The organism is Streptomyces sp. NPDC020917 (assembly GCF_044333795.1).
Lineage (GTDB): Bacteria > Actinomycetota > Actinomycetes > Streptomycetales > Streptomycetaceae > Actinacidiphila.
In genome coordinates this window covers 194499-251008 of record NZ_JBIRRR010000004.1, presented here as the reverse complement: position 1 = coordinate 251008, position 56510 = coordinate 194499, and the positions used below count along the sequence as shown (strand labels likewise).

Genomic DNA, 56510 nt, shown 5'->3' with positions numbered 1-56510 from the left:
GCACCTGCAGGAACTGCTCGCCGACCGCATGGAGGTGCTCGGCGAGGGCTGGACGCTCATCCGCCGCGAGTACCCGACGGCCATCGGGCCGGTCGACATCCTGTGCCGGGACGCCGACGGCGGCACGGTGGCGATCGAGATCAAGCGGCGGGGCGAGATCGACGGGGTCGAGCAGCTCACCCGCTACCTCGAGCTGCTCAACCGGGATCCCCGTCTCGCCCCGGTCAAGGGCGTGTTCGCCGCCCAGGAGATCAAGCCGCAGGCGCGCGTCCTGGCCACCGACCGCGGCATCGGTTGCGTCACCCTCGACTACGACGCCCTCCGCGGCATCGAGGACGACAAACTCCGCCTCTTCTGACTGGGCCCGCACGTAGTGCCCCCTCCCCCGGGGTTGCCCCCGGCCCCCGGGCTGCCCCGCCAGGCCGTCCGCCGCCTGCCGCCCTGCCCCGGGCTGGCCGCGCAGTTCCCCGCGCCCCTTTAGCCGCCCTCCCCAGCACCAAGCCGAGCCCCTTCAGACGGCGCGGCACACGGCAGCGCACCCCACCGGGCAGACGCAGCCCCGTCAGGGGCGCGGGGAACTGCGCGACAGGCCACGACGGCGCGGGAGTCGGCAGCGAACCCCACCGGGCAGGACGTGCCCCGTCAGGGGCGCGGGGAACTGCGCGACAAGCCACGACGTGACCGCAGGCGGCGGCCGGGCCGCGGGGGCAGACCGGAAGCCGCCCCCTGGAAGAGGGTTCAGGTGGTCGTGGGGGTGGCCTCGGCTGAGGGCGCGACCGTCGTGACGGGCGTGTCCGGCGCCGGGGCGGACTGGCTCGTCGTCCCCGGATCCGTCGGGTCCGTGGTGGGCGGGGTGGTGGGGGGAGTCGTCGGCGGGGTGGTGGGCGGAGTCGTCGGCGGCTTCGACGTCGGAGGCTTCGAGGTCGGCGGCCTCGACGTGGGCGGCTTGGAGGACGGGCCCCCGCCCCCCGCCGGCTGGGAGGTCGCCGGCACCGTCGGCGCCGTCGACACACCCCCGGAGGGAGCCGTGCTGGAGCCGCCCCCCGCAGGGGTGGTCGAGGGGCCGGACGTCGACGGCGTCGGCGAGGTCGAGGACGAGGTGGCGGGCGCCGCAGGCGCGGTCGTGCCGTCCTCGGGCGGCGCCGCCGACGTCGTACCGGGCGCGTCCTGCTGGACGGACTCCACGGGCTGGACCTGGTTGGGCGTGTCCCCGCCCTTCCCGGACGTGGCCCCGATGGCCACGATCGTGCCGAGCGCCGCGACCAGCAGCACGCCGGACCCCGCCGCTATGAGGGTGCGCCGGGACCCGAGCCCGCGCCGCGGCCCCGCGGCCTTGTGCGGGCCGGCCGGCGGCCTGGGCGCGCCGATGACGACCGGGCCCGGCTCGGCGGCCCGCGGCAGCGCCATCGTGGACGCGGCGGCCGGCACCGGGGGCAGCTCGGCCGTGAGGGCGTCGCCCTCGAACGGCGCGGCCGCCAGCGCCCCTTCGCGGTCCGCGACGAGCGCCAGGGTGCGCCGCCCCACCACGGTGCCCTGGCGGTCGGCCAGCGCGCCGCGCAGCGCGATGGACGCCTCCAGTTCCGCCCGGGCGCGGTCGAGGTGGCCGGTGCACAGCGCGAGCACACCGAGTTCGTGGTGGAAGTACGCCTCCTCGGCGACCTCGCCGGAGATCCGCGCGGCCTCCTGGCCGATGCGCAGCGCCCGCTCCCACGCGCCCCAGTGCAGTGCCGCGGCGAAGACCGGCGCGACCGTCCGTGCCAGCAGCACGGCGGCGCTCGCGTTGCCGCCGTCACGGCAGGCGGCCAGGGCGCCGAGGATGGCCTCGGACTCGCCGGCCACGCGCTCGGGCGTGACGGAGGGGTGGCCGGCCCACCAGGTGTAGTGGAGCCCCGCGGTGTGGCCCTGGACCTCTGACAGCTCGCCGTCCGTCCGCAGGCTCGCGGACAGCTGGAGGGCGACGCCGGCGGCGAGCCGGAAGTGCGAGGCGACCGGGACGGCGAGGCCCACGGAGGTGAGTTCGCCGAGCGCCGCGTCGCCGTGGGTGTCGCCGACGAGCGCGGGCAGGTGCGAGGGGTGCGGGCACTCCCCGTCGAGGGCGACGGCGAACGCCAGCGTCTCGCGGGCGGCCTCACTCAGCCGTGAGGCCAGCAGGTCGGCGGGGGCCGCGCTCTCGGCGAGGGAGGGCAGCGGCACCGCGGCCGCGGGCAGCGGCGCACTCGGGGCGGGGCTCGGGGCGGCCTGCGGCTCGGGCTCGGCCGGGCCCGCGTGGCCGGGCTCCGCCGGCTCGTCGAACCCGGTGAGGTCGGGCAGGTCGAAGCCGGTGAGGTCGGGCAGTTCGATGCCCAGCGGCGGCCGGGAACCGGGCGCGCCGTTCTCCCACACCGAGTCGTCCCACTCGCCGGGCTCGGCCGGCTGGCGCAGGGCGTCCCGCTGCCGCAGCAGCGCGCCGGCCTGGACGAACCGCAGCGGCAGCCCCTCGGACTCGAACCACAGGTCGGCCGCCCAGGCGGTCTCGTCCTCGGCCAGGCGCCGGCCGGCGGACAGCTGCAGCAGGTCGAGGCAGGCGGCGCGGCTCAGCCCGGACAGGAACACCTCCTCGACCGCGGAGTCCGCGGCGGGCGCGGGCACGTCCGGGGTGGCGGTCATCAGGAACGCGCACTCGGGGAGGGCCGCGAGCAGCTCCTCCAGCGCGCTGCCGCCGAACTCCAGGTCGTCCAGGACCACGACGGCGCCGACGTCCTTGAGGAGCCCGAGCAGTTCGGTGCGGTCGGGCCGGTAGCCCTCACCGCCGTAGACGACGCCGTAGAGGTCCTGCAGCACGTCCGCGGCGGACCGCCGGTGGCCGGACAGCCGCAGCACGCCGTCGGGCGCGAGGTCGCCGCAGGCGTTGGCGACGGACTCCAGCAGCGAGCTGCGGCCGGCGCCGGACGCGCCGGTGACCCGGATCGAACGGCCGCGGGCGAGCAGCCGGATGAGCCGCTCGCGCTCCTCGTCCCGTTCCAGCAGGGGCAGTTCGGGGGCGGGCGGGCCGGGCGGCGGCGCGGGGCGGGCGCTGTTCATCCGGACCGCGCGCTCCTGCGCGGTGCGGCGGACCGGGGTGCGCGCCTCCTCCGGCGGGCACGGCACGACCTCGGTGCCGTCGACCGGGTTGACGGTCAGCAGGAACTCGGTGGTGACGACCCGGGCGACCTTGGCGCTGCCGCCGCCGGGCGTGTTCTGCTCGGGGGCGACGAGCGGGTCGCGGGGCGGCCGGGTGGTGCGCGGCGCGGGCAGCGTGCCGTCGAACAGCGCGGCGTCCTGCTCCGCGGCGTCCGCCGGGCCGGCGCCGGACGGCAGCGAGGCCGGCGGGGTGCGGCCGGGCAGCGGCCGGTCGGAGCGCGGCGCGGGCGAGCCGGCGGCGAAGCCGTCGAAGCTGCCGCTGCCGCCGAGCGAGCCGAAGCTGCCGGGGGTGCGCTCGGTGCCGCTCCGGGCGGGCGCGGCACCGCCGCCGGCGCCGGCGCCACCGAACGCGTCGAAGGGCGTGCCGCTCGGCGCCTCGGCCAGCGGGCGGACCGGAAGTTGGGGCAGCGCCGCACGCTCGGGCAGGGTCGGCCGCTGGGGCAGCGCGGGCCGCTCGGGTACGGGGGCGAGCGCGGCACCGGGCGCGTCGGGCCCCGCGAGGGCGTCACCGGGGGCGCCGGAGCCCGTGAGCGCGCTGCTCGAAGCGTCGGAGGCGGGGAGGGCCGGCCAGCTCGCGTCGAACCCCGCGAGGGCCGTACCGGGGGCATCGGAGCCCGCGAGGGCCGTACCGGGAGCGTCGAAGCCTGTGGCCGCGTCCCTCGCGTCGCGCGGGGTGGCGGGGCCGGGTCCGGCCGCGTGCCGTCCCGTGGAGCCCGTTCCCGAGCCCCGTCCCGCGGAGTCCGTTCCCCCGGCGGCCGCGGCAGGGCGCTCACCGAAGGCCTCGCCGAGCTCGTCGCCCTGTCCGGGCAGCGCGGGGAGCAGGCCGTCGCCGCGGGAGGCGTCACGGACGTCCACGACGCGCCCGGGCCCCGGCTCGGCAGCCGGCTGGTCGGCCGGCCCCGCGAGTTCGGGAAACACGGGCAGGGCGAACGGCTCCACCGGTTCTCCGGCGGCCTCCGGGGCTATCGGGTCCTCGCCCGGCCGGCCGCTGTGCTGTTCCATGTTGTGCGCCCCCCGGGGCGGGTCCGTTGAGGGGGCCTGCTCGGGCCGCCGCCTGCCTCCGCACGCGGACTGCGGCCCGATCGCCCAACTCCGGCGTGCGTGCAGCACGCCTCCTGGCCATCGATGCGCAAACTCTAGAGGCTCCCACCGCGCACATGAAGTACCGGGGGTAAGGCGGCCCCCCTACGTGCCCAACGTCACCCTTCGGGTTCGATCGCCAGGATCCGGTGCAGCCGGGTCGCGACCAGCAGCCGCTGCATCTGCGGCGGCACCCCGCGTAGCACCAGCCGGCGGTTGGCGCGCCCCGCGCGCCGGTGGGCGCCCATGATGACGCCGAGTCCGGTGGCGTCCCAGGAGTCGAGTTCGGTGAGATCGAGGATCAGGTCGCCGCGGCCGGAGTCGACGGCGGTGTGCAGGGCGGTGCGGGCGTCCGCCGCGCTGCGCACGTCGAGGCGGCCCCCGACGACCAGCTCGGCGTGGTCGCCCCTGATGTGCATAGTCGCTCCCCGGGCCGTGCCGGCACCTCCCCGCCGGGCCGCGGGGAGGTGCGTACAGTGCAGATCCTTTATGTCTTCACACAACTGACGGTCCGTCGCAAAGAGAAGTTGCCGTCTGTGAGCGAACCGATACCGAATTCACTCCTGTGAGTGACGTGTCTTAGTACGTGTAGAAGCCCTGGCCGCTCTTGCGGCCCAGATCGCCGGCGTCGACCATGCGCCGCATGATCTCCGGCGGGGCGAACTTCTCGTCCTGCGACTCGGTGTAGATGTTGCCCGCCGCGTGCAGCAGGATGTCGACGCCGGTGAGGTCGGTGGTGGCCAGCGGGCCCATGGCGTGGCCGAAGCCGAGCTTGCAGGCGGTGTCGATGTCCTCGGCGGTGGCGACGCCGGACTCGTAGAGCTTGACCGCCTCGACGACGAGCGCGGAGATCAGCCGGGTGGTGACGAAGCCGGCCACGTCGCGGTTGACGACGATGCAGGTCTTGCCGACGCTCTCGGCGAACTCCCGGGCCCGGGCCAGCGTCTCGTCGCTGGTCTTGTAGCCACGCACGAGCTCGCACAGCTGCATCAGCGGAACCGGCGAGAAGAAGTGGGTGCCGACGACCCGTTCGGGGTGCTCGGTGGCGGCGGCGATCTTGGTGATCGGGATCGCGGAGGTGTTGGACGCGAGCACCGCGTCGTCCCGCACGATCCGGTCCAGGGTGCGGAAGATCTCCTGCTTGACCTCGATCTTCTCGAAGACCGCCTCGACGACCAGGTCGGCCTCGGCGGCCGCGTCCAGGTCGGTGGTCGTGGTGATCCGGTCCAGCGCGGCGGCCGCCTCGTCCGCGGCGAGCTTGCCCTTGGCGACGAACTTCTCGTAGGACGCGGCGATTCCGTCCCTGCCGCGCGCCAGTGCCTCGTCCGTGACGTCCCGCAGGATGACCTCGTAGCCGGCCTGGGCCGACACCTGCGCGATGCCGGCGCCCATCAGTCCCGCTCCGATGACAGCGAGCTTCTTCGCCACGTCCCACACCTCTCCACTGGGTAATCCCGGGTATCTGGCCGGACCTTAACGCCCGTTCACCATCGGGCGCGACAGGATGTCAGCCGCGTCACCGTGTGTCGTTGGTCGCACGACCCGGGCCCGAACAGGGGCCCGGGCTGCGGGAGCTGGGGCCGCCGGGCTTTATAAGCTCTGCACATGGTCAACCTCACCCGCATCTACACGCGCACCGGCGACGACGGCACGACGGCGCTGGGCGACATGAGCCGTACCGCGAAGACCGACTCCCGGATCGCCGCCTACGCGGACGCCAACGAGGCGAACGCGGTGCTCGGCGTCGCCCTCGCCCTCGGCGTGCTGCCGGACGAGGTGGTGACGGTCCTGGTCCGCGTGCAGAACGACCTCTTCGACGTCGGCGCGGACCTGGCCACCCCGGTGGTCCCCGACCCCGAGCATCCGCCGCTGCGGGTCGAGCAGTCCTACGTGGACCGGCTGGAGGAGGAGTGCGACCGCTTCCTGGCCGACCTGGAGAAGCTGCGCAGCTTCATCCTCCCCGGCGGCGCCCCGGGCGCCGCGCTGCTGCACCAGGCGTGCACGGTGGTGCGGCGGGCCGAGCGGTCCACCTGGGCGGCGCTGGAGGAGCACGGGGACACCATGAACCCGCTGACCGCCACCTACCTCAACCGGCTGTCCGACCTGCTGTTCATCCTGGCCCGCACCGCCAACAAGGAGCGCGGCGACGTGCTGTGGGTGCCCGGCGAGAACCGGTAGCGGGCGGGACTCAGGCCACGTTGACGCGCTGGCCGGGCGGTGCGGCCTCCAGCCACGCCAGGAACCCGGTCAGCGCGTCGTCGCTCATGGCCAGCTCCAGCGTGGCGCCCTTGTGGGCGCAGGAGAGCACCACGGCGTCCGACAGCAGCGCCAGCTCCTCCGAGCCCTGCGGCTGGCGCCGGCCCAGCACCTCGATCGAGGGCCGCTCCAGCACCCGGCGCGGGCGCGGTGCGTACGAGAAGACGCGGAACCACTCCACCCGGTCCCCGCTGTAGCGGGCGACGCCGTACACCCAGCCCTTGCCGCCGGGATCGACGTCCTCGGGCGGCGCCGGGCGCAGGCTGCAGTCGAAGGTGCCGCCGGGGCGCTGGATGAGCCGCCGCCGCAGCCCGAACACGAAGAGGCCGAGCACGGCCACCACGATCACGGTGATCAGCACTTCCACGGAGACGATCACGTTCACCGACCTCCTCGCGTAGAAATGGCTGCCGCCCCGTGCCGCCGCCGTGTTACTGCCTGGTCACTACCGGTATTGCCGGAGCCGCGGACCGCCCCCGAGGGGCAGTCCGCGGCACCGTTGGTCTGCGGTGGGGTGCGCCGTTCAGCGCGCCCCGGCCGCCGCGGCCAGCCGGACCTCGGCGCGCCGCTCGGCGGCGGCGTCGGCCTCGGACTTCGACCGCTGCAGAGCCCGCTCGGCCCGGTCGACGTCGATCTCGTCGGCCAGTTCGGCGATCTCCGCCAGGATGGAGAGCTTGTTGTCCGCGAACGAGATGAACCCGCCGTGCACCGCGGCGACGACGGTACCGCCGTCGTTGGTGCGGATGGTCACCGGACCCGACCGCAGCACCCCGAGCAGCGGCTCGTGGTTGGCCATGATGCCGATGTCACCCGACATGGTGCGGGCGACGACCATGGTGGCCTCGCCGGACCAGACATTACGGTCCGCGGCGACCAGCTCGACGTGAAGATCGGCCAAGACGGCTCCTCGGGTTGGCACCCACCGCCTGCGACGGGTGCGTAAGACACAGAATAAAGGGTGCGAGAGGGGGGCGGCGCCAATGGGCCGGGCCGCCCCCCGTCTCGCGTGCGCCGAGCGCCCGGGTCAGTTGACGCCGAGCTTGGCAGCGTTGGCCTTGAGGTCGTCCAGGCCACCGCACATGAAGAACGCCTGCTCCGGGAAGTGGTCGAACTCACCGTCGGCGATCGCGTTGAACGCCGAGATGGACTCGTCCAGCGACACGTCCGAGCCGTCGACACCGGTGAACTGCTTCGCCGCGTGGGTGTTCTGCGACAGGAAGCGCTCGATGCGGCGGGCGCGGGAGACGGTGAGCTTGTCCTCCTCGCCCAGCTCGTCGATGCCGAGGATGGAGATGATGTCCTGGAGGTCCTTGTACTTCTGCAGGATCGTCTTGACGCGCGAGGCGCAGTCGTAGTGCTCCTGCGTGATGTAGCGCGGGTCCAGGATGCGGGACGTGGAGTCCAGCGGGTCCACCGCGGGGTAGATGCCCTTCTCCGAGATCGGCCGCGAGAGCACGGTCGTCGCGTCGAGGTGGGCGAAGGTGGTCGCCGGGGCGGGGTCGGTCAGGTCGTCCGCGGGGACGTAGATCGCCTGCATCGAGGTGATCGAGTGACCACGGGTCGAGGTGATCCGCTCCTGGAGCAGACCCATCTCGTCCGCCAGGTTCGGCTGGTAACCCACCGCGGAGGGCATCCGGCCGAGCAGCGTGGAGACCTCGGAACCGGCCTGGGTGAAGCGGAAGATGTTGTCGATGAAGAACAGCACGTCCTGCTTCTGCACATCGCGGAAGTACTCCGCCATGGTCAGACCGGCCAGCGCGACCCGGAGACGGGTGCCCGGCGGCTCGTCCATCTGGCCGAAGACCAGCGCGGTCTGCGGGAGAACGCCGGACTCGGCCATCTCCTCGATCAGGTCGTTGCCCTCACGGGTGCGCTCGCCGACACCGGCGAACACGGAAACTCCCTCGTGCAGCTTGGCCACACGCATGATCATTTCCTGGATGAGGACGGTCTTGCCGACGCCGGCGCCGCCGAACAGGCCGATCTTGCCGCCCTTGACGTACGGGGTCAGCAGGTCGACGACCTTCAGGCCGGTCTCGAACATCTCGGTCTTGGACTCGAGCTGGTCGAAGGCGGGGGCCTTGCGGTGGATCGCCCAGCGCTCGGTGACCTCGGACTCGGCCTCCGGCTCGTTGAGGATCGCGCCCAGGGTGTTGAAGACGCGGCCCTTGGTGACGTCGCCGACCGGCACGGTGATGCCGTCGCCGGTGTCGGTCACCGGAGCCTGGCGGACCAGGCCGTCGGTGGGCTGCATCGAGATCGCGCGGACCACGCCGTCGCCCAGGTGCTGGGCGACCTCGAGGGTCAGCGTCTTGATGGCGCCGTCGGCGGCCGGGTCCGCGACGTCGACATGCAGCGCGTTGTAGATCTCCGGCATGGCGTCGACGGGGAACTCCACGTCGACGACCGGGCCGATGACCCGCGCCACCCGGCCGGTGGCGGTGGTTTCAACAGTGGTGGTCATAGTGGTCAGTCACTCCCCGCGTTCGCGTCGGCCAGAGCACTCGCGCCACCGACGATCTCGCTGATTTCCTGGGTGATGTCGGCCTGTCGGGCCGCGTTGGCAAGCCGCGTGAGCGACTTGATCAGATCTTCCGCGTTGTCGGTCGCCGACTTCATCGCCCGGCGGCGGGCCGCGTGCTCGGAGGCAGCGGCCTGCAGCATGGCGTTGTAGATCCGGCTCTCGACGTAGCGCGGCAGCAGCGCGTCCAGCACGCCCTCCGCCGACGGCTCGAACTCGAACAGCGGCAGCGCCTCGCCCTTCTTGCGCTCGGCGCCCGCTTCGTCACCGACGGTGCCCGCGTCGTCGAGGCTCAGCGGCAGCAGCCGCCGGCCGACCGGCGTCTGCGTCATCATCGACACGAACTCCGTGAAGACGATGTGCAGCTCGTCCACGCCGCCCTCCGCCGAGTCCGCCAGCAGCGCCTCGATCAGGGGCGCCGCGACGGCCTTGGCGTCGCCGTACGTCGGGCTGTCCGAGAACCCGCTCCACGAGTCGGCGACCGTGCGGTTCCGGAAGCTGTAGTACGCCAGGCCCTTGCGGCCGACGATGTACGAGGCGACGTCCTTGCCCTCGGCCTTGAGCCGCTCGGCCAGCCGGTCGGCGGCCTTGATGGCGTTGGACGAGTAGCCGCCGGCCAGACCGCGGTCGCTCGTGATGAGCAGGACCGCGGCACGGCTGGGGTTCTCGGCCTCGGTGGTCAGCGGGTGCTTGGTGTTGGAGCCGGTCGCCACCGCAGTCACCGCACGAGTCAGCTCGTCGGCGTACGGAGAGGAGGCCGCCACCTGGCGCTGCGCCTTGACGATGCGCGAGGCCGCGATCATCTCCATCGCCTTGGTGATCTTCTTCGTGGCGGTGACGGACTTGATCCGGCGCTTGTAGACCCGAATCTGTGCGCCCATGCGATCAGCCCTCGACCAGCAGCGCGCCGGAGGACGTCTCGAACTGCTTCTTGAAGGCGGACACGGACTCGGTCAGCGCGTCGACCGTGCCGTCCTCCAGCTTGCCGGTCTCGACGATGCCGGTGAGCAGCGACTTGCGCTCGCGGCGCAGGTAGTCCAGCAGCTCGCGCTCGAAGCGGCGCACGTCCTCGACCGGGACGTCGTCCAGCTTGCCGGTGGTGCCGGCCCAGATGGAGACGACCTGCTCCTCGATCGGGTACGGCGCGTACTGGCCCTGCTTGAGCAGCTCGACCATGCGCTGGCCGCGCTCCAGCTGCGCCTTGGACGCCGCGTCCAGGTCGGAACCGAAGGCCGCGAAGGCCTCCAGCTCACGGAACTGGGCGAGGTCCACGCGGAGCCGGCCGGCGACGCTCTTCATGGCCTTGATCTGCGCGGAACCACCGACGCGGGAGACCGAGATACCGACGTTCAGCGCGGGCCGCTGGCCGGCGTTGAACAGGTCGGACTCCAGGAAGCACTGGCCGTCGGTGATGGAGATGACGTTGGTCGGGATGAACGCCGACACGTCGTTGGCCTTGGTCTCGACGATCGGCAGACCGGTCATCGAGCCGGCGCCCAGGTCGTCGGAGAGCTTGGCGCAGCGCTCCAGGAGGCGGGAGTGCAGGTAGAACACGTCGCCCGGGTAGGCCTCGCGGCCCGGCGGGCGGCGCAGCAGCAGGGAGACCGCGCGGTAGGCGTCGGCCTGCTTGCTCAGGTCGTCGAAGACGATCAGTACGTGCTTGCCCTGGTACATCCAGTGCTGGCCGATGGCCGAGCCGGTGTAGGGGGCCAGGTACTTGAAGCCGGCCGGGTCGGACGCCGGGGCGGCGACGATCGTCGTGTACTCGAGGGCGCCGGCCTCCTCCAGCGCGGCGCGCACGCCCGCGATGGTGGAGCCCTTCTGGCCGATGGCGACGTAGATGCAGCGCACCTGCTTCGTCGGGTCGCCGGACTGCCAGTTGTCGCGCTGGTTGATGATCGTGTCGATCGCCAGGGCGGTCTTGCCGGTCTGGCGGTCACCGATGATCAGCTGCCGCTGGCCGCGGCCGATCGGGGTCATCGAGTCGACGGCCTTCAGGCCGGTCTGCATCGGCTCGTGCACCGACTTGCGCTGCATGACCGTGGGGGCCTGCAGCTCCAGGGCGCGGCGACCCTCGGTCGCGATCTCGCCGAGACCGTCGATGGGGTTGCCCAGGGGGTCGACGACACGGCCCAGGTAGCCTTCGCCGACCGCCACCGAGAGCACCTCACCGGTGCGCTGCACCGGCTGGCCCTCCTCGATGCCGCTGAACTCGCCGAGGACGATGGCACCGATCTCGCGCTCCTCGAGGTTGAGGGCGAGGCCGAGGGTGCCGTCCTCGAACTTCAGCAGTTCGTTCGCCATCGCCGAGGGCAGGCCCTCGACCTTCGCGATGCCGTCTCCGGCAACGCTGACCGTGCCGACCTCCTCGCGCGAGGCGGCGTCCGGCTGGTACGACTGGACAAAGGTCTCCAGCGCGTCCCGGATCTCCTCCGGCCGGATCGTGAGCTCCGCCATCTGGGTTCCCTGCTCTCCTTGTTGGGCCCGAAATTCTGGGGGGTCTGGGGGACTCCCCCAGTGGACACTGTCGGCCCAACTCGGGGCCGCGTTCATAGCTGTTGAGTTGGTGGCTGTCAGCCGGCCAACCGCCGGGCCGCCTCGTCGAGGCGATCGGCGATGGAACCGTTGATGACCTCGTCGCCGATGCGCACCCGCACTCCGCCGAGGACCTCGGGGTCCACGTCGAGGTTGAGGTGCACACGCCGACCGTAGATCCTGGCCAGCGCGGCGCCGAGCCGCTCCTTCTGCTGGTCGGTCAGCGGTGTCGCCGAGACGACCTCCGCGACCATCCGGCCCCGACGTGCGGCGGCCAGCTTGGACAGGGATTCGATCCCGCCATCCAGGCTACGTCCTCGCGGCGCGGTGACCAGCCGGATGACCAGCCGCTCGGTGGCGCGGTGCACGCGGCCGCCCAGCAGCGTGCGCAGCAGCTCGGCCTTGGCCTCGCCGGTCGCGACGCGGTCGGTGAGGGCCGAGCGCAGCTCGCTGCTGCCGCCCAGGATCCGCCCGAAGCGGAACAGCTCGTCCTCGACGTCGTCCAGACCGCCGGCCCGCTCCGCGGCGATCAGGTCGGCGTTGTCGGCGAGCTCCTCGACGGAGTCCACCAGGTCGCGGGACTGCGACCAGCGCGACCGCACCATGCCGGTGACCAGGTCGAGGACGTCCTCGCTGACCTGCCCGCCCAGCAGCCGCTGCGCGAGTGCGGCCTTGGCCTCACCGGGCTGCGCCGGGTCGGTCAGGGCACGTCGCAGCGTGCTCTCGCGGTCGAGCAGCGCAGTGACGGCGGCCAGCTCGTCGGCGAGCTTCGTCGCGTCGACCGACGTGTTGTCGGTCAGCGCGTCGAGCCGCTCCCGTGCCGCGGCCAGCGCCTCGCGGCTCGCTCCATTCATCGCGCCGCCTCAGCGGAAGCCGTCTCCTCGAGCCCGTCGAGGAAGCGGTCGATGGTGCGGCTCTGCCGGGCGTTGTCCTCCAGCGCCTCACCGACGAGCTTGCCGGCCAGGTCGGTGGCGATGCGGCCGACTTCCTGCCGCAGCTGCACCGTCACCTGACGGCGGTCCGCCTCGACCTGCGCGTGGCCCGCGGCGATGATGGCATCGCGCTGGCGCTGCCCCTCCTCGCGCATCTCCGCAATGATCGACGCACCCTGCTCACGCGCCTGCTCGGTGATCCGGGCCGCCTCGTGACGGGCCTCGGCGAGCTGCGCCTTGTACTCCTCCAGCGTGCGGTTGGCCTCCGCCTGGGCCTTCTCCGCGCGCTCCAGGCCACCCTCGATCGCGTCGTGCCGCTCTTCCAGGGTCTTCTGGATGTTCGGCAGCAGCTTCTTTCCGAGGATGCCGAAGACGATGAAGAAGCAGAGCAGACCGACAATCAGTTCCGCGGTGTCGGGGATGAGCGGATTCTGCGCCCCCTCTGCCGCCAGGAAGGTCATCATGTCTGAACCTTTCGTCGAGTGTGGCTACCGGCCGTAGCTGGTCAGGCCGAGAAGATGAACGGCACGACCAGGCCGAGGAGCGCGAGCACCTCACACAGTGCGAAGCCGAGGAACATGTTGGTACGGATGATCGGCATCGCCTCGGGCTGGCGGGCCATGGCCTCGATGGAGTGGCCGAAGACCAGACCGATACCGACGCCCGGGCCGATGGCCGCGAGGCCGTACGCGACGGCGCCCAGGTTGCCCTTGATCGAGATGGAGTTGGCAGCGAGGTTGACAAGCTCGGCAGACATCTTCCTGTCTTCCTTTGTGATGCGGTCCGCTGGGGGGCTTCCCAGAGGAGGTCTGATGGGGAGGAGTGAAGGCCGTGAGGTGACTCAGTGACCTTCTTCAAGCGCTCCGCTGATGTAGATCGAAGCGAGCAGCGTGAAGATGTACGCCTGGAGGAACTGGATCAGCACCTCGAAGGCGGTCATACCGGCTGCCAGCACGAACGAGCCACCGGCAACGGCCGACAGGAACGAGGGGGTCAGCAGGTACCAGCTGGCGACGCTGAACATCACGATCAGCATGTGGCCGGCGAACATGTTGGCCCACAGCCGCACGGCGAGCGTGAACGGCCGGGTGATCACGTTCTGGATGAACTCCAGCAGCACGATCAGCGGGACCAGGAACTTGGGCAGTCCGTCGATCCAGACCAGGTTCTTGACGCCGCCGCGGAAGCCGTGCGTCTTGAACGTCAGGTACATGTAGGTGATGAACACCAGGGCGGCCAGGGCCACCGGGAACGCGAACCGCGAGGTCGCCGGGAACTGCGCGAGCGGGATCACGGACATCACGTTCATGATCCACACGAAGAAGAAGACCGACGTGAGGAAGGGGACGTACTTGTCGCCCTTCTTGCCGATCACTTCGCGCGCGATGCTGCGGGCGACGAAGTTGTAGCCGATCTCACCGACCAGCTGCAGCTTGCCCGGCACCAGCTTGGGCTTGGCGAACGCGGTCCAGAAGAACCCGACGACCAGCAGCATGCAGATGAGCGCGAGCAGCATCGGCTTCGTGAAGTCGAAGCTCCCGATGCTGAAGATCGGCTTGAAGTGGAACGAGTTGAGACCCGGAGCGGGGAATGCGCAGTCGTGCTGGATGTGACATCCAGCCTCAGCGAGCAGCGTGTGGGCACTCACCCGTGACTCCTTCGTCGTGACGCATAAGAAACGGCAACCTTGTGTGTCAGCGCGGCTGGTGGGGCCGCTGGTCGGCACTGCGAACGAGGCGTGGCGAAGCCACGGTCCGCTGGGAGCCCGCATCGAAGTCCGGTCACCCGGGCTCCGCGCCGCATCCGCGGCCATGGGTCCGAGTACACCGATGGGCGCGGGGGCAGCACCGTCCTCAAGCGCAGGGGGCCTCCACGTCCAGATGCGATTCCGGACGATAGCAGATCAGCTTGAACGTTCTTTACCCGCCCCTTAGACACCATCGGGGGACCCCGTTTTCACCGGGGTCGCCTCCTCCTGGGGAGGCACGGACGGCTCGGGGTCCACGTACAGCATCCGGCTCGTGAGCGTCTGGCGGATCTGTCCGCCGACCCAGGCGAGCGCGGTGAAGAGCAGAGTGAAGCCGAAGGCGCGGCCGTTGAAGAGGGTGGTGCCGCTGAAGGCGACGATGAACACACCGATGAGCAGGATCTGCACCACGTAGACCAGCATCCCGGCGGTCATGGCGACCTGGGGCTTGTCCTGGGTGATCCGCATCAGGGCCCACGAGCCGAGGCCGAAGAACAGGGCGACCACCGCGATGGCGACCAGGCCACCGGTGAGTCCCTTGCCACCGGCGGCGATTGCGCTGATCACGGTGGCAACGACTCCCACGGGAGCGGCGATCGTCGCGGCTCCCCGGAGAATCCGGGCGTCGTTCGGCTGCATACGGCTCCTCCGGCGGGAGTTGGGGCGAGCGGGTGTCGTCGGAGACGAGCGTAGTCAGGGTCCGAGGGTGTACCTCGCGCCGGTAGACCGCTCTTCCGGTCTATCGGCGTGGTCCCTGCTTTCGTGAACGGTATCACAAAGTATTTGATGCGGTCTTTACCATGGACGTGTGCTGCCTGTCACATGGGTATGGCTCCGACACGCCGTCCAATTTAGGGGGTTCGGTCCTTTCGTGGGCCTTGTCGGGGTGTGAGGCGGATAACTCCTGCTCCGCCCCTGGTCAGCGGCGGGTGTCCACCGGGCTCCGGCGCCCGGGCAGCGCGGAACGGTCGCCGATCGCGGTCGCGCCGTTCAGCGCGGGCCGGTCCGCGGACCGCATCTCCCGCTCGGCGGCGGCCGCCGCGGCGGCCAGCCTGCGGCGGCGCCGGCGGTAGCGCGGCGGGACGAGGGACTCCGCCCATCGCGGCACCCGCGGCCGCACCCGCGGCAGCAGCAGCGCGACCAGCCCGATCGCGCTGAGCGCGACGATCACCAGCACGATGCCCAGGCTGGAGGACCGCACCGAGAAGGCCACCGCGGAGAACGCGATCAGCGCGGCCCAGAAGTACATGATCCACACGGCCCTGGCGTGCGAGTGGCCGATCTCCAGCAGCCGGTGGTGCAGGTGCCCGCGGTCCGCGGCGAACGGCGACTGGCCCTTCCACGTGCGGCGCACCACCGCGAGGACCAGGTCGGCGGCCGGGATGGCGATCATCGTCATCGGCAGCAGCAGCGGCATGTAGACCGGCACCATGAAGTGCGTGGTCTCGCGGGTCGATCCGGTGAACGCGGTGATCGCGTCCGGGTCGACCTGGCCGGTGATGGAGATCGCGCCCGAGGACAGCACCAGGCCGATCAGCATCGAGCCCGAGTCGCCCATGAAGATCCGCGCGGGGTGGATGTTGTGCGGCAGGAAGCCGAGGCACATCCCGATCAGGATGGCGCTGAACAGCGTTGCGGGCGCGGCCGCTTCGATCCCGTGGCCGTACCAGATGCGGTACGCGTACATGAAGAACGCGATCGACGCGATGCACACCATGCCGGCCGCCAGGCCGTCCAGGCCGTCGACGAAGTTCACCGCGTTGATGGTGATCACGACCAGGGCGACGGTCAGCAGCGTCGACTGGATCGGCGTGAGCGCGACGGTGCCGACTCCGGGCACCGGCAGGTACAGGATGGTGAGGCCCTGCAGGACCATGACGCCGGCGGCGATCATCTGCACGCCGAGCTTGATCAGCGCGTCCACACCCCACTTGTCGTCGAGCACGCCCAGCAGCCAGATCAGCCCGGCCCCGGACAGCAGCGCCCGCGGCTCGTTGGACAGGGTGAAGGCGTCGCCGAGGTTGCTCAGGTGCGAGGCGACCAGCAGACCCGCGCACAGCCCGCCGAACATGGCGATGCCGCCGAGTCGCGGGGTGGGTTCGCGATGGACGTCCCGGTCCCGGATCGGAGGCATGGCGCCGGCGGCGATGGCGAACTTGCGCACCGGGCCGGTCAGCAGATAGGTGACGGCCGCGGTGACGAAGAGCGTCAGCAGATACTCGCGCACGAGCCGCCTCCGACGGTTGCGAAGGCGCAGGATGCCTGCGCGGACGTCCGGGGGTACCTCACAGCGTCACACCCTAGTGGTGGCCGGGCCGGGACGGCGAACACCTTCCGAGACTCACAGGGAGCGGGAACGGTTGCGCGCGGTCCGTAGCGGGAAGGTAACAGGGCCGGGTGTGCGCCCGCTCACCGGGGCCGGGCCGGCCCCGGACTCAGCGTCCGGGGTAGGACCCGGGGTACGGCGGGAAGCGCCGCACCAGCTCCGCTACGTCCGCGCCGGTGCCCCGGTCCTCCCGCAGCGCCCGCCCGATCAGGCCCGCGACCTGCGGCATCTCCCGCTCCCCCAGGCCCTGCGTGGTGATCGCGGCGGTGCCCAGCCGGATTCCGGTGCAGCCGTCGGCGGGCCGCGGATCACCGGGGATCGGGCACTTGTCGACGAGTATCGCGGCCGCGGTGCAGCGTCCGCGGGCGGTCGCGCCGTCCAGCTCCAGGGGCCCGACGCCCGCGGTGATCAGATGGGTGTCCGTACCGCCGGTGACCACATCGAGACCTTCTGCACACAGTGCCTCCGCAAGGAGGCGGGCGTTGGCGACGACCTGGTGGGCGTAGGCGGCGAAGGCCGGGGTGGCCGCCTCGGCGAACGCGGCGGCCTTCGCGGCGACGGCGTGCATGTGCGGGCCGCCCTGTGAGAAGGGGTACACGGCCCGGTCGACGCGTTGCGCGAGGTGCTCGCCGCACAGGATGAGCCCGCCGCGTGGCCCGCGCAGCGTCTTGTGCGTGGTGGCGCACACCACGTCGGCATACGGCACCGGGCTGGGCGCGGCGCCGCCGGCCACCAGCCCCAGGGTGTGCGCGGCGTCCGCGATCAGGTACGCGCCGACGTCGTCGGCGATCTCCCGGAAGGCCGCGTAGTCCAGGTGCCGCGGGTAGGCGATGGCGCCGCAGACGATGGCCTTCGGGCGGTGCTTGCGGGCCAGGTCGCGGACCTGGTCGTAGTCGATCGGCCCGTCGGGCCGGGTGCCGTAGCCGACGAACTGGAACCAGCGGCCGGAGAAGTTGGCGCGTGAGCCGTGGGTGAGGTGGCCGCCGGCGGGCAGCGCGGTGGCCAGCACGGTGTCGCCGGGCACCAGCAGGGCGGCGTACGCGGCGAGCACCGCGGAGGACCCGGAGTAGGGCTGGACGTTGGCGTGCGCGGCGCCGAACAGGGCGGTGGCGCGTTCCACGGCGAGCCGCTCGGCGAGGTCCACCAGCTCGCAGCCGGCGTGGTGGCGGTGCCCGGGGTAGCCCTCGGCGTACTTGTTCGCCAGCGGCGAGCCGAGCGCGGCCATGACCGCGGTGGAGGTGAAGTTCTCCCCGGCCAGCAGCTGCAGGCAGCTGCTCTGCCGGTCGAGTTCGGCGAGCAGCACGCCGGCCAGCTCGGGGTCCTGCCGGCGCAGCGCGGCGAAGTCCGCGGGCATCGGGGTGGCGGCGGACGGGCCGCCCGGTGCGGGTGGTGCGTCGGCCGCCAGGGCTGGCGCGGAGGTCTGGGTGGTGTCGGCGACCGGCATGGTGCACTCCCTGCGGGAGAGGCGATCTCGCATCCCACTGTAGGGGCGGGTGCGGCCGGCCGCGCTGCGGATGCGGCCCAAACGGTGGCGAGGATTCCGCCGCCACGGTGGCGGGCGTTCCGCCACTGGGGTCTAGACGGTGGCGGGCACGCCGGTCAGCGCGGTGACCACCGGGTCGAGGGCGGCCTGGATCTCGTCGCCGATGCTGCGGAAGTACCCGACGGGCGCGCCGTAGGGGTCGTGCACCTCGTCGGCGTCGGGGCTGGGCGCCAGCAGCCAGCCGCGCAGCGCGGCGGCGGCCTGCACCAGGGCCCGGGCCCGCACGGTGACGCTGCCCTCCGGAAGGGTGGCGGTGTCTATCGCCCGGACCAGGCGGGTGAACTCCTTGAGCGTGAAGGTGCGCAGGCCCGCCGCATGGCCCATGGAGATGACCTGCGCGCGGTGGTCGCGGGTGGCGGTCAGCACCAGGTCGGCGTCGATGACGTGGTCGTCGAGCAGTTCCCGGCCGACGAAGCCGGCCGGATCGGCGCCGAACTCGGCGAGCACCGCCGCGGCGTGCGCCTCCATCGGCGCGCCCTCGTGGCCCCAGGTGCCCGCGGACTCCACGACGATGCCGGCGCCGGCCTTGCCCACCCGCTGGGCCAGGCCGTGCCGCATCAGCCGCTCGGCCATCGGCGAGCGGCACACGTTGCCGGTGCAGACATGCAGGACGCGAAATACGTCGGCGGGACCGCCCGGGGTGCCCGGGACGCCGCCCGGTGCCGGGACGGACAGCGCACCCTCGTACCCCCGTATGCCACGCCCTTCGGGCGTCAACTGCGCTCCTGCAAGTCGGGTACGACCTTGCGCAGCTCCTCCGCGCTGATCGCCCCGGCCCGCAGCAGCACCGGCACCTTGCCCGTGACGTCCACGATGGAGGACGGCACGGCGGCCGGGGTGGGTCCGCCGTCGAGGTAGATGGCCACCGAGTCGCCGAGCATCTCCTGGGCGGCGTCGCAGTCCTGCGGCGACGGGTGCCCGGTGAGGTTGGCGCTGGAGACGGCCATCGGCCCGGTGGCGGTGAGCAGTTCGATGGCGACCGGGTGCAGCGGCATGCGCACCGCGACGGTGCCGCGGGTGTCGCCGAGGTCCCAGTTGAGCGACGGCTGGTGCTTGGTGACCAGGGTCAGGGCGCCCGGCCAGAACGCGTCGACCAGCTCCCAGGCCTGCTCGGAGAAGTCGGTGACGATGCCGTGCAGGGTGTTCGGCGAGCCGACCAGCACCGGCGAGGGCATGTTCCGGCCGCGCCCCTTGGCCTCCAGCAGGTCGCCGACCGCCTCGGCGTCGAAGGCGTCGGCACCGATGCCGTAGACGGTGTCGGTGGGCAGCACGACGAGTTCGCCGCGCTTGATCGCCGAGGTGGCCTCGCGCAGGCCGGTGACCCGGTCGGTCGCGTCGGAGCAGTCGTATCGCCGTGCCATTAGCTGACCTCCAGAAGCTGCTGAACTGGTGCCGTTGTCACGGCGTCGCCTTGCGGGCGGTGGTGAACCGCGGCCGGTTGTTGAGATCGGGATGGTCGGCCGCGTCCGCCCAGCCCGCGTCCTCCTTGAAGATCCACGGCACCTGTCCGCCCTGGGAGTCGGCGTGCTCGATCACGACGACACCGCCGGGCCGCAGCAGCCGATGCGCGGTGCGCTCGATGCCGCGGATGGTCTGCAGGCCGTCCTCGCCGGAGAACAGGGCGAGTTCGGGATCGTGGTCGCGTGCCTCGGGCGCAACGTACTCCCATTCGCCGAGCGGGATGTACGGCGGGTTGGAGATGACCAGGTCCACCTGGCCGTTGAGGTCGGGGAAGGCGGTCAACGCGTCGCCGTGCCGCAGGTCCACCTTGCTCCCGGCGACGTTCTTGCGGGCCCAGTCCAGGGCCTGTTCCGACAGCTCCACGGCGTGCACCCGGGACCGGGGCACCTCCTGGGCCAGGGCCAGCGCGATGGCGCCCGAGCCGGTGCACAGGTCGACGATCAGCGGCTCGGCGACGTCCATCGCGCGCACCGCGTCTATCGCCCAGCCGACGACCGACTCGGTCTCCGGCCGCGGCACGAACACGCCTGGGCCCACCTGCAGTTCGAGGTACCGGAAGAAGGCCCGGCCGGTGATGTGCTGCAGCGGCTCGCGCGCCTCGCGGCGGGCGACGGCCTCCCAGTAGCGGGCGTCGAACTCCGCGTCGGCGACGCTGTGCAGCTCGCCGCGCTTGACGCCGTGGACGTAGGCCGCCAGCTCCTCGGCGTCGAACCGGGGCGAGGGCACGCCGGCGTCGGCGAGCCGCTGGGCCGCCTGTGCCACCTCGGCGAGCAGCAGGTTCACGTGGGGCCCCCGCTCAGACCGTGTCGCCGGCCGCGGCCAGCTTGGCCGCCGAGTCGGCGTCCACGCAGGCCTGGATCATCGGGTCCAGATCACCGTCGAGCACCTGGTCCAGGTTGTAGGCCTTGAAGCCGACCCGGTGGTCGGAGATGCGGTTCTCCGGGAAGTTGTAGGTGCGGATCCGCTCGGAGCGGTCGACGGTGCGGACCTGGCTGCGGCGGGCGTCGGACGCCTCCCGCTCGGCCTCCTCCTGCGCGGCGGCCAGCAGCCGGGAGCGCAGGATGCGCATCGCCGACTCCTTGTTCTGCAGCTGGCTCTTCTCGTTCTGGCAGGAGACCACCAGTCCGGACGGCAGGTGGGTGATGCGGACCGCGGAGTCGGTGGTGTTGACCGACTGGCCGCCGGGACCGGAGGACCGGTAGACGTCGATCCGCAGGTCGTTGGGGCTGATCTCGACCTCGACCTCCTCGGCCTCGGGCGTGACGAGCACGCCGGCCGCCGAGGTGTGGATGCGGCCCTGGGACTCGGTGGCCGGCACCCGCTGCACGCGGTGCACGCCGCCCTCGTACTTCAGCCGCGCCCACACGCCCTGGCCCGGTTCGTGGTTCGCCCGGGCCTTCACGGCGACCTGGACGTCCTTGTAGCCGCCGAGGTCGGACTCGTTGGCGTCGAGGATCTCGGTCTTCCAGCCGAGCCGCTCGGCGTAGCGCAGGTACATCCGCAGCAGGTCGCCGGCGAACAGCGCGGACTCCTCGCCGCCCTCGCCGGCCTTCACCTCGAGGATGACGTCCTTGTCGTCGTTGGGGTCCCGCGGCACCAGCAGCAGCCGGAGCCGGTCGGTCAGCTCCTCGCGCTGCTTCTCCAGGTCCTTGACCTCCGCGGCGAAGTCCGGGTCGTCCGCGGCCAGTTCGCGCGCGGTGTCGGCATCGTCGCCGGCCTGCCGCCAGGAGCGGTAGGTGGTGACGATGGGGGTCAGCTCCGCGTAGCGCTTGTTGAGCCTGCGTGCGTTGGCCTGGTCCGCGTGCACCGCGGGGTCGGCAAGCTGCTTCTCGAGGTCGGCGTGCTCGCCGATCAGTTCCTCGACCGCCTCGAACATCATGGATCCCTGGGAGTGAAGAAGAAGTGTGCGGGACGACAAAGCGCCGGTCCGGTCGTCCTGGGGACGGCCGTGGACCGGCGCTTGCGGGTCGCTACTTCTTGGCGGACCCGGCCGCCTTGCCGAAGCGGGCCTCGAAGCGGGCCACGCGACCGCCGGTGTCGAGGATCTTCTGCTTGCCCGTGTAGAACGGGTGGCACTCGGAGCACACGTCGGCGCGGATCTGGCCGCTGGCCTCGGTGCTGCGGGTGGTGAACGACGCGCCACAGGTACAGGTGACCTGGGTCTCGACGTACTCGGGGTGGATGTCGCGCTTCAAGGGATGCTCCTAGGTTCGGGAGGGCGCCGGGTCGCACGCGCGGGCTTGCGGGTGCGTGAACCGGGGCCAGCGGACCAGTCTGCCAGTACTGACCGCATCTACCCAAACCCGGGGGCGCTCCGGATCATTCCCGGGGCCCCCTCGCGCCCTTCCGCGGCTCCCCTCGCGCCCTTCCCGGGCTCCGCGCGCTGGTCAGGGGCGGTGGGACGGCGTGGGGGCGGGACGGGCCTCGACGACCTTCCGCACCTTCTCCTCGTCGGCCACCGAGCCCTTGGTGGCGGCGGCCGGGATCGGCTTGTCGGCCCGCAGTGCGGCCCACACCATCGCGGCCTGCGACGGGATCGGCACGACCCGGTTGCGGTCGGCCGCGTACTGCACCGGCAGCGTCACCATGTGCACATGGGACGCGCTCAGGTGCTGCATGCTCTGCCCGAGGCCCATCAGCTTGTTCACCGAGCCGAGCCCGGTGTCGGTGGTGACGGCCTTGGTGGCGGTGTCGGCGACCGAGAAGAGCTTGCCGGGGCTGGTGGACAGCCCTATGCCGGACATCCGGTCCAGCAGCGCCCGCATGAACGCCTGCTGGAGCTGGATGCGGCCCAGGTCGCTGCCGTCGCCCACGCCGTGCCGGGTGCGCACCAGGCCGAGCGCCTGGTCGCCGTTCAGGGTGTGGTTGCCGGCCGGCAGGTCCAGATGGCTCTGGGGGTCGTTGATCGACTGCCTGGTGGTCACCGGGACCCCGCCGAGGGCGTTCACCAGGTTCTTGAAGCCGGAGAAGTCGACCTCGACGTAGTGGTCCATCCGCAGCCCGGTCATCTGCTCGACGGTCTTGACCGCGCAGGCCGGGCCGCCGACCTCGTAGGCGCTGTTGAACATCACGTCGTCGGCGGCGGGCACGCCGCCGCCCTTGGCCGTCGTGCAGGCCGGGCGGTGGACCAGGGTGTCGCGCGGGATGCTGACCACGCTCGCCGAGCGGTGGCCGGCGGCCAGGTGCACGATCATCGCGGTGTCCGAACGCGCTCCGCTGCTGTGCCCGTACACGCGGTTGGCGCCGGACCGGGAGTCCGAGCCGAGGACGAGGATGTCCATGGCGCCGTTGCCCAGCGGGGCGGGCCGGTGGCCGCCCAGGGCGCCGTTGATGTCGACGCTGTGGATGTTGCCGTTCAGCCGCTCGTAGAGGTACGCCGCTCCGCCCGCTCCGACCAGCACCAGGCCCGCCACGGACCAGGCGACCACCTTCAGGCCGCGCCGGCGGCGCCTGCGGATGTCTCCCGCCCCGCTGGGGCTGGAACCGGTCCGCGGCAGCTGATCGTCGAGCATAAGCGGGCACCTCCGGCATTTGTCTGCTTTGTCAGACTCTCCATCGTGCGCCCGGGTTCACCGGTCCGGCATCCGGGGGACAACGGCAAACTCCCGCATACCCCCTGACCTGGGGGTATGCGGGAGTTGTCGGACGACTTCAGTCAGTGACCGCAGCCGCTCCCGATGTCACGCACGGTGATCAGCCGAAGAGGTTGTAGATCTGCCAACCCGAGCCGATCAGCACCCGGCCGGCGTAAGGCGCGGTGGCCGAGCCGGTGCCCTTGTAGAGCCACAGCTTGCCCGCCGAGTCGCGCGCCAGCAGGTCCGCCTTGCCGTCACCGGTCATGTCGCCGGTGGACGCCATGGCGTTGTACGTGTTCCAGCCGGCGCCGATCTTGACCCGGGCCGACCAGGGGGCGGACGCGTTGCCGGTGCCCTTGTACAGCCACAGGGTGCCGGAGCTGTCCCGTCCCACGATGTCCGGACGGCCGTCGTTGGTCAGGTCGCCCTTGCCGTAGACGACCCCGCCGTAGGTCTGCCAGCCCGTGCCGATCTTGATGCGGGTGCCGAACTTGCCCGTGCCGGTCCCCGGGTAGACCCATGCGGTCCCCGAGGTGTCGGTCGCGAACAGGTCGGGCTTGCCGTCACCGGTGATGTCACCCGGAAGGGTGATCGTCTTCATCGAGTTCCAGCCGCCGCCGATGTCCGTGGCGGAGCCGTCCATCGGGTTGAGGTACCACAGGTGGCCGCCGGTGTCCCGGACGACCAGGTCCTGGACCCAGTCGCGGTTCAGGTCGGACTGCCGCACCAGGTTCAGGCCGCTGAAGTCGCCCACGCTCGTGCGGGGGGCGAAGTTGCTGCCCTTGGACTGGTACATGTAGCCCGCACCGGCCGGCGTCCGGGCGAACAGGTCCGCCAGGGCGTCACCGCTGTTGGGGCCGAGCAGGCTGGCGTCGTCGATGCGCTGGTTGACGGCGCCCGCGTACGTGCTCACCTTGGTGAACACGCTGTGGGCACCCTTCGCGACACAGTCGGTGATCCCCCAGGACACGACGCCGACGATCTTGCCGTTCTCCACCAGCGGGCCGCCCGAGTCGCCGTTGCACGGCGACGTGGTGCCCGCGTCGGTCCCGGTGGCCGGGTCGCCGGCGCACACCATGTGGCCCGGCACGAAGCCGCCGATCCAATTGGTGCAGGTGGCGTCGGAGTTGATCGGCAGCGTCGCGGTCTTCAGCGTCTGCGCCAGGTCCTGGGTGGTGGAGGAGATACGCCCCCAGCCGTAGACCGCCGCCGTCTTGCCGGGCGTGTACGACGCCGTGTCGGTGCTGCTGGTGATCGGCAGCGCCTTCGCGGTCGACGCGAGCGGCGTGAGCGGGTCGACCGTCAGCACCGCCACGTCGTTGTCGAGCGTGGTGGCGTTGAACGACGGGTGGTTCCACTGCGTGGCGACGAGGCTCGCGGTGGCGTTCGGGTCGTCGAACTGGTCGGTGCCGCTGAGGACGACGCCGTTGTTGTACCAGTCGGCACCCTTGACGCAGTGCGCCGCCGTGAGGATCTTGGTCGGGCTGATGACCGTGCCGCCGCAGAAGAAGCCGTCGCCGGCCGCCGCGTCGTAGTAGAAGAGCTGCACCATCCATGGCGCCTTGGCGATCGTGGTGGTGGTGCCGCCGATGATGTACGGGCTGGCCGTGGAGCCCGAGGTGCTGCCGGCGAGCGCGGAGCGGTCCGCCTTGCGCTGCTCGGCCTTGACGGCTGCGGCGGCGCGGGCCTTCAACTCGGCCTGGGTCGCCGTGCGTTGGGGTGCGGCCGCGGTGTACGCGTGCGGCTGCGGGGCGCCGTCGGCGTGCGCGGACGGGGCCGTGACGAACAGGCCCGCCGTGCCGATGGCGAGGGCGGCAACCGGGAGCGCCTTGATGCTGCGCCGCCCGGTCCTGACGCCCTTGTGGGCAGAGGACACTCAGAACTCCTGATGGTCGGATGTCGTGCCGCGGGCGCGTACGACGACGCGCGGCGGCACCGGTGGGTGCGCACAGGAGTGAGTGGAAAGCAGAAAAAGACAGACCCGCCCTGACGCGGACGGGTCGAACTGGCCGCCGCGGGGCTGGGTCCGAAGATGGTTTCCCCCCCACCTGCGGCTGGCCGATCATACGACTGCCATAGCGGTTCACACCACCCGCACAGTTTCCCCGCACCACAACATTCGGCAAAGAAAAAGGCCCTGCCCGCCGGTCGGAACCGGCGGGCAGGGCAGGTAGCACCTTCAATGACCGGGCGCAGACCCGGCGTTGAGCTCAGTCGTTGTTCTGGCCCGGGGTGGTCTTGGCGATCTGCATCAGGAACTCGGCGTTGGACTTGGTCTGCTTCATCTTGTCCAGCAGCAGCTCGATCGCCTGCTGCTGGTCCAGGGCGTGCAGCACCCGGCGCAGCTTCCAGACGATGCCCAGCTCCTCGCCGCCCAGCAGGATCTCCTCCTTGCGGGTGCCGGACGCGTCGACGTCCACCGCGGGGAAGATGCGCTTGTCGGCGAGCTTGCGGTCGAGCTTGAGCTCCATGTTGCCGGTGCCCTTGAACTCCTCGAAGATCACCTCGTCCATCCGGGAGCCGGTCTCGACCAGCGCGGTGGCCAGGATGGTCAGCGAGCCGCCGTCCTCGATGTTGCGCGCGGCGCCGAAGAACCGCTTCGGCGGGTAGAGCGCGGTCGAGTCGACACCACCGGACAGGATGCGGCCGGAGGCGGGCGCCGCGAGGTTGTACGCGCGGCCCAGGCGGGTGATGGAGTCCAGCAGCACGACCACGTCGTGGCCCAGCTCCACCAGGCGCTTGGCGCGCTCGATGGCGAGCTCGGCGACCGTGGTGTGGTCCTCGGCCGGGCGGTCGAAGGTCGAGGAGATGACCTCGCCCTTCACCGACCGCTGCATGTCGGTGACCTCTTCGGGCCGCTCGTCCACGAGCACGACCATCAGGTGGCACTCGGGGTTGTTGGTGGTGATCGCGTTGGCGATCGCCTGCATGATCATGGTCTTGCCGGTCTTCGGCGGGGCCACGATCAGACCGCGCTGGCCCTTGCCGATCGGCGACACCAGGTCGATGATCCGGGTGGTCAGCACGCCCGGGTCGGTCTCCAGGCGGAGCCGGTCCTGCGGGTACAGCGGGGTGAGCTTGTTGAACTCCGGACGGCCGCGGCCGGAGTCGGCGCCCATGCCGTTCGCGGAGTCCAGCCGGACCAGCGCGTTGAACTTCTCGCGGCGCTCGCCGTCCTTGGGCTGGCGCACCGCACCGGTGACGTGGTCGCCCTTGCGCAGGCCGTTCTTGCGGACCTGGGCGAGGGAGACGTACACGTCGTTCGGCCCCGGCAGGTAGCCGGAGGTGCGGATGAACGCGTAGTTGTCCAGGATGTCGAGGATGCCGGCGACGGGGATCAGCACGTCGTCGTCGGCGACCTGCGGCTCGCCGCCGGCGAACTCGTCACGGCCCCGGCCGCGGCCCCGGCGGTCGCGGTAGCGGCCACGGCGCCGGCCGCGGCCCTCGCCGAACTCGTCGTCGTCCTGCTGGCCGCCCTGGCCGCCCTGCTGGTTCTGGCCGCCCTGGCCGCCGCCCTGCTGCTGGCGGTCGCCGCGCTCGCCGTCGCGGTTGCGGCGGTCGCGCTGCCGCTCCCGGCGGTCGCCGCGCTGCCCGCGCTGGCGGTCCTGGCGGTCGTCGCCGCCCTGCTGCTTGCCGTCGCCCTTGCCCTCGGCGGTGTCGGCGGCCGCCTCCGCGGCGCGCTCGGACTTGGCCTCGGCCTTCGACTCGGCCTTGGCCTCGCCCTTCGGCGCGGCCTTCTCGCCCTTGTCACCGGCGGGCTGGCCGGGGATCTCGATCTGCTGCGACTCGGCCGGCGCGGTGGCGGCGGCCTTGCCCGCGGCGTCCCCGGACTCCTCCAGGCGCGCTCGCGAGGTGGCCCGGCGCTTGGGCTTCTCGGCCGCGGGAGCCTCGGCCTGCGGGGCGGCGGCACCGCCGCCGGCCTGGCGCTCCTTGATGGTCTCGATCAGCTGGCTCTTGCGCATCCGCGCCGTGCCCTTGATGCCGAGACCGGAGGCGAGCTGCTGGAGTTCGGCCAGGACCATGCCGTCCAGACCGGTACCGGACCGGCGGCGCCGCGCGGCACTGGGCGTGGCAGCACCGGTGGCAGGCGCAGCGGCGTCGGACGCGGCAACAGTGTTGTCTGCGCGCACGCCCATCAGATCGGTGGTGTCGCTCACGAAGGGTCCTTCCCTGGAGCGGACGTCGGCCTGAATGGCTCGGCGACCGGTCGTGCTGTCCGGTCTGGGCGTTTCCGCTGCTCAGAACCGGGGCGGTGGTCCGCCTGACGGCGGCAGAAATACATACGTGCTCTCGGTAGCGAGGAAACCCGTGGAACCGCGGATCCCGTACCGAATCCGGAGCGTGCTCGACACTGCGAAGACAGGCTGCCCGACTCCCCAGTCAGCTGCCTATGCGGTGTGGGAGGCTCCCGGAAGACGTGTCGGCCGCTGCCTGACGCGGCAGAGGCGGGGACACAGTGCATCGCGCCCACCGGGCGGCGAATGCTGGCTTGAGATTAACACTACCGGATCCCACACATATTCCCCCTCTCTCCGACCGGCAATCGTGTCACTGCCCCCCTGCGAGGGGCAGAACACTGGCTCCGGTCTGATCGAGCGCCAGACGATTGGCGGCCCAGCCCTCACCCGCGAGCCGGGAGACCTTGTCCGCGCCCCCCTCGTCGCACAGCGCGAGCACGGTGGGCCCGGCACCCGACACGACTGCAGGGACGCCTTCGGAGCGCAGGCGGTTCACCAGAGCGATCGTCTCGGGCATGGCGGGCGCCCGGTACTCCTGGTGCAACCGGTCCTCAGTGGCGGGCAGCAGCAGCTCGGGGCGCCTGGTGAGCGCCTCCACGAGCAGCGCGGCCCGGCCGGCGTTGGCCGCCGCGTCCACGTGCGGCACGCTGCGCGGCAGCATGCCGCGGGCGGTCTCGGTGAGCAGCGGGGCGGCGGGGATGAAGACCACCGGAATCAGCGACGGCGCGGGGTCCATCCGGATCGCCCGGGCGGCGCCGCCCTCGGTCCAGGCGACGGTGAAGCCGCCGAGCAGGCAGGCGGCGACGTTGTCGGGGTGGCCCTCGATCTCGGTGGCCAGTTCCAGCAGTGCGGTGTCGTCCAGCACGGCCGGCCCGCCTATGGTCACCGCGCGGGCGGCGATGATGCCCGCGCAGATGGCCGCGGAGGAGGAGCCCAGGCCGCGCCCGTGCGGGATGCGGTTGGCGCACACCACCTCCAGGCCGCGCGGCTGGCCGCCGAGCAGGTCGAAGGCGGTCCGCAGGGACCGGACGACCAGGTGCTTCTCGTCGCGGGGCAGCGTGTCGGCGCTCTCGCCCGCGATGTCGACGTGCAGGCCCGAGTCGGCGACGCGGACCACCACGTCGTCGTACAGCCCCAAGGCCAGGCCGAAGGCGTCGAAACCGGGGCCCAGGTTGGCGCTGGTCGCGGGGACGCGCACCCGTACTGCGGCGGCGCGGAACGCGGGACCGGCCATCGTTCGACGAATCTCCTTGTGCGGTGCGCCCTGCGGGCGCGGCTCCATTGCCGTCGCGGCTGGGCGGGAAAGGCGGTTTTGGCATCCGCCGGATGCGGGGCACGCTGCGGTGCCACCGAGGTAAGCCTATCGAAGGAAGGTTCTCCTGCGACATAGGGCGCACGCACCGCGCGCGATGCGTGTCGTCCGCCGCGCGTGCGCCCCCGTCGTCAGCGCAGGCCGAGGTGGTCGGCGGCGGCGTCGGCGTCCACCGGGACGGTGGTCGGCTGGGGTGCTCCGGCGACGGCCCAGTCGGGGTCCTTCAGGCCGTTTCCGGTGACCGTGCAGACGATCCGCTGGCCCGGGTCGACCCGGCCCTCCTCGGCGGCCTTCAGCAGGCCGGCGACCGAGGCGGCCGACGCGGGCTCCACGAAGACGCCCTCCCTGGCGGCCAGCAGCCGGTAGGCGGACAGGATCTGACGGTCGGTCACCGCCTCGATCAGGCCGCCGGACGCGTCCCTGGCCTCCTCGGCGAAGGTCCAGGAGGCGGGGTTGCCGATCCGGATCGCGGTGGCGATGGTCTGCGGCTGCCGCACCGGCGCCCCGTTGACGATCGGCGCCGAGCCGGACGCCTGGAAGCCCCACATCCGCGGCTTGCGGGTGGACACCCCGTCCGCCGCGTACTCGCGGTAACCCTTCCAGTACGCAGTGATGTTGCCCGCGTTGCCGACCGGCAGGACATGGATGTCGGGGGCGTCCCCGAGCGCGTCCACGATCTCGAACGCGGCCGTCTTCTGGCCCTCGATCCGCACCGGGTTCACCGAGTTGACCAGCGCCACCGGGTACTTCTCGCTCAGCCCGCGGGCCAGGTCCAGGCAGTCGTCGAAGTTCCCGTCGACCTGGAGGATCCGACTGCCGTGGACCAGCGCCTGGCCCATCTTGCCGAGCGCGATCTTGCCCTGCGGCACGAGCACCGCGCAGACCATGCCCGCGCGAACCGCGTAGGCGGCGGCCGAGGCCGAGGTGTTGCCGGTGGAGGCGCAGATGACGGCCTGCGCGCCCTCCTCCTTGGCCTTGGAGATGGCCATGGTCATGCCGCGGTCCTTGAAGGACCCGGTCGGGTTCGCGCCCTCGACCTTGAGGTAGACGTCGCAACCGGTCCGCTCGGACAGCAGCTGGGCCGGGACGAGCGGGGTGCCACCCTCCAGCAGCGTCACCACCGGAGTGCTCGCGGTGACCGGCAGCCGGTCCCGGTACTCCTCGATGATGCCGCGCCACTGGTGGGTGCCGGACATTCGGGGCTGGTCGATGGTTCCGTTGGTGCTGTTCATGGCGGCCTTACTCCCCTTCCACACGCATGATGCTGGCGACGCCGCGCACGGTGTCGAGTTTCCGCAGGCTGGAGACCGTCGCGGAGAGCGCGGCGTCCGGTGCGCGATGGGTGACGACGACCAGCGACGCCTCGCCGCCCTCCCGCCGCTGCCCGCCGCTGCCCTGCTCGAAGGCGGCTTCGTCGCCGCTGCCCTGGTTCCTGCCCTGCTGGCGCACCGTGTCGATGGACACGTCGTGCTCGGCGAACACCGTCGCGACCTGAGCCAGGACGCCCGGTTTGTCCGCCACGTCAAGGCTGATGTGGTAGCGGGTGACCACATCGCCCATCGGGCTGACCGGCAGTTGCGTGTACGCGGACTCGCCGGCACCGGTGGTCGCCGCGAGCTTGTTGCGGCAGGCGGCCACCAGGTCGCCGAGGACGGCGGAGGCGGTGGGTGCACCGCCCGCGCCGGGACCGTAGAACATCAGCCGCCCGGCCGCCTCCGCCTCGACGAAGACGGCGTTGTACGCCTCGCGGACCGAGGCGAGCGGGTGGCTGAGCGGGATCATCGCGGGGTGCACCCGGGCCGTGACCGAGCGGCCGTCGGCGCTGCGCTCGCAGATCGCGAGCATCTTGACGGTGCACCCCATCTTCTTCGCGGACGCGATGTCCGCGGCCGTCACCTCGGTCAGGCCCTCGCGGTGCACGTCGTCGATGGTGACCCGGGTGTGGAAGGCGATCCCGGCCAGGATCGCGGCCTTGGCGGCCGCGTCGAAGCCCTCCACGTCGGCCGTCGGGTCGGCCTCGGCGTACCCCAGCGCGGTGGCCTCGTCCAGCGCCTCGCTGTAGCCGGCGCCGGTGGAGTCCATCTTGTCGAGCATGAAGTTGGTGGTGCCGTTGACGATGCCGAGGACCCGGTTGACCTTGTCGCCGGCCAGCGACTCGCGCAGCGGCCTGATCAGCGGGATGGCGCCGGCGACCGCGGCCTCGTAGTACAGGTCGACGCCGTGCTCCACGGCCTTGGCGTGCAGGCTGGCACCGTCGGCGGCCAGCAGCGCCTTGTTCGCCGAGACGACCGAGGCGCCGTGCTCGAACGCGGTGGTGATCAGCGTGCGGACCGGCTCGATCCCGCCGATGACCTCGACGACCACGTCGAGGTCGCCGCGTTTCACCAGCTCCGTCGCGTCCGTGGTGAGCAGCTCGGAAGGCACGCCCTCGCGCACCTTGTTGGGGCGGCGCACCGCGATCCCGGCCAGCTCGATCGGGGCGCCGATCCGCGCGGCGAGATCGTCCGCCTGCGTCGTGATGATGCGCGTGACCTCGGAGCCGACCACACCGCAGCCCAGCAGCGCCACCTTCAGCGGACGCGTACGCATCATCCGACCTCGTTTCTCGTCCTGCTCTCGACTTCCCACTGCCGTCCACCGCGTGCGGGCCGTGCCCCCGCGTGGACGCCACCAGTCTCACTCACCGGACGGGAGAAACCACGCCCTGTCCGGATCGCGAGACCGGTCGATCACCGGACGATATTGCGTCCGCCCGGCGATCTTGCAGTGAATTTCCGGTCAGCCCACGTCCAGGCGGAGCAGATCGTCCTCCGTCTCGCGCCGCACGATCACCCGTGCGCCGCCGTCCGCCACGGCCACGACCGGCGGACGCAGCGCGTGGTTGTAGTTACTCGCCATCGCGCGGCAGTACGCGCCGGTGGCCGGCACCGCGAGCAGGTCGCCCGGCGCCAGGTCGGACGGCAGGAACGCGTCCTTCACCACGATGTCGCCGCTCTCGCAGTGCTTGCCCACCACCCGGCTGAGCATCGGCGGCGCGTCACTCGTCCGGGAGACCAGCGCCACCGTGTACTCGGCGTCGTACAGCGCGGTGCGGATGTTGTCCGACATGCCGCCGTCCACGCTGACGTAGGTGCGCAGCCCCTCCAGCGGCTTGACCGTGCCCACCTCGTACAGGGTGAACGCGGTCGGGCCGACGATCGCCCGGCCCGGCTCCACCGACAGCCGCGGCACCCGCAGCCCCGCCGACTCGCACTCCCGGGTGACGATCTCGCCCAGCGCCTTGGCGATGTCCTGCGGCTCGCGCGGGTCGTCCTCCGAGGTGTACGCGATACCCAGGCCGCCCCCGAGGTCGATCTCGGGCAACTCCACGCCGTGCTCGTCACGGACGTCGCCGAGCAGCGACACCACCCGGCGGGCGGCCACCTCGAAGCCGGCCATGTCGAAGATCTGCGAGCCGATGTGGCTGTGGATGCCGACCAGTTCGAGGCTCTCCAGCTTCAGCACCCGGCGCACCGCCTCGGCCGCCATGCCGTCGGCGAGCGCCAGGCCGAACTTCTGGTCCTCGTGCGCGGTGGCGATGAACTCGTGGGTGTGCGCCTCGACGCCGACGGTCACCCGGATCTGCACCCGCTGCCGCACGCCGTGCTCCTGCGCTATGGCGGCGACCCGCACGATCTCCTGGAAGGAGTCGAGCACGATCCGGCCCACGCCCGCGGTCACCGCCCGCTCGATCTCGGCGGTGCTCTTGTTGTTGCCGTGCAGCGCGATCCGCTCGGCCGGCATCCCGGCGTCCAGCGCGACCGCCAGCTCGGTGCCGGAGCACACGTCGAGGTTGAGGCCCTCCTCGGTCAGCCACTTGACGACCGCCCGGGACAGGAACGCCTTGCCGGCGTAGAACACGTCGGCGTCGTCCCCGAACGCGGCCCGCCAGGCGCGGCAGCGGGACCGGAAGTCCGCCTCGTCCAGGAAGTACGCGGGCGTGCCGAACTCCTCGGCCAGCGCCCGGACGTCCAGGCCGCCGACCTCGACCGCGCCGTCGGCGTTGCGGGTGACGGTCCGCGACCAGACGCGCTGGTCGAGGTGGTTCAGGTCGCTGGGCGGCGCCTGGTAGTGGCCCTCGGGGAGGACGTCGGCGTGGCGGGGACCTGCGGGGTGTGCGGAGCGGCTCACGTCTCTGCGGCTTTCTGTTCAGGGATCTCGGAGGTCTGGTGAGGGATCTCAGAGGCTCAGAGGTGGTCGGGGGCGCTGATGCCGAGCAGGAGCAGGCCGTCGGCGAGCACGATGCCCGTGGCGTCGGCAAGGCGGACACGGGCGGCGTGGACGGCCGAGGGTTTCTCGTCGCCCCTGGGCAGCGCCGGGCACTCGTCGTGGAAGCGGAGGAAGGCGTCCGCGAGCCGCTCCAGGTGCCGGGCCACCCGGTCCGGCGCGCGGCGCCGGGCGGCCGTCTCGACCACGCGCGGGAAGTCGGCGATGAGGCCGAGGAGTTCGGTTTCGGCGGGGTGGTGGGGGGCCGGCTCCGCGGGAGCCGGCTCCGCCGCGGGGGTACGGGCCGGCTCCGCAGGGGGCGTGGGGGCGGCGGGTGTGTCCGCGGGGGGCGTGGCGGCGGCGGATCTGTCCGCCGGGGGCGTGGCGGCCTCGACGTGGTGGACGCTCTCGACGTCGACGCCCAGGTCGTGGGCGTTGCGGAGGAGGGCCCGGGTGCGGGCGTGGGCGTAGCGGACGCGGAACAGCGGGTTGGACTCGTGCTGGCGGAGGAGGTCCGCGGACAGGCGTGGGGTGTCCTCGGCGGGGGGCCGCAGCAGGGCCCAGCGGGCGGCGTCGCGGCCGAGGAGGGCGGCCTGGTCGGCCGGGTGCGCGGGGGGACGGGGGTGTGGGGCGCGGGTGCTGGGGGCGGCGTCCGGGCCGGAGGCGGGGGTGGCGTAGCCCGGGCCGGGGAGACCGGCAGCGACCAGGCCGGCAGGGTCCGGGACGGGCTCGTCCAGGACGGGCTCGGAGGTGGGCGCGAGGACGGCGACCGGCTCGGGCGGACCGGGTTCGGCACCCGTGACCGGCTCGGGCTCGGCACCCGTGACCGGCTCGGGCTCGGGCTCGGGCTCGGGCTCGGCGACGGTGACCGGCTCGGGCGGACCGGGTTCCGCGCCGGCGGCCCGGAGGAGGAGGTTGACCGTCTCAGCGACGACGGGGCCGCGCAGCCGCCGCGGGTCCGCCGTCATGGTCACGGCCTCGCCGGCCAGCGCGTCGCTGCGGCCGTAGGCGTCGCGCTGCTCGCGGACCTGCCGGACCACGTCCGCGTACGCGTTGGAGTCGAGGGTGATGTTGAGGAAGCCGGGGCCGGCGATCTCGACCAGGGCGATGCCCGGCTCCTTGGCCAGGCGGCGAGCGAGCAGTTCGGCGACCTCGCCCGCGCTGCGTCCGGCCGGGCCGGCGAGCTGGAGGGCGACGTTGGTCGCGTAGTCCCCGCAGCCCGGGCGGGACGGCCGCTGCACCGCGATCTTCTCGGGCACTGCGTCGACCTGCAGTTCTTCCGCCAGGACAGCGCGCCGGACCGTCGCCAGGACGGTGCGGGAGAGCTCGGCGGGTGTCACGGGGGCAAGCGTAGGCGAGGTGAGGGGTGGGAGGGCGAGCGGGTTTCACGAGGTGGGACGGGTCGCCCCGGCACGTTCGCGGGGTGGGCGCGGCTCAGGCCCCCGGGTGGGCCGCGGTGCGGCCGCACGGCTGCTCGGGCGGCTGGTCCGTCGAGGGCGCGATCGGCGGGTGCTCGAGGGCCGCGCCGCGGCAGACGAGCCCGCGCACCGTCTCGACGAGTTCGGCCGGCTCGAACGGCTTGGCCAGATAGGCGTCCCCGACACCGTCGGGAAGGGGCCCGGCGCTGACCATGACGATGCCCAGGGCGCGGGTGCGGGGGTCGGAACGGAGCCGGGCGGCGGTGCGGATGCCGTCGAGGCGGGGCATGACCACGTCGAGGGTGACGACGTCGGGGCGGACGCTGTGGACGATCTCCAGGCACTCGGCACCGTCGCCCGCGGTCACGACCTCGAAGCCCTCCAGCTCAAGGTTGACCCTGATCAGTTGCCGGATCACCTTGTTGTCATCCACCACAAGGACCCGGCCGGACGCGCCCGTCACACAGGAAAGCGTAGGCGGGCCGCTGGGGAGCCGCCCGCGTTTTCCGTTTTCTTCCCCGCCACGGGTGAACCTCCTCCACCCCCTTGCCCCACCCGCACCCACCCCCTCCCCCGCCCCGCAAAACCCTGTCCAGCCCACCCCCCGCGAGCTGGTAGTGTTCTTCCCGTCGCCCCCGTAGCTCAGGGGATAGAGCAACGGCCTCCGGAGCCGTGTGCGCAGGTTCGAATCCTGCCGGGGGCACCTCGCAGTAGGTGCCAGCAGACCCCGCCACCAGCCACAACGCTGAAGGCGGGGTCTTCGCATGTGCGCAGCCGAACGCGGCTCGCGGCAGCCGTTTGCCAGTGATCACGTAATGACGACGTAATGATCTTGACGGCATCGACCCAGGTCACGTGGCGATCCTCAACTCCCGTCGGCGGGGTCTGACCACCAACGTCCGGGCTCCGGTGACCAGAGTTCGCCGTCTGGCCGGCCCAGGTCGGGTACATCGATCCATGGCGGGAGCTGCACGCCGTCGATAGCGGACTCAAGGGTTGCTTGCACGTAGCGAAGGTAGGTCCGCACGTCGCGTATCTGTCGCTCTCTGTGCGGACATCCAATGCCGCGCCAACCAACGTCGTAGACGAGCCGCACCAGTATCCGGTAGCGATCTCGAACCTCGACGACGGGAATGGAGAGCAGCTCGGTGTGCATTCCGCGACGAAGCGACTCCATGGCTGACGAGCAACGTTCGCGCGCACCACGACTCAGCGTCGGATCGCTTTCGAAACATCGGGGAGGGAGGGAAGGTAGGCATAGAGATCCGCCAACCGCTCAAGTAGGAGCCGCGAGGCGTTGCCTGCCCGCTCAGCACTGGCGAGCCGGGCATCGGTACGGCGCTGTTCCGCCGCAAGGGCCGCTTCGGCGGCCATCGTCTTAGTTAACTGCCAACGGGTAACGACAAAAGTGATCGCGCCTCCGACGAGCGTGCCGAAGAGCGCACTAGCCGTTTGACCGAAGAGATCCCCTAATCCGCTCATCAGACCATGGTCGAGACAATCAAGTCGCCGTACAAGAAGGCAGTCTGGAGGCCGAGACAACACAAACGGGCCCCTGAGTCCTTCCAGAGGCCCGCATGCCCAGCTTTCGACGTAGCTCCCTACATCACAGAGTCCTCGGATTCCTCTCCTCCGAGCCCCCTCATGATCCGCTCGTTCATCTCTTCTTCTTGGCCGTCGATGCACTTGGTGTAGATCTTCAGCAGCACGTCCACCGAGTGGCCGGCGCGGGCCGCAACCTCGGGAGCAGGTACTCCGGAGTTAAGCCACTGCGAGACGCCTGCGTGTCGCAGGTCGTAGGGCCGGGCGGCCATCACCGAGGCGACCTGGGTGGGCAGGAGAGCCAGCTCCCGGGCCTGCTTCCACGCCCGGGAGTACGACGACGCGGCAACGACGTTGCCGTACTCGCTCTGGAACAGCCGCCCGTCGTCCGCGGTGCCGAACTCCTCAACGTGCTCCAGGAGCAGCCGCGCCAGCGGAGGCGGGATCGGAACGACCCGCACCTCACCCTTCTCCCGCTGTTTCAGGCCCCGGTGGTCGTGAGCCTCGCCGGAGTCGGTCCACGCCTTCCCGGCGGTGGGACGGGTCTCCGACAGCTCGATGCGCCCCCAGCCCCTCTCCGGGAGAGTGCAGTCCGACAGGCGCAGGCCCAGAGCCTCCCCCGGCCGCATGGCCGCGTAGTAGAGACAGCCGAAGAAGGCCTGGAGTCGCCGGCCAGTGGCCCGGTCGTACGCACCCACGTACGTCACCGCCGTCAGAAGCTCCCGCGCCTGCCGAGGATTGACCACGACCCTGCGGTCAACCTCCTGGACAGGCCGCTTCCCGCGCTTACGACGGACACGCGTGAACGGGTTGGACTGCAACACTTCCAGCTCAATCGCGTACTCCAACGCGTTGAAGACCACCGCGCGCCGACGCCGATACGTCTGCGTGGCCGCCGGCCTGCCGTTCAGCTTCCGGCCCAGCGCGTCGATCAGCTCATGCACCCGGGCGACCTCATGCAGTTCGCCGACCGGCAGCGAGGCCCGCTCGATCCACTTCACCGCGGCAACGATCTCCTCCGGCCGCTCACGGTCCCGACGCGTGACCGGCAGCACGTAAGACCGCAGGGCTCGCCGCAGCACTTCCGGCGAAGGCCGTCCGCGTCCCGCCTTGACCAGCACGGGCACCACGCCGGCCAGAGCGTCGGTCATGCTGTCCCGGTGCTTGGCCGACGCTTCCGCCCAACGGTGGTCGATGTACTTCACCGCCAGGTCGAGGAAGGACAGCGCCGCCTTTCCGCCCCGCAGCGAGTCCGGGAGCCCCGACACCGTGTCGAAGGGCTCGCCCTTGTCTACCGCTCGCAGAAGCTTGGCCCGGAACCGGTCGGCGAGCGCCTTGGTCTTGAAGACCTCATGAAACGGCACCTTGTCCACCGACCACCGCACGAGATACGTCGGCTTCTTCGCCGAGCGGTTCTCGCTCAGCTTCCAGACGGAGACCTTGTACGACTTCACGCCGTCCCCTCCGCCCGCTCCTCCAGCCAGGCGTTCAGGACCGAACGCCGGACCCGGAGCTCCCCATTCGGGAGCCGGATACAGACCGGGGCGATACCCAGCTCACGCCAGCGGTAGAAGGTGCGCCGGGAGACCCCGCCCAGCTCCCCGAGCACTTCCCGGACAGTCAGCAGCTCTCCCAGCAGCTCACACGCCATGGTGATCACCGCCCTCCCCGACCGATGCCGCCACGAGTGCCGCCGCCGGCGAATAGCCGCGCCCCGCGTACCGCCACTGGCCGACCGTGACGATGGACCGGCCGCCGAGGCCGAGCGCCGCTCGCTGCTCCTCGGCGCGATGCTCGGTTCGGGCCTGCCGTAAGGCTGTGAGGGTGGTCGAGTAGCGGCGCGACTTGGTCGAGAAGTGGCCGCCATAGCCGAGCATGTGCGCCCAGCGGCGCAGACCGAGCGGCTCGAAGTCAGGCAGTCCGCCCAGCCACCAGCACGTACCGACCATGCGCAAGACGTGCCGTCGAACCGGCAGGAGCACCAACTCCCGGGCATGGTGAATGCGTCCGTCCATCGCGCCGGCCGCCTCAGCGCCTTTCGTCGCGTACTTGGCGATGTAGCCGGCCACCGCGGCCGACGTCAGCTCACCGGCCCCGAACTCCGCAATCGGTCGTACGTCGACCTGGGCCCCGAACCGCAGAACCCGTCGGCCGACAACGTCCGGCCCGGGAGCGATCAGCCGGACCCGACTAACCGACTCGACCACGGCGCCCGCAAGCAGCTCGGTCGAGGCCCAGCCTGGCGGAACCGACTCGGGACCCTCCGGGCCGTCGAGTCGGACGACCGCATGGAAGTGGACCAGGCCGCGCCGCTGGTACTCGGCGACCTTGGCGTACGACACCCGGACCGAATCGCCCAGTGCCGTACGGGACAGGCCCGCTCGCCGGGCGATCTCTCGACGCAATTCCAGCGCGAACCGGTGCCACAGTCGGCCGGCCGATGCCTGCCAGAGCACGGCGCCCGCGTAGTCGTAGCAGCGCGCGCAGAGCGGTTCGCCGAGTCGACGATCGTCCGCGGAGTGCCGTTCGGCGCATCCCAGCTGCACACCGTGCGGGCAGTGGGCCACCGTTCGACGCGGACGGCAGGTCCGTACCCTGCCGTCGCGTTCCCGTCGACCGTGGACGGCTCCGAATCCGGGGGCGGTCAGTGTGGCGAACACTCGGGGATGGCCCTCGACCGCCGCCGGGGTCGACTTGCCGCCGACGAGCCCGGCCCGGATGAGCTGGTAGGTGTCGGCGCGGTAGGTACGCGCGCAGGTCGGGCAGACGCTCGTCCGTCGGTTGCCGCACGCGACGAGCAGTCGGCCGCCGTACGTCGTCGAGCCGTACGACCACAACACCTCACCGCTCGCCAGGTCGAGGAGATCCGAGCCGCCGACGAGGTGAATCGGGTTGGTGCAGCCGCCGAGGCGGACGATGTTGCGGTACCAGGCAGCGAAGTCGGGCTCTGCTGCCCTGCCGAGGAGTGCGGTCACGTCATTCCGGATGGGAATCATCGGCGGCCGCCCCCGAACGCCTCCCACATCACGGCGGTGATGGCCTCGGGTCGGGTCTTGGCGCTGAACCTCAGGGTGGGGTGGTCAGCCAGAGCGCGGCGGCGTGCGCCGGGCACAGCCAGCGCTCGAAGCCGTCCAGGCCGACGAGTACGACTTGTTCCCGGCCGGCGCACGACGGGCGGTCCGGCTTGCGCTCCTCACACTCAGGCGGGCGCGAGTTGCGCGGACGGTTGGCGGTGGACACAGTGTGTGTGCTCCTTTCACTGCTCATGTGGCGGATGGAGTGGGTTCCTGGCGGGGTCGGGTTTGGCGACTTCGCGCCCCGCCGGGAGCCCTTCGCGCTCAGGAGCGCGGTGGTGGTTCTGGGCATGGGTGTCCCCTTGGACGTGAGGGGGGTTGATCAGAAGCTCAGTTGGCCGAGGAAGGTGCTCAGACCGACGAGCGCCGTCCGGACGAGCGGGCCAGCCCCGGTGGCCGCGAGAAGGAAGCCGAACATTCCGCAGATCAGGAAGTCGGCCCACCGCAGGTAGCGGATGCGGAGCAGGAACCAGATCAGGAGGCCGAGCAGGAGCACGGCCGACATCGACACGATCACTTCTCGGCTCCCCTCAGGCGGTGTCTTCTCGGTCGAGGCGTTCGAGGAGGACCGTCCCGAGCCCGGTTCCCTTGTGCGGCTCGAACGAGCCCACTGCGTCTCGGAGGTCGGGAAGGTCGGGGGTCAGGTGGGCGTACTGGGCCGCAGTCGCTTCGGCGTCCGTCTCGGAGACCAGGTGCGAGCGGGCCCGTTCCCAGCCGTCTCCGGATGCGAGTACGGCGGTGCCGGCTTGGTCCGGCCGGATGGCTTGGGCAGCCTTGAGGGCATCGGGGTTGAGGTCCCCGAGGGCCATCTCCGCAGTGCCGGGGTCGGCGACGCGATGGCAGACCCGGCCGCCGAGTTGCGCCCGGAGGGCAGTAACCCCGGGCCCGAGATCGGAGCCGACCCGTTGCCCCGCGACGACCAGGAACACGCCCAAGGCCGCGCCCAGTTGAGCCAGCCGGATCAATGCGGTTCCGGCCGCCTGAGCTTCGTCCTTCTCACTGCGGGCGGCGACAGCTCCGCCAGCTCGTCGACGATCACGACGATCGGCACCGGCCGGACGTCGTCGGGCAGACCCCACACGTTCCGCACACGCACTGCGCGGCACAAGGCCATCCGGCCCGTCGTCTCGTCCACGAGCGCCGCGAGGAGCCGGACGGCTTGCGTTCGGTTGGTGGCCAGCGCCGAGAGCCGCGGGCCGTAGAGCGACAGCTCCATGCCGCCCTTGCAGTCGATGCCGACCAGGGCGACCGGTTGCGGTGCCAGCCCAGCAACGAGGGCATTGATCAGCGTGGACTTGCCGGAACGGGTGGCCCCGACGATCAGCCAGTGCGGCATCTCGCGCAGGTCCATGACCCACTGGGCGCCTGTTTCCAGCGCCCCCACGGCCACGCGGAGCAGTCGACCACTCCCCCGCTGCTGCGGTACGCGAGGCGCGGCGAGCGTATCGCCGACCGAGGCCACGACGCGGACGAAGCCGGGTTTCCACGGCGTGACGCGCACGACGTGCGCTTGCCAGTTCTCTGCCATCGCGGGCGCGGCCTTGGCGAAGTCCTGCGGGACCTGGCCGGGCAGCAGCCGCACGACGAACCAGAACCCGCCAGCCGTCGGGCGTATCACCCCGCGTCGCGGCACTCGCGGTTGCGGCGGAGCCGCGCCGTTGCCCACGAGTCCGGACACCACGGTCAGCGCCGCCTTGCGGCTCACTGCCAGTCCGCACCCAGCCATCAGGGGCCGCCAGGTGCGGGCCACACGTAAGCACGCCACGGGGAAGCCGAACAGGAGCCACCAGGCGACCGGGAAGCGGCGGCGCAGCGCCGGACCGGCGACGATGAGGCCGGCCGCGATGGCGAGGACCGCTATCAGGAAGCCGCTCGGTATGGAGTGAGCGGCGCCCGTCCCTTCGAGAAGAGTCACTGTCCGGCCCCCTTGCCCGCCCCGGTGGGCGAGGTCGGGGCGGACAGCGGACGGATCTCGGACGCGCGGAAGGCGATGCCGTGCCGCCCGTCGTTCTCCCACGGCGTGGCCATGAGGTCCCGCACCTGCACGGGCATCCCCAACTTCACGCCGCTGGGCTCCCCGGGCACGCTCACGTTCACCACGTCCGCGGACGACCCGGCCATCAGGCACAGGCCGACCTGGTACATCGTCTGGCCGGTCTCGCGGTCCACCCGGAGCTGGCCGGTCTCTCGGTTGGCGATACGCGGCGCCGGGGGCACCGCGCAGATGATCGCCGTGTACTTGGCGGTGTCGATCGGAAGGCTTGCCACTGTCTGAACTCCTCTGGGATCGCTGGGAGTCGGCGTACGCCGACTCTGGTTGACAACCCGTAGTACGGGTTGCGAGTCCAGAGTGCGACCCGTAGTACGGGTTGTCAAGTGACTTGGGATGGGGGAAGCTGTCCATCGAGATGAACAGCACGTCCAGCGAGATGGACGCCGAGGGAACCCAGCAGGCCAGCGGAGGCCCGATGCCAGCGGAGAACACGCAGCCCAAGTACCGGCAGATCGCCGACTACCTGCGCCGGGGCATCCTGGACGGCACGTTCCCGGCCGGCCAGCCGCTCCCGTCCGAGGAAGCGCTCGCGAAGCAGTTCGGTGTGACGCGTCCCACGGTCCGTCAGGGGCTCACGGAGCTACGGGCGTCCGGCTTGGTCGAGGCCATCATGGGCCGCGGTACCTTCGTCCGCTCCCCTCACAGCCGCCCGAGCATGACCCGCCCCCGCGGTGTCCGCCGTGGCAGCAACGCCACGTACGCCGAGGCGGACGGCATCAAGTGGACCGAGGCGGAAACGCCGATCGCCACCCGCACGGACGCACCGCTCGCCCTAGCCGATCTCCTCCGCGTCCCGCCGGGCGAACCGCTCTACACCTACGACGCCCTGCAGACCGCAGACCCAGGCCTCCGCCAACTCCACCGCACCTACGTGCCGTTCTCCATCCTGGTCGGCACCAAGTACGAGGAGGAAGCACCCCCGCCGGCCCCCCAGCTCTACACGGCTCTGGCCGAGCTCGGCCACGAGCTCCACTTCACGGAGTACCTCCGCCCGCGGATGCCCCTCCCCGACCAGGCCCAGACTCTCCGCCTCCCCGAAGGCGTCCCCATCCTGGTCATCCTCCGCGTCACCCTCAACGAGCACGACAAACCCCTCGCCCTGGAGGAGCTCCAACTCCCCGGCGACGACCTGGAGTTGCGGTACAACCTCTGATCCCGGGGCTGCTCAGGGCCGCACTTGCCACCGTGAGCGCGTGTTGGCTACCGCGCATCACCGTCGGGAACCAACCTGTGGGGGCTCCCGGCGCTCCTGAACCGCACGGCATCGGGGCGAACCATAAACAAGTGCTTCATAGCGCTTCATAGTCAGTGAAGGCCCGGACCACAGGCACGGGATCTTCAGTTATCGCCAACTGTCTCGGCTGGCGTATGGCGTCGTTGCTATACACACCGAGGACGGGGGACGTAGCTGATGATCCTGTCCAGCATCACCTGGCCTCTTGCTGTTCTGGTCTCAGTGATCTGTATTGCACTCGCCGTACCGATTTCACTGTCCCTGCGAGGCGCCCGTCCGGATCAGCGGCCCGCCATCATCCGGGCTTGGGCCCAAGTTGTGCGTGCCCTCCGCGGCAAGTAGGACTGCGGTTGGGTCTCGAACAGTCAGACGTGGCTCAAACTTTCTCTACGTCTTCAAGGCACCCGGCGTCGCTGCCGCTCCGCCGGGCGTGTCTCCACCCCGCTCGTCACGGCCCGTGCCACGCGCCCGCGAGGGGAAGGCCGATGGCATGAGGCGAGACGTACAGCCGGAGTCAAAGAGGTGCCTCCGGCGGGGGCGCTCAGACTCCGAGATGGACGAGGTCCGGCCGGCGCCCGCGGGTTCGTCGTGGACGGGTGCGGGGTCTCCCGTCCCGACTGCCACCGGCCCGGGGCAAGCCGAGCAGTCGCGGCCCAGGGCGTCAAGGTCGTTCGTGCAGTGGCGCGCTCCACCTTGACGCCCTGAACCACGCCCGCTCCACAGGAGTGCGGGCCGACGGCAGACGGGATGGGAGCAGGGGAAGTAGCGGGCCGAGGACGAATTTCAGCGTCCCGTTCGCTTTGACAAATGCCAACAACCAGCGCTGACTCATCAGCGGTCCGCACCACTTCCAGAAGAACGGAGGCAAGAACCTGCCCACACTCGACTCACCCATTCGGGCTCTGCCGACCTGCGTCAGGAGTGTCGCGTATAACACGGTGAGCATCTCCGGCGATCCTCCTCAGTGCAATGTCATAAGCCCAGGCGTAAGTAGAGACCTTTTTATCGATAGAGAAGTGTCGCCCTGTTGCCGCATCCAGGACGCAATGAAACTCGTCCATCAGATCCGGCCAAGCCACCCTACTCAGATCTCGATCATTCCAGCCGTAGAGAGACCACAGTTCCTCCTTGACGGCCGAGAAGAAGGATAGAGGCTCGCGCGGCTTATGTCCGACCCGGACATTATGCTTCTGCATGAACTCCTTCAGTTCCTCGGGAGCGTCCACCCACTTGCCCGGGCTATCTCTAAGCTCTGCGTAGTCAATCCATGCCCAGAAGCTTTCCGCGTCAGCTACGTCTGGAGCCTCGGCGTGATGGTCTTTGCATAGAAGCGCGAAGTTCTTGACGTCCATAGAGCCCCCTAGAGAGGTCGGGACGACGTGCGCCCGCTCAACTGGCTTACGCCAGCACACCAAACAGGCGGCCTCCTCCATGCCTAGATAGTCCGAAATTGCCCGTACGGTCGGCGCCGTCTTCCTGGTAACCGGCGCCCCCTCGCGAGGCTGAATCTTTAGGGACCCGGCATCGTAGCCGTACTTGCTGCCATCGTCCGGATGACCGATCCGCAGGACGTCAGGCATGTTGTTGCGCTGCCTACTCCGGTTCCGCACGCCATAGAGCGGGGTGTGAATCTCCGTCAAGTAGTCCAACAGGAACCCAAGAGAATAGTCTTGGATCAATTCAAAGGCGTCGTGATCGTATCCGCCGGCTTCATTCCTATGGCCCTGGATGTCAATATAGAGGTATCGCGGGGCACCAGGTGAAACCTTCTCGGCGTTCTTGATGCACTCGAAGATGCGCAGAGCGCTCCGCTCGAAATTCTCATACACCTTCATGTCATGATAGATTGCAATCCCATTTTTCGCCTTTTTCTTTCGCGTCTGCCGTCGCGCCTTCTTCCCCACGGACCCCTCCCAGCCACCGCCCTTGATGCGACGCAGTGAGCATGGCAGACCGCACCGACAGCCAGCGTTGGAGTGGCCGAAACCGCACTGATGTGCTAAGTGACGAACTACTCATGGATGCCGGAACTGACGGGTTGCTCACGAGGTTGCGACCTGATCCTTCCCCGGAAACCGGGGCTCTGGAGCCGTGTGTCTAGGACAACTATGGGACCACACGCTGTGCGCGCGGCCGAACAACACCAGCTCAGGCGCACGGCTGGACGTTACCCCCCAGCGCCCCTGATCTGCGGAAACCCGTGAACCGATGAGCTGGGAGCTCAAGGCCGCTCTCGGAAATGGCGTATTTTACCGAGGCGACTCCGTCGGTTCCACTTCTCTCGCTTCTTGAGAGCGAGAACCAAGTCCGGTCCGTCTGTGAGGGGCTTCCATGAAGCTCTACCCTCAACCGCGCCCCGGGCAGCGCTGGTTAGCTCTTCGTGCTTGTCCCCCAGAGCGGCTAGGACCCGCAACGTTGCGTCCATGTCGTCGGTTCCGATCGGATGCGCGATCGGAAGCTCGCCCAGGACTTGTCGCACCATGGCAGAGCTGTCAGGGGCGTTCCGGATCCGATCCGAGTACACCTGGCGAATCGTGTCAAGGAGTACCCCGTCTGCAAGGAGCACCCTGATCAGCTCGTCGCTGAGTTCAGACCTTCCACGGCCATGAGATCGACCAATGAGCTCACCGAACGTAGCAGCAACCTTCGCGTCGGCTTCAACAATCGCGATCCGCAGCAGGCGGCGTTCCTCGCGAAGCTTGGCCGAGTACTGAAAGCCTGCCGTGACCGCGGCGACCGCCACTGTGGCCACAGCGCCAATCAACGTCTTCGTGAGCGCGGGATCCATGAAGCTTATACAAGCGGGGCTTAGGGTCCAACATCAAGGTGCGGGTGGTGAGTGGCTGGCCGGTGCGCGACGCGGTTGGCGGACGCCAGTCACGCGGCACAGGCCCAGGACTTGGGTTACTGAAGGCCGGACCCGTCCAGCCAGGGGGAGGCTGGCGCCGACTTCTAGGCAAATGCCCAATGCGTGCCCGGTCGAGCGGTGAACCACGATCAATCGGGGTGGTCAGCGGAACGTCCGTCAGCCTCACCGAACGATCGTATGCGCATGCCAACGCGAGGTTCCCACCTCCTGGACCCGTGATTCCCAAGCTCAGGCTCCGCCGCGCGGTCCGGGCTGCGGCGCTGGGGCGCCGGTCCCGGCCCTGCGGCGGGCGACATGCGAGTTCCACGCCCAGGCTATCGTCAGGCTTCCGAGCCGCCAGAAGACACCGACTGCGCGGCCGCGTTTTGGGCCATCTCCTCGGCCATGCCGGCAGTCAGAAGCCGGGCCAGGAGCTCAGCCGCCTCAGGCCGAATCGCTCCCAGGCAGACAACACCGTCGCCGACGATGTTCACGTCCGCCTTCAGGCCCGGGAAGTCGGCGTCCAGGCCGACTTCCCGCAGCTCCTCAGCCAGAGCCTCCGCGCCCTCCCGCCCACGGGCCCAGCCGCGGACGTAGGGGACGCCCGGCATCAGCGACTCGGCCCGCCTCGCGCAAACGCCTCGGGGGTCCGTCATGGCCGCACTCTCCTTCGTTTCAGTCGCTGTCGCGGTGGCTCGACGGTTCGACGTCAGTCGCCGCGGACTCAGCCGCAAGGGCCAACCGAATGAGCCGGGCAAGGCGTTCGGCCGTCTCGGGCGAGATGCGGCCGAGTTCGATGAAGCCGTGCCCGAAGGCGTTCACGTCCGCGCGCAGGTAGGGGAAGTCACGCTGCATGCCGGCCGCGGTCAGCACGTCGCGCAGGACCGTTGCGGCATCGCGAGCCGCGTACCACTCGCCGCTTTCGATGGGCGACCACGCAGCTCCGTCGCGACCCGGTCGGTCGTCACCGAACATCAGCTGTCGCCTGCCCGTAGTGGTCGGCCCGATCGATGAGGAACGAGGCCGCCGCGAACATCACCGCCAGCGAGACCGTCTGGAACGGCGAACCGTGCTGCGGACGGGCCGGCGGCTTCAGCCACTCGAAGCGGTCACCGGTCAGCGCCAGCGGCCCCGGGGCGACGACGTACGACCCCAGGCCGAGGTACCGATACGCGGCGGTCGGCTCGCCCTCGCGCTCAAGGGCACGGGCGAACTTGTCCTGCGAGCCTGGCGGAAGGAAGAAGCCCATGCGGCCGGCGGCGCGGTCGACCATCACCGGGCCGACCGGCATTCCGTGCAGGCGCAGTTGGTCGAAAGTCTCGGTGCCCAGCCGCTGGCCGGTCGTCAGCACGTCGAAGATGTGACCCGCCGCCAGATTCGGACCGAGGCCCCTGGCCAGGGGAGATGACGAGAGGTGACGAGGGATGACGTGCGTCCCTCAGGCGCGTCACCCCTCGTCGGCCTCCCGGCCACCAGGCGCCTCCCAAACCACTCCTCACGATGGCCGCCCAGCACGTAGAGTTATGCCACGACCACGAATAGCGCAGCCCATCTCAGGAGGCGCAATGGCCACCGTTGCCAGCGACACCGGCACACTGGTCAACGGCGCTCGCAAGCAGCGAGGTTGGGGCCAACTCCGTCTGGTCAACGAGATGCGCCGCGCTGCCCAGCGAAGAGGCCAGGCCCTTCCCACCGATGCCAGCGTGAAGCGCCGTATCGCGAGTTGGGAGAACGGGCACAGCCGACCCGATGAGTTCTACGGATCGCTGCTGTGCGAGGCCCTCGGACTGACCGCCGCCGAGCTGGGCCTGAACCAGGCGACACCCGGACAGGACGCACAGCTCCTGGAGGCGCGGTACCCGCCCAGTCCGGACGCGGCCATCGCGAGCGTCGACCAGTTGTGGCGGGCAGACCTTCACGGCTACGAGCCTCTGCTCCTGTCTGAACCCGCCCAACCCGCGTGGAGCGACGCGTCCTTACGGTGGCTCGTCGCGCCTGAGCCGGCGGCGCCGACGAGCACCCCTCGGGGCGGGGCTCGGGTCGGTTCCGCGGACGTGGCCATGGTGAAGGCCACCAGCGATACGTTCTCCGCGCTGGACGACCGCTTCGGGGGCGAGCACGCCAGGCACTCCGTGATCCAGTATCTCAGCCGCGACGTGGCGCCTCTGCTCACGGGTCAGTACAGCGATGGCGTTGGCCGGGCCCTCTTCTCGGCGGTCGCGGAGGCCACGCTCCTGGCCGCGTGGATGTCCTACGACGCCTGCCGCCACGGTCTGGCCCAGCGCTACTTCCTCCAGGCCCTCCGGCTCGCGCAGGACGGCAACGACCGCCGGCTCGCGGGAAGCATCCTGTCCGCGATGAGCCACCAGGCCACCTTCCTCGGCCACTACACCGAGGCCGCCACACTGGCGCGGGCCGCCCGTATGGGAATCTCCGGGGTCGCCACCCCGACGCTCATGGCCCAGTTCCACGCCATGGAAGCGCGCGCCCTGGCCCGCACCGGAGACAAGCGGGCCTGCGAGTTGGCGCTCGCAGAAGCCGCCCGCTTCCTGGACCGCCGGAAGTCCGGCGACGAGCCTGAGTGGATCACCTACTTCGACGACGCCGAACTCGCCGCCGAAGCAGCCCACTGTTTCCGCGACGTGAACAGTGCCCGCCAGGCCGTCGAGCACGCCGGCAACGCAATGAGCGGAAGCCACGTGCGATCGGACTTCTTCGTCACCATGGTGCTGGCGGACGCGCACTTACGGGCCGGCGACGTCGAGGAAGCGTGCCGGGTCGCCTTGGACGCGTTGGATCTCGGAGAGCAGGTGCGATCCGCGCGCTGCGTCAGCTACCTCTCTGACTTCCGCCGCGGGCTCGTCGCTCACTCATCCAGTCCCGCTGTCCGTAATCTCATCGAGCAGGCCGCCGGGTACCGGATGTGGGAGGCCTCGGAGTTCAAGGCAGCCGGGAGCCGCGGATGACTCCCGGTACGGCCCTCTTCACGCTGGCCGACGTCGCTGTCGTCGGCGTCGTTCCTCATCCCGCAAAAGATGGCATTCGCCAGTCCCCCCACAGCGATGGATGACATGCCATCGGGTTGGTCAACTCCGCGGCCTAGATGAGGGCTCGAGGGACTTCAAAGGCGTGGCTGACTGTCAGTGACTCGGCGTAGCATCTGATCATCTGTGTTGATCATTCCAAGATCGGACCACCATGCCGGACCTGTCAGCTCCGCTCGATGAAGCCCAGCACACCTTGCTCAAGGTCATGGCGGAGCAATACTTGAAGACTGGCCGGTGGCCGTTCTGGCGGTACGTCGAGCACACGATGGATGACCTTGGGTATGACGACGCCGAGCGGGTACTCAAGTCGCTGCCAGTGGTCGGGGCTAACAGCCCCGTTGGTCCGGCGTACGGCCTTGCTTGGTACGACCGCGTCCACCTGGCGGATGACAACCGTCCGGCTCTGACAGTTGCCGCTGGCCTCCACTCCCCCGAACTTCGGCATGTGTTTGGCGAGAACTTCATCTCTGTCTTGCAGTACTTCGTTAAGCAGCAGCGGGCCGTCAGACCCTCTCCCGAAACGGTAGAAGCCAGCTATATCACTTCGGACGATTTTAAGCGAGACTTTCCAGCCGTCACGCAGGAGTTCGTGGCGGCATTGCCGGGCATCTTCGAGCATGAGCCGGTACTACGGCGCGGCTCTCAGTCGTGGGGAACGAATCCTGACGGGTGGCGTTTTGAGCTCCACAAGTGGCTCAAGGACTACCGGGGAATTGACGACTTGAACGCGTATGTGGCGCGGGTTACCGAACTAATTCTGGAAAGCCAGACTCCTGTGCTGACACAGGCACTTGGTTCTCCTGGTCACGTGGTTACGATTGGGGATATGTTGGCGACGGCTACGCCGACGGTCACAGGAGCCATTAGTTCGCATTCCGCTACTTCGCCTGAGGAGCTGCCTCAGTACGTCAATGGCAACCTCATCAAGGAGCTAGAAGCCAAACAGGGCCTGACTCGACTCAGTCCGGACAAGCTTTTGCAACTCGTCAGTGAACTCAATGCCTGCTTCCGGGAGGGTCACGCTTACGCCTGCCATGCTTTGGTGCGGGCCATCATCGATCACGTGCCCCCGATCCTCGGACAGAAGTCGTTCCAGGCTGCAGCCAGCAACTACGCTTGGCCTACCGATGCGGACCGCAAGTACGCTAAGAAGCTACTGGAGTTCAAGAACCAGGCGGACGACGTACTGCACCGTCAAATCCGAACCAGCCGGGGTGTCATCACGATGCACGACGTACCGCTCGCCGCGTACATCAATGCATTGCTCCGAGTCTGCGTCGACCAACTTCAATGACTTAGTGGAAACCGAGTTGCCTGACCTGCAGCCGTGCTCGCCCGTTCGGTGGTCATACCTCCAGTCTTCGCTCTACGGGAATGCGTCGGTCACCTGCTCAGCCCGAAGTTGCGTCAGCAGAGACCGGCAAATCCATGCGAAGATCTCAGAGCCAGCACGATTCAGGTCGTAGGCAAGCTCCTCCGCTTCCTCGAAAGAGATGTCGACATGAGTCGGCGCCATGCGTCTCTTACTGACGAGCGCCAATGCTCGGTCGGGTAGCGGCTCAGTCTCCAAGACGTGCTCCGGCAGCCACTGGCCGTGTACGAGTTGGTTCCGCTTGGCGAACAACGGCTTGAGCGTCGCTAGGTTTGCTCTGCACTCAGCACGCTGCGTATCCGTCACCTCGCGATTTATCTTCACCAAGGCCGTGCACATATCGATCAGCTCACTCGCCCCGAGACCTGCGGCTACAACTGCGGCGTACTTGCTGTCGAGCAGACAGATCATGAGTTGTCGCAGGTGGTTTTCGAGTGTCGCACTCTCCCTGGCCACCTCGCCCACCAACGAGGACATACGCTTTTGTATAGCTTCCATGTCCTCCTCAGAGCGGAGGATCGGGAGCCCGTCCAGGTGAGGCGACAACTGCGCTTCGTCAGACATGTCGTAGAGCGTATCGGTGGGTCCCGAAGATGCTCACCGCTGATTGGGCACCTCCGAAGACAGGGGTCAAAACGGTTGCCAGTCTCGACGGCTGCCGCCCGTACGTATCGCCTCCACCCGGCGCGCGAACTCCGTAGCCGCCTGGGGCTCGGTTGCGGCCTTGCCGCCCATCCAGAGCGTCATCATCAGCTCGCGGACGTCGGCGAGGACCGGGTAGCCGGGCCAGTTCATCAGGTCGAAGCCATAGTGGTGGACGAAGGATTCGTACTGGGCGCGGGAGTGCCAGCCGTACCGGTCGTAGTAGATCGCGGTGAGGATCAGGTCCCACTCGCGTGGAGCGAGCGCGAAGCCGTCCAGGTCGATGAGGACGGCTCGTCCGGTCCGGTCGCGGAGGATGTTGCCGATGTTGGCGTCACCGTGGATCAGCCCGAAGGGCAGGACGAAGTCGAGGCGGTCGTAGTCCTTCTCCAGCTCGTCCGCGCGCGCTGACAGAAAGGCCGCATCCTCCTCCGACGCAGCGCTGAGACGCGCAAGCGACGATCGCATCTTGGCGAAGGGGTCGAAGTACGGCAGTCCCAGCGACTCTGGCTCTTCCAGCCAGTGCAGCCGCTTCAGGAGGTCCGCGAGCTCCGGCAGTGTGCCGAACTCCTCCGCGTCCTGGACGCTCTCCCAGAACGTGACGACCCGACCGCTGACGACGAGCGGTTGCGGCACCTCCGGCACGACCCGGTTCGCGGGGAAGCTCTCCTCCCCCAGCCATCGGGCGACGCGTACGGCTCGCTCCATCTCCGACAGCACGCCAGGGTTGGCAGCGATCCTCACGATCACGCGCCGCTCAGCTAAGTCGTAGACGGCGTTGGAGCCCAGCCGCAGCAACCGGGCGCCCACGGGATCGAGCCCAGCCTGTGCGCATGCCTGTCGGAGCACGGCGCCAGCGGACTCCGCCGTGAACTCCCCCGCGTCATCGAACGTCGCATCGTCGCCTGAGAGTTCACTCGCCATGCCACCGACGATACGGGCCGCTCCAGCGTCACGACAGGCTCTCACGTCGTAGGGGCGTAATGATCATGTGCCCGCGCCCCGTCGCGGGCATCTCCAGGCCAGGTCAGCGGCCCACCAGCGACTGCGGGCTCCACGAGCTCCGGAGCCGTGTGCGCAGGTTCGAATCCTGCCGGGGGCACCTCGCAGTAGGTGCCAAAAGGCCCCGCCACCAGCCGAAACGCTGGAAGCGGGGTCTTCGCATGCGCGCAGCCGAACGCGGCTCGCGGCAGGCGTTTGCCAGTGATCACGTTGCAAGAGCGTGTTGATCTTGGGGGCAGAGTCAGCAGGTCAGACCCGATCGGTGGTCTCTCGTGCAGCCCCGTCTGATCGGCCGCGGCACCATATCCCCTCGCCGGAAGCGCCGGGGTGCGACAGCATGCCTTCATGGACCTCCCCAGGCCGCAGCAGATAGATACCGAGGATCTCCGCCAGCGTTACGTTCGCGCGGGAACTGGCACGGTCCGCCGGTACTTGAAGCTACTCCATGGCAACTTTCTCCGCCTGGACGAAGCAGACGGGAGCCGTAAGGAGTTCCTCCGTGACCTCGCCACCGCCGCCCAGCAGATCACCCCGGATGAACTTACGGCCTTGCTCGCCGAAAGCGACTGGCGTCCCCGACTGACCGCCGCCTGGTTGATCGGGTTGGACCGCCGCATGCAATTTCGCTCCCGCATCGGCGAATTGCTACTGGAGAGCCGGTTGTGCTTTTCAGGGCAGGGATACTGCTTTGCGCTGGCACGCTTCGGCAGCGAGGCGGACGCTCAACTGCTGACCGCCTACCTGGACCGGTACCTAAAACGATCTGACCTCCAGTACGACCAGGCATGGGCCATCGGCGCCCTCCTGAGCATTGACGACCGCGAAGGATCCCAACACGCTGCACCCTTCCTCATGCACGGTGGACTTTGGGATCAGTGGGCTCACGGCCAGTTCGACGCGGCCGAACGCGGCCGATTCGTTAACCGGTTGTGCACCGTGGCCGACGCATACGTGATCGGTGACACCGGCGCGGAGCAGGCTGCGGCAGCCGATACGACTCGCTGAACGGCTTCAGCAATGTCGCGATCCCCGCAATCGCTCCAGGGCTCGCGACGATCGGCCGGAGGGCCACATCAGATGGTGGTCTCACCTTCCTCCCCGAGTCCTTGCATGATTCGGTCGTTCGAATCTGTCTCCTGCCCGTCGATGCACTTGGCGTAGATCTTGAGCAGCACATCCACCGAGTGGCCGGCGCGGGCCGCGACCTCAGGGGCAGGCACTCCTGAGTTGAGCCACTGGGAGACGCCCGCGTGCCGTAGGTCGTAGGGTCGTCAGACCCGGGCGGTCGTGAGCCTCGCCGGAGCCACGCCGGCCCCAGGCACGGCCTTGGGGCGGCCTCAGGCCCTGGCCTGCGCACGCCTCGGCGATCCTCGCCAAAGTCCAGCTCTGGTCAGGCCAGCCGATAGCGGCCGGCCCGGCGTCCAACACCGTCTCCAGCACGCGCAGTTGCCCTGCATGAGCTTGCAGCGGACACCACCGGGGCCCTTGGAGACCAGGGCCGGCCGACCACCCGAAGCCAACGCCCGCCGCCAGCGGCTCGCCGACATGCGAGTCACTCTGAACCGCCGGGCCACCTACCGGTCACCGGCCCCGCCTCGATCAGATCGGCGGCCGCCAACCGGACCCGCTCACGGCGAGCCCGCTCATCAGCAGTCAGCCCACCACCATCGGGAAACCTCATCCCTCCGGCACAGCGCAGCCCACGACGGCCGTCACGCCCCCTACGCAACCCACACCCTTAAAGATCTCCAGCAGGTCCGTTGCCTCGGGGCCCGCGGGTGGGGTGCCAGAAGGGGCGGGAGGCGAGGGTGGCGAGGGCGGCGCCGGTGGCGTTGAGGAGGACGTCGTCGATGGAGGAGACGCGGTTCAACTGGAGGACGTACTGGGCGACTTCGATCAGGGTGGAGCAGGCCGCGCCGAGGGTCAGCATTCGGGGGACGGACGCGAGGGACGCGAAGCGCAGCGGGGCGAAGAAGCCGAGGGCCGCGAACACCAGGAGATTGCCGCCGATTTGGACGAGGGCGGATGCCGGGCCGCCGGCGAGGATCTCGAACAGGTCCCGCAGCGGGACGAGGTTGACCCGGCGGGGCGCGTGGCCGCTCTCGTCGCCCGGGACCATGGTCATCCACACCCACGGCGCCGTGCCGTAGACCATGGCCACCTCAGCCAGGGACTTCCGCCACGCCTGCGGGGTGCCGCCGGCGCCGCGCAGTCGCGCCAGGGCCGATACCGCCAGTGCGGCCAGCGACAGTGCGGCCAGCGTCAGCAGCACCACGCCGTTGATCGTGCCGAACCAGAGGTGCCATCCCCCGGGCCTGCGCCGCGCGCCGGGCGCCGTGAGCGGCCGCTGCGCGAGGAACGCGACCATCGCCGCGCCGAGGGTCGCCAGGACGGCGAGCAGGATCCTGCCCGTGCGGCTGACCGGCGCCGGCGGGAATGCGTTGTGGTCCATGCCCCCACTCAAGACGGTCCAGGGTTGCCGTGGCGTATCGGCGTGGGATACGCCCGTGACGGCTGCTGCCCGCACCGTGGGCTGGGCGGCGCGTCCACGGCGAACCCCGTCGGCTCGGCCTACGCTCCGACGCGGATCTCCGCGAGGATCGTACCCGCGCCCTTTCCGATGAGTTCACCGGCCAGGGCCGCGCCCAACTCCTCCGGTTGAGCGGTCCGGCCCGACAGCGAACCCGACACCCGCCGAGCGCCGTCCAGCGACGTGACCTGCGCGTGCAGCGTGAGCGAACCCCCCGGCCCCGTCTCCGCGTAGGCGCCCACGGGCACGCTGCAGCCGCCGTGCAGTTCTGCCAGAAGGGCTCGTTCCGCCCGGACTTGGGCATCGACGGAGAGGTCGCCGGCCGTGGAGAGGATCTCCTGGATCGGCTGGTCGTCCTCGCGGACCTGGATCCCCAGGGCCCCCTGTCCGGGCGACGGCGGGAACAGGTCCAGGGGCAGCAGTTCGCCGATGGCCTCGTCGAGGCCGAGGCGGCGGAGGCCGGCGCCCGCCAGGAGCACGGCGTCGAGGCCCATGGTCTCGATCTTCTTCAGCCGCGGCGGGACGTTCCCCCGGATCGGCACGACCTCGAGATCGGGGCGGACCGCCAGGAGTTGGGCGATGCGGCGCGGGGCGCCGGTGCCGACACGGGCGCCCTTGCGAAGCCCGGCGAGCGTGGACCCGCAGAGGGCGTCGCGTACGTCCTCGCGTTCCGGCGGAGGCAGCAGTTTCAGGCCCGGCGGATTCGCCGTGGGCAGATCTTTGAGGGAATGGACCACCACGTCCACGTCGCCGCGGGAAAGGGCCGCTTCCTGCTCGGAGCTGAATGCACTTCCGCCGCTCACAGCCGAGACGTCGGACGTCCGCGATTTCCGGTCCTTGTCCCCGCCTTCGAGAATGACCCGATGGGTGAACGTGACATGGGGAAAACGCTCACGGAGGGGGGCGAGGTACTGTCGCACCTGGGTTTTGGCCAGGTTGCTTGCTCGCGAGCCGACCAGGTACGTCGTGATGGTGATCAGCTCCCCGTGGGCCGTGGGCTTTTGCGTCATCGTACGCCGGACTCCCCAGGGGGTTTCCCGACCAATTGTCGGCATGGGGTGCGCATCAGGGATTTCCAGGCGCGGATATGCGTACCGGTCCGCGTCAAGGCCGGGAGTGGTTCAGGGCTTTTGATCCAGAGAGCCGGCGTTGACGGAGTGGGGCTGCTTCGAACGGGAAGTGGCGCGGAGGCGGGAAAGGCCGGCGGCTTGTCGCGGTGTGCCGGGACGGGGGCACGTATGCTCGGCGGACCTGGGGGTGGAGCGTGAGCGTCATCGGCGTGTGGGTCATCGGGACCGTGTCCGACGAGCGGGTGGCGGAGGTGCTGCGTGCCGCCGTGGAGTCCTCGCCGCCGCCGCGTCCCCAGGCTGCGAACAGGGATGTCTCCGGGCCGCTGGCCTGGTGGCGCGACAGGGCGGACGCGTCGATGTTCAGCAAGTCGGCGACCGATCACGGCGGTTGGGTCGCCGAGGGCGACGCCTACCGGCTGAACGACTTCCTCGACGGATGCCGTGCGGACTCGGAGCAGGTCGAGGCGCTGCGCGACGCCGTCTTGGAGCTCTTTCCGCCCGAGGGAGACGAGGGGCTGTTCGCGGCGACGGCCCGCAAGGCGAGCCCGTTCGCGGCCCTGGCCTACGCACTCGGTCCCGACGCGACGCTGCAACTGCCGGGCTGGTTCGGGGACTTCCTGCTCGACTCCGGTGAGGTCGGCCCGCGGCTCCTGGCGGCCGAGGAGGCCCTCGCCCTGACCGGAAGCCGGCGGCGGGAGGTCGTCGAGCGGATCCACGCGTGGATGACGGGTCTGGGCGACGCTCCCGGGCACGACGCCGAGGAGCTGCTCGACGGCCCGCTGCGCGTCCTGCGCCGCGCCGCCCGTACCGGCCAGGGCGTCGCCGGCCATGTCCGCTGGTACTGACCCGGACTTGGGGTCGAAGGGCTAGGTCACGCCTCCTCGAAGAACGGGTCCGGAGCGACCCCTGCGACGGGCCAGGGCCGGCTGCCGGAAGTTCAGGTCGGCGGCACGCGTGGTGGCCCATGGGATGAGTCCCCCGGTCGTGCCTCGCGCGTGGATCCGGTGCGGCAGGAACACCGCGCCGCCCCCGCCGCGGCCCTCGCCGTCGTCCCCGCCGGCCCCCCGCCGGCGCCCTCGCCGTCGTCCTCCTGGCAGGCGCTACAGGGCGAGTTCAGGGGCCACCCTTGCCGCTGAAATGTCGAGATTGCGACATTTCGACAAGCCCATATCGCCGCCCTACGGTGATGCATTGGTGACACAGCGATACGGCGACAAGACCTCGGCGCCCGGACGACAGGGCGCCCCTCGCGCCCGGACCGGGCGAGGGCCGTTCCGGAAGGCCCGCGCGGCGGGGACCGCCCCCCAGGGCCACCCCTCTCCCAGGGCCGCGTCACTCCCACTCCCAGCAGCGCGGCGGGAAACCCCAAGGCCCGTTCCGGATACGGAAAGCCGCGACCCTACTTCATCCTGCACGCATCGGCGCCGGCCGAGCGCCCGCACTCCCGCCGAGCGATTCCGCTTTACCCGTGCCAGAGGGAAAATCGCGCCGCGCCGTGAATTCCGTGGCGGCCGACTCCCGGGCGCCTCAGACGAGTTCGGGTTGGAGTTCCGCTCGCAGCGCGGGGCCGGATGTCGGTTCCGTTTCCTTGATCGTGCGGAGGTAGCCCCAGATGACGGAGGCGGTCACCAGGAGGAGCAGCGGGCCGTACAGCCAGGGGTGGGCGGCCATCTGCATCGGCAGGTACCGGTAGGAGACCAGCATCACGGCGAAGACGGCGGTGCCGTAGACGGTCAGGGCGATGCCCG

The 56510-nt window shown here is 70.3% G+C and carries 53 protein-coding genes, 2 tRNA genes and 2 pseudogenes (2 of these 57 cut by a window edge); 9 read left to right on the top strand and 48 right to left on the bottom strand.

Features of this window, described 5'->3' with window-relative positions; all coding sequences use genetic code 11:
* Positions 1-358, top strand: partial view of an endonuclease NucS gene (nucS, locus tag ACH4TG_RS11040; protein ID WP_398241887.1) — the 3' portion only. Its footprint begins 305 nt before the window's first position; 358 of the gene's 663 nt are visible here — the last part of the coding sequence; its start codon lies off the left edge, out of view; the stop codon is at positions 356-358.
* A gap of 380 nt (positions 359-738) precedes the next feature.
* On the opposite strand, the gene ACH4TG_RS11035 is transcribed toward nucS, so the two are convergent.
* From ACH4TG_RS11035 to ACH4TG_RS11025, 3 genes are all read right to left on the bottom strand, one after another.
* Positions 739-4161 (bottom strand): ATP-binding protein, encoded by a 3423-nt coding sequence (locus ACH4TG_RS11035; protein ID WP_398241886.1) that lies wholly within the window; start codon positions 4159-4161, stop codon positions 739-741.
* A gap of 197 nt (positions 4162-4358) precedes the next feature.
* Positions 4359-4658, bottom strand: a complete 300-nt coding sequence (locus ACH4TG_RS11030) for an STAS domain-containing protein (protein ID WP_398241885.1) — start codon at positions 4656-4658, stop codon at positions 4359-4361.
* A 160-nt stretch (positions 4659-4818) separates the two neighbouring features.
* Complete coding sequence (locus ACH4TG_RS11025) at positions 4819-5667, bottom strand: 3-hydroxyacyl-CoA dehydrogenase family protein (RefSeq protein ID WP_398241884.1); 849 nt, start codon at positions 5665-5667, stop codon at positions 4819-4821.
* A gap of 177 nt (positions 5668-5844) precedes the next feature.
* Here ACH4TG_RS11025 and ACH4TG_RS11020 point away from each other — a divergent pair, with 177 nt between their 5' ends.
* Complete coding sequence (locus ACH4TG_RS11020; RefSeq protein WP_398241883.1) at positions 5845-6417, top strand: cob(I)yrinic acid a,c-diamide adenosyltransferase; 573 nt, start codon at positions 5845-5847, stop codon at positions 6415-6417.
* Positions 6418-6427: 10 nt separating this feature from the next.
* On the opposite strand, the gene ACH4TG_RS11015 is transcribed toward ACH4TG_RS11020, so the two are convergent.
* The 26 genes from ACH4TG_RS11015 to ACH4TG_RS10890 all read right to left on the bottom strand — a co-directional run bounded on the left by ACH4TG_RS11015 (position 6428) and on the right by ACH4TG_RS10890 (position 34811).
* A complete protein-coding gene (locus ACH4TG_RS11015; protein WP_398242126.1) occupies positions 6428-6874 on the bottom strand; it encodes a DUF2550 domain-containing protein in 447 nt (148 codons plus the stop codon).
* Between the two features lie 144 nt (positions 6875-7018).
* Complete coding sequence (locus ACH4TG_RS11010) at positions 7019-7393, bottom strand: F0F1 ATP synthase subunit epsilon (RefSeq protein WP_398241882.1); 375 nt, start codon at positions 7391-7393, stop codon at positions 7019-7021.
* A gap of 126 nt (positions 7394-7519) precedes the next feature.
* A complete protein-coding gene (atpD, locus tag ACH4TG_RS11005; protein WP_398241881.1) occupies positions 7520-8959 on the bottom strand; it encodes a F0F1 ATP synthase subunit beta in 1440 nt (479 codons plus the stop codon).
* Positions 8960-8964: 5 nt separating this feature from the next.
* On the bottom strand, positions 8965-9897 hold the full coding sequence (locus ACH4TG_RS11000) for a F0F1 ATP synthase subunit gamma (protein ID WP_398241880.1): 933 nt from the start codon (positions 9895-9897) through the stop codon (positions 8965-8967).
* Positions 9898-9901: 4 nt separating this feature from the next.
* A complete protein-coding gene (gene atpA, locus ACH4TG_RS10995; protein WP_398241879.1) occupies positions 9902-11473 on the bottom strand; it encodes a F0F1 ATP synthase subunit alpha in 1572 nt (523 codons plus the stop codon).
* Positions 11474-11589: 116 nt separating this feature from the next.
* Positions 11590-12405 carry a F0F1 ATP synthase subunit delta gene (locus ACH4TG_RS10990; RefSeq protein WP_398241878.1) on the bottom strand — a complete coding sequence of 272 codons (816 nt, stop codon included), beginning with the start codon at positions 12403-12405 and terminating at the stop codon, positions 11590-11592.
* Positions 12402-12947 (bottom strand): F0F1 ATP synthase subunit B, encoded by a 546-nt coding sequence (locus tag ACH4TG_RS10985; protein ID WP_398241877.1) that lies wholly within the window; start codon positions 12945-12947, stop codon positions 12402-12404. Before ACH4TG_RS10985 ends, ACH4TG_RS10990 begins: the two co-directional genes overlap by 4 nt.
* 41 nt (positions 12948-12988) lie before the next feature.
* On the bottom strand, positions 12989-13240 hold the full coding sequence (atpE, locus tag ACH4TG_RS10980; protein ID WP_031518469.1) for an ATP synthase F0 subunit C: 252 nt from the start codon (positions 13238-13240) through the stop codon (positions 12989-12991).
* A gap of 84 nt (positions 13241-13324) precedes the next feature.
* On the bottom strand, positions 13325-14131 hold the full coding sequence (gene atpB, locus ACH4TG_RS10975) for a F0F1 ATP synthase subunit A (protein WP_398241876.1): 807 nt from the start codon (positions 14129-14131) through the stop codon (positions 13325-13327).
* A gap of 282 nt (positions 14132-14413) precedes the next feature.
* A complete protein-coding gene (locus ACH4TG_RS10970) occupies positions 14414-14797 on the bottom strand; it encodes a hypothetical protein (protein ID WP_398241875.1) in 384 nt (127 codons plus the stop codon).
* 352 nt (positions 14798-15149) lie between these two features.
* Positions 15150-16457: an MraY family glycosyltransferase gene (locus ACH4TG_RS10965; RefSeq protein ID WP_398241874.1), complete on the bottom strand. Its 1308-nt coding sequence runs from the start codon at positions 16455-16457 to the stop codon at positions 15150-15152.
* Positions 16458-16665: 208 nt separating this feature from the next.
* Positions 16666-18000: a serine hydroxymethyltransferase gene (gene glyA, locus ACH4TG_RS10960; protein ID WP_398241873.1), complete on the bottom strand. Its 1335-nt coding sequence runs from the start codon at positions 17998-18000 to the stop codon at positions 16666-16668.
* A gap of 132 nt (positions 18001-18132) precedes the next feature.
* Positions 18133-18816 (bottom strand): protein-tyrosine-phosphatase, encoded by a 684-nt coding sequence (locus ACH4TG_RS10955; RefSeq protein ID WP_398241872.1) that lies wholly within the window; start codon positions 18814-18816, stop codon positions 18133-18135.
* Positions 18813-19460 (bottom strand): L-threonylcarbamoyladenylate synthase, encoded by a 648-nt coding sequence (locus tag ACH4TG_RS10950; RefSeq protein WP_398241871.1) that lies wholly within the window; start codon positions 19458-19460, stop codon positions 18813-18815. Before ACH4TG_RS10950 ends, ACH4TG_RS10955 begins: the two co-directional genes overlap by 4 nt.
* Before the next feature lie 37 nt (positions 19461-19497).
* Entirely contained in the window at positions 19498-20343 is an 846-nt protein-coding gene (gene prmC, locus ACH4TG_RS10945; RefSeq protein WP_398241870.1) for a peptide chain release factor N(5)-glutamine methyltransferase, read from the bottom strand.
* A 13-nt stretch (positions 20344-20356) separates the two neighbouring features.
* Entirely contained in the window at positions 20357-21436 is a 1080-nt protein-coding gene (gene prfA / locus ACH4TG_RS10940; protein WP_398242125.1) for a peptide chain release factor 1, read from the bottom strand.
* 94 nt (positions 21437-21530) lie between these two features.
* Positions 21531-21755 carry a 50S ribosomal protein L31 gene (gene rpmE, locus ACH4TG_RS10935; protein WP_398241869.1) on the bottom strand — a complete coding sequence of 75 codons (225 nt, stop codon included), beginning with the start codon at positions 21753-21755 and terminating at the stop codon, positions 21531-21533.
* A 192-nt stretch (positions 21756-21947) separates the two neighbouring features.
* Positions 21948-23072: an LCP family protein gene (locus ACH4TG_RS10930; RefSeq protein WP_398241868.1), complete on the bottom strand. Its 1125-nt coding sequence runs from the start codon at positions 23070-23072 to the stop codon at positions 21948-21950.
* Between the two features lie 181 nt (positions 23073-23253).
* Complete coding sequence (locus tag ACH4TG_RS10925) at positions 23254-25011, bottom strand: trypsin-like serine protease (protein ID WP_398241867.1); 1758 nt, start codon at positions 25009-25011, stop codon at positions 23254-23256.
* A gap of 334 nt (positions 25012-25345) precedes the next feature.
* Positions 25346-27292 (bottom strand): transcription termination factor Rho, encoded by a 1947-nt coding sequence (gene rho / locus ACH4TG_RS10920; RefSeq protein ID WP_398241866.1) that lies wholly within the window; start codon positions 27290-27292, stop codon positions 25346-25348.
* A 391-nt stretch (positions 27293-27683) separates the two neighbouring features.
* Positions 27684-28607, bottom strand: coding sequence for a homoserine kinase (gene thrB / locus ACH4TG_RS10915; protein ID WP_398241865.1), 924 nt, complete (start codon positions 28605-28607; stop codon positions 27684-27686).
* Positions 28608-28816: 209 nt separating this feature from the next.
* Entirely contained in the window at positions 28817-29917 is a 1101-nt protein-coding gene (gene thrC, locus ACH4TG_RS10910) for a threonine synthase (RefSeq protein WP_398241864.1), read from the bottom strand.
* 7 nt (positions 29918-29924) lie between these two features.
* Positions 29925-31277, bottom strand: coding sequence for a homoserine dehydrogenase (locus ACH4TG_RS10905; RefSeq protein WP_398241863.1), 1353 nt, complete (start codon positions 31275-31277; stop codon positions 29925-29927).
* A gap of 186 nt (positions 31278-31463) precedes the next feature.
* Positions 31464-32855, bottom strand: coding sequence for a diaminopimelate decarboxylase (gene lysA, locus ACH4TG_RS10900; protein ID WP_398241862.1), 1392 nt, complete (start codon positions 32853-32855; stop codon positions 31464-31466).
* 56 nt (positions 32856-32911) lie between these two features.
* On the bottom strand, positions 32912-34270 hold the full coding sequence (nrtL, locus tag ACH4TG_RS10895; protein ID WP_398241861.1) for an ArgS-related anticodon-binding protein NrtL: 1359 nt from the start codon (positions 34268-34270) through the stop codon (positions 32912-32914).
* Between the two features lie 94 nt (positions 34271-34364).
* Positions 34365-34811 carry a response regulator gene (locus tag ACH4TG_RS10890; protein WP_398241860.1) on the bottom strand — a complete coding sequence of 149 codons (447 nt, stop codon included), beginning with the start codon at positions 34809-34811 and terminating at the stop codon, positions 34365-34367.
* A 168-nt stretch (positions 34812-34979) separates the two neighbouring features.
* Here ACH4TG_RS10890 and ACH4TG_RS10885 point away from each other — a divergent pair.
* Positions 34980-35051, top strand: a tRNA-Arg gene (locus ACH4TG_RS10885).
* A 506-nt stretch (positions 35052-35557) separates the two neighbouring features.
* Here ACH4TG_RS10885 and ACH4TG_RS10880 read toward each other — a convergent pair.
* From ACH4TG_RS10880 to ACH4TG_RS10845, 8 genes and pseudogenes are all read right to left on the bottom strand, one after another.
* On the bottom strand, positions 35558-35830 hold the full coding sequence (locus tag ACH4TG_RS10880; protein WP_398241859.1) for a hypothetical protein: 273 nt from the start codon (positions 35828-35830) through the stop codon (positions 35558-35560).
* 119 nt (positions 35831-35949) lie between these two features.
* A complete protein-coding gene (locus ACH4TG_RS10875; protein WP_398241858.1) occupies positions 35950-37344 on the bottom strand; it encodes a tyrosine-type recombinase/integrase in 1395 nt (464 codons plus the stop codon).
* Positions 37341-37541 carry a helix-turn-helix transcriptional regulator gene (locus tag ACH4TG_RS10870; RefSeq protein WP_398242124.1) on the bottom strand — a complete coding sequence of 67 codons (201 nt, stop codon included), beginning with the start codon at positions 37539-37541 and terminating at the stop codon, positions 37341-37343. Before ACH4TG_RS10870 ends, ACH4TG_RS10875 begins: the two co-directional genes overlap by 4 nt.
* Positions 37531-38886: a replication initiator gene (locus ACH4TG_RS10865; RefSeq protein WP_398241857.1), complete on the bottom strand. Its 1356-nt coding sequence runs from the start codon at positions 38884-38886 to the stop codon at positions 37531-37533. The genes ACH4TG_RS10870 and ACH4TG_RS10865 overlap by 11 nt, the downstream gene beginning before the upstream one ends.
* A gap of 70 nt (positions 38887-38956) precedes the next feature.
* The gene (locus ACH4TG_RS10860; RefSeq protein WP_398241856.1) at positions 38957-39130 is read right to left on the bottom strand and encodes a hypothetical protein; all 174 of its coding nucleotides are present in this window, start codon (positions 39128-39130) and stop codon (positions 38957-38959) included.
* A 156-nt stretch (positions 39131-39286) separates the two neighbouring features.
* A complete protein-coding gene (locus ACH4TG_RS10855) occupies positions 39287-39481 on the bottom strand; it encodes a hypothetical protein (RefSeq protein ID WP_398241855.1) in 195 nt (64 codons plus the stop codon).
* A gap of 13 nt (positions 39482-39494) precedes the next feature.
* Positions 39495-40690, bottom strand: a pseudogene (locus ACH4TG_RS10850) (FtsK/SpoIIIE domain-containing protein).
* A gap of 185 nt (positions 40691-40875) precedes the next feature.
* Positions 40876-41232 (bottom strand): hypothetical protein, encoded by a 357-nt coding sequence (locus tag ACH4TG_RS10845; protein WP_398241854.1) that lies wholly within the window; start codon positions 41230-41232, stop codon positions 40876-40878.
* Positions 41233-41372: 140 nt separating this feature from the next.
* Between ACH4TG_RS10845 and ACH4TG_RS10840 the strand changes: the two genes are divergently transcribed.
* Positions 41373-42170, top strand: coding sequence for a GntR family transcriptional regulator (locus ACH4TG_RS10840; RefSeq protein WP_398241853.1), 798 nt, complete (start codon positions 41373-41375; stop codon positions 42168-42170).
* 968 nt (positions 42171-43138) lie between these two features.
* Here ACH4TG_RS10840 and ACH4TG_RS10835 read toward each other — a convergent pair.
* The 5 genes from ACH4TG_RS10835 to ACH4TG_RS10815 form a co-directional block, all read right to left on the bottom strand.
* Entirely contained in the window at positions 43139-44155 is a 1017-nt protein-coding gene (locus ACH4TG_RS10835) for an HNH endonuclease (RefSeq protein WP_398241852.1), read from the bottom strand.
* A 317-nt stretch (positions 44156-44472) separates the two neighbouring features.
* Positions 44473-45039, bottom strand: coding sequence for a hypothetical protein (locus ACH4TG_RS10830; protein WP_398241851.1), 567 nt, complete (start codon positions 45037-45039; stop codon positions 44473-44475).
* A 401-nt stretch (positions 45040-45440) separates the two neighbouring features.
* A complete protein-coding gene (locus ACH4TG_RS10825; protein ID WP_398241850.1) occupies positions 45441-45755 on the bottom strand; it encodes a hypothetical protein in 315 nt (104 codons plus the stop codon).
* Between the two features lie 19 nt (positions 45756-45774).
* Positions 45775-46074: a hypothetical protein gene (locus ACH4TG_RS10820; protein ID WP_398241849.1), complete on the bottom strand. Its 300-nt coding sequence runs from the start codon at positions 46072-46074 to the stop codon at positions 45775-45777.
* Positions 46064-46450, bottom strand: coding sequence for a hypothetical protein (locus ACH4TG_RS10815; protein WP_398241848.1), 387 nt, complete (start codon positions 46448-46450; stop codon positions 46064-46066). The genes ACH4TG_RS10820 and ACH4TG_RS10815 overlap by 11 nt, the downstream gene beginning before the upstream one ends.
* Positions 46451-46802: 352 nt before the next feature.
* Here ACH4TG_RS10815 and ACH4TG_RS10810 point away from each other — a divergent pair, with 352 nt between their 5' ends.
* Both ACH4TG_RS10810 and ACH4TG_RS10805 read left to right on the top strand, forming a co-directional pair.
* Positions 46803-48065 carry a hypothetical protein gene (locus ACH4TG_RS10810; protein WP_398242123.1) on the top strand — a complete coding sequence of 421 codons (1263 nt, stop codon included), beginning with the start codon at positions 46803-46805 and terminating at the stop codon, positions 48063-48065.
* Positions 48066-48297: 232 nt separating this feature from the next.
* Positions 48298-49440: a hypothetical protein gene (locus ACH4TG_RS10805; protein WP_398241847.1), complete on the top strand. Its 1143-nt coding sequence runs from the start codon at positions 48298-48300 to the stop codon at positions 49438-49440.
* Positions 49441-49512: 72 nt separating this feature from the next.
* Here the strand turns inward: ACH4TG_RS10805 and ACH4TG_RS10800 are convergent, their stop codons facing one another.
* Together ACH4TG_RS10800 and ACH4TG_RS10795 are read right to left on the bottom strand one after the other, a co-directional pair.
* Positions 49513-50082 carry a hypothetical protein gene (locus tag ACH4TG_RS10800; RefSeq protein ID WP_398241846.1) on the bottom strand — a complete coding sequence of 190 codons (570 nt, stop codon included), beginning with the start codon at positions 50080-50082 and terminating at the stop codon, positions 49513-49515.
* 66 nt (positions 50083-50148) lie between these two features.
* Entirely contained in the window at positions 50149-51084 is a 936-nt protein-coding gene (locus ACH4TG_RS10795; protein ID WP_398241845.1) for a phosphotransferase family protein, read from the bottom strand.
* A 97-nt stretch (positions 51085-51181) separates the two neighbouring features.
* Here ACH4TG_RS10795 and ACH4TG_RS10790 point away from each other — a divergent pair.
* Positions 51182-51262, top strand: a tRNA-OTHER gene (locus ACH4TG_RS10790).
* A 245-nt stretch (positions 51263-51507) separates the two neighbouring features.
* On the top strand, positions 51508-52167 hold the full coding sequence (locus ACH4TG_RS10785) for a DUF6000 family protein (protein WP_398241844.1): 660 nt from the start codon (positions 51508-51510) through the stop codon (positions 52165-52167).
* 68 nt (positions 52168-52235) lie between these two features.
* Here the strand turns inward: ACH4TG_RS10785 and ACH4TG_RS10780 are convergent.
* From ACH4TG_RS10780 to hemC, 3 genes and pseudogenes are all read right to left on the bottom strand, one after another.
* Positions 52236-52433, bottom strand: a pseudogene (locus ACH4TG_RS10780) (site-specific integrase); the annotation flags it as partial.
* A gap of 467 nt (positions 52434-52900) precedes the next feature.
* Positions 52901-53614, bottom strand: a complete 714-nt coding sequence (locus ACH4TG_RS10775; RefSeq protein ID WP_398241843.1) for a VanZ family protein — start codon at positions 53612-53614, stop codon at positions 52901-52903.
* A gap of 119 nt (positions 53615-53733) precedes the next feature.
* The gene (gene hemC, locus ACH4TG_RS10770) at positions 53734-54702 is read right to left on the bottom strand and encodes a hydroxymethylbilane synthase (RefSeq protein WP_398241842.1); all 969 of its coding nucleotides are present in this window, start codon (positions 54700-54702) and stop codon (positions 53734-53736) included.
* A gap of 254 nt (positions 54703-54956) precedes the next feature.
* Here hemC and ACH4TG_RS10765 point away from each other — a divergent pair, with 254 nt between their 5' ends.
* Entirely contained in the window at positions 54957-55607 is a 651-nt protein-coding gene (locus ACH4TG_RS10765) for a hypothetical protein (RefSeq protein ID WP_398241841.1), read from the top strand.
* Between the two features lie 682 nt (positions 55608-56289).
* Here the strand turns inward: ACH4TG_RS10765 and ACH4TG_RS10760 are convergent.
* Positions 56290-56510, bottom strand: partial view of a phosphatase PAP2 family protein gene (locus ACH4TG_RS10760; RefSeq protein ID WP_398241840.1) — the final stretch only. 1051 nt of this gene lie beyond the right edge of the window; 221 of the gene's 1272 nt are visible here — the last part of the coding sequence; its start codon lies off the right edge, out of view; the stop codon is at positions 56290-56292.

Coding starts and splice junctions, on each gene's coding strand:
- ACH4TG_RS11035 (WP_398241886.1), bottom strand. CDS start 4,161: ATGGAACAGCACAGCGGCCGGCCGGGCGAGGACCCGATAGCCCCGGAG.
- ACH4TG_RS11030 (WP_398241885.1), bottom strand. CDS start 4,658: ATGCACATCAGGGGCGACCACGCCGAGCTGGTCGTCGGGGGCCGCCTC.
- ACH4TG_RS11020 (WP_398241883.1), top strand. CDS start 5,845: ATGGTCAACCTCACCCGCATCTACACGCGCACCGGCGACGACGGCACG.
- atpD (WP_398241881.1), bottom strand. CDS start 8,959: ATGACCACCACTGTTGAAACCACCGCCACCGGCCGGGTGGCGCGGGTC.
- ACH4TG_RS11000 (WP_398241880.1), bottom strand. CDS start 9,897: ATGGGCGCACAGATTCGGGTCTACAAGCGCCGGATCAAGTCCGTCACC.
- atpA (WP_398241879.1), bottom strand. CDS start 11,473: ATGGCGGAGCTCACGATCCGGCCGGAGGAGATCCGGGACGCGCTGGAG.
- ACH4TG_RS10990 (WP_398241878.1), bottom strand. CDS start 12,405: ATGAATGGAGCGAGCCGCGAGGCGCTGGCCGCGGCACGGGAGCGGCTC.
- ACH4TG_RS10985 (WP_398241877.1), bottom strand. CDS start 12,947: ATGATGACCTTCCTGGCGGCAGAGGGGGCGCAGAATCCGCTCATCCCC.
- atpE (WP_031518469.1), bottom strand. CDS start 13,240: ATGTCTGCCGAGCTTGTCAACCTCGCTGCCAACTCCATCTCGATCAAG.
- glyA (WP_398241873.1), bottom strand. CDS start 18,000: ATGCCGGTCGCCGACACCACCCAGACCTCCGCGCCAGCCCTGGCGGCC.
- ACH4TG_RS10950 (WP_398241871.1), bottom strand. CDS start 19,460: ATGGCACGGCGATACGACTGCTCCGACGCGACCGACCGGGTCACCGGC.
- prfA (WP_398242125.1), bottom strand. CDS start 21,436: ATGTTCGAGGCGGTCGAGGAACTGATCGGCGAGCACGCCGACCTCGAG.
- ACH4TG_RS10930 (WP_398241868.1), bottom strand. CDS start 23,072: ATGCTCGACGATCAGCTGCCGCGGACCGGTTCCAGCCCCAGCGGGGCG.
- thrB (WP_398241865.1), bottom strand. CDS start 28,607: ATGGCCGGTCCCGCGTTCCGCGCCGCCGCAGTACGGGTGCGCGTCCCC.
- thrC (WP_398241864.1), bottom strand. CDS start 29,917: ATGAACAGCACCAACGGAACCATCGACCAGCCCCGAATGTCCGGCACC.
- ACH4TG_RS10905 (WP_398241863.1), bottom strand. CDS start 31,277: ATGATGCGTACGCGTCCGCTGAAGGTGGCGCTGCTGGGCTGCGGTGTG.
- ACH4TG_RS10880 (WP_398241859.1), bottom strand. CDS start 35,830: ATGAGCGGATTAGGGGATCTCTTCGGTCAAACGGCTAGTGCGCTCTTC.
- ACH4TG_RS10870 (WP_398242124.1), bottom strand. CDS start 37,541: ATGGCGTGTGAGCTGCTGGGAGAGCTGCTGACTGTCCGGGAAGTGCTC.
- ACH4TG_RS10865 (WP_398241857.1), bottom strand. CDS start 38,886: ATGATTCCCATCCGGAATGACGTGACCGCACTCCTCGGCAGGGCAGCA.
- ACH4TG_RS10840 (WP_398241853.1), top strand. CDS start 41,373: ATGAACAGCACGTCCAGCGAGATGGACGCCGAGGGAACCCAGCAGGCC.
- ACH4TG_RS10830 (WP_398241851.1), bottom strand. CDS start 45,039: ATGGATCCCGCGCTCACGAAGACGTTGATTGGCGCTGTGGCCACAGTG.
- ACH4TG_RS10825 (WP_398241850.1), bottom strand. CDS start 45,755: ATGACGGACCCCCGAGGCGTTTGCGCGAGGCGGGCCGAGTCGCTGATG.
- ACH4TG_RS10820 (WP_398241849.1), bottom strand. CDS start 46,074: ATGTTCGGTGACGACCGACCGGGTCGCGACGGAGCTGCGTGGTCGCCC.
- ACH4TG_RS10805 (WP_398241847.1), top strand. CDS start 48,298: ATGCCGGACCTGTCAGCTCCGCTCGATGAAGCCCAGCACACCTTGCTC.
- ACH4TG_RS10800 (WP_398241846.1), bottom strand. CDS start 50,082: ATGTCTGACGAAGCGCAGTTGTCGCCTCACCTGGACGGGCTCCCGATC.
- ACH4TG_RS10795 (WP_398241845.1), bottom strand. CDS start 51,084: ATGGCGAGTGAACTCTCAGGCGACGATGCGACGTTCGATGACGCGGGG.
- ACH4TG_RS10785 (WP_398241844.1), top strand. CDS start 51,508: ATGGACCTCCCCAGGCCGCAGCAGATAGATACCGAGGATCTCCGCCAG.
- ACH4TG_RS10775 (WP_398241843.1), bottom strand. CDS start 53,614: ATGGACCACAACGCATTCCCGCCGGCGCCGGTCAGCCGCACGGGCAGG.
- hemC (WP_398241842.1), bottom strand. CDS start 54,702: ATGACGCAAAAGCCCACGGCCCACGGGGAGCTGATCACCATCACGACG.